The organism is Oxalobacteraceae bacterium OTU3CINTB1 (assembly GCA_024123955.1).
Classification (GTDB): domain Bacteria; phylum Pseudomonadota; class Gammaproteobacteria; order Burkholderiales; family Burkholderiaceae_D; genus Rugamonas.
In genome coordinates, this window is the sequence record CP099652.1 from 1,730,146 (window position 1) to 1,787,816 (window position 57,671).

49 protein-coding genes and 1 tRNA gene (1 of these 50 running past the window's edge) are annotated in these 57,671 nt (G+C 63.0%); 26 read left to right on the forward strand and 24 right to left on the reverse strand.

All coding sequences use genetic code 11. The features are described 5' to 3' along the window. Positions 1-91: 91 nt before the first annotated feature. Complete coding sequence (gene ilvD, locus NHH73_07455) at positions 92-1,954, forward strand: dihydroxy-acid dehydratase (GenBank protein ID USX28109.1); 1,863 nt, start codon at positions 92-94, stop codon at positions 1,952-1,954. 163 nt (positions 1,955-2,117) lie between these two features. Here ilvD and NHH73_07460 read toward each other — a convergent pair whose 3' ends face one another. The 5 genes from NHH73_07460 to NHH73_07480 all read right to left on the reverse strand — a co-directional run bounded on the left by NHH73_07460 (position 2,118) and on the right by NHH73_07480 (position 7,113). Then, positions 2,118-3,251 carry a sulfotransferase gene (locus NHH73_07460; protein USX28110.1) on the reverse strand — a complete coding sequence of 378 codons (1,134 nt, stop codon included), beginning with the start codon at positions 3,249-3,251 and terminating at the stop codon, positions 2,118-2,120. After that, positions 3,226-4,215: a hypothetical protein gene (locus tag NHH73_07465; GenBank protein USX28111.1), complete on the reverse strand. Its 990-nt coding sequence runs from the start codon at positions 4,213-4,215 to the stop codon at positions 3,226-3,228. The genes NHH73_07460 and NHH73_07465 overlap by 26 nt, the downstream gene beginning before the upstream one ends. Before the next feature lie 5 nt (positions 4,216-4,220). Beyond that, on the reverse strand, positions 4,221-4,853 hold the full coding sequence (cysC, locus tag NHH73_07470; GenBank protein ID USX28112.1) for an adenylyl-sulfate kinase: 633 nt from the start codon (positions 4,851-4,853) through the stop codon (positions 4,221-4,223). 33 nt (positions 4,854-4,886) lie between these two features. Then, positions 4,887-6,596 (reverse strand): methyl-accepting chemotaxis protein, encoded by a 1,710-nt coding sequence (locus tag NHH73_07475; GenBank protein USX28113.1) that lies wholly within the window; start codon positions 6,594-6,596, stop codon positions 4,887-4,889. Positions 6,597-6,888: 292 nt separating this feature from the next. Then, positions 6,889-7,113 carry a TIGR04438 family Trp-rich protein gene (locus tag NHH73_07480; protein ID USX28114.1) on the reverse strand — a complete coding sequence of 75 codons (225 nt, stop codon included), beginning with the start codon at positions 7,111-7,113 and terminating at the stop codon, positions 6,889-6,891. A 228-nt stretch (positions 7,114-7,341) separates the two neighbouring features. Between NHH73_07480 and NHH73_07485 the strand changes: the two genes are divergently transcribed. Further along, complete coding sequence (locus NHH73_07485; protein ID USX29579.1) at positions 7,342-7,644, forward strand: c-type cytochrome; 303 nt, start codon at positions 7,342-7,344, stop codon at positions 7,642-7,644. A gap of 52 nt (positions 7,645-7,696) precedes the next feature. Here the strand turns inward: NHH73_07485 and NHH73_07490 are convergent, their stop codons facing one another. The 5 genes from NHH73_07490 to folD form a co-directional block, all read right to left on the reverse strand. Then, the gene (locus tag NHH73_07490) at positions 7,697-8,839 is read right to left on the reverse strand and encodes a branched-chain amino acid ABC transporter substrate-binding protein (GenBank protein ID USX28115.1); all 1,143 of its coding nucleotides are present in this window, start codon (positions 8,837-8,839) and stop codon (positions 7,697-7,699) included. 257 nt (positions 8,840-9,096) lie between these two features. Further along, positions 9,097-9,507 (reverse strand): hypothetical protein, encoded by a 411-nt coding sequence (locus NHH73_07495; protein USX28116.1) that lies wholly within the window; start codon positions 9,505-9,507, stop codon positions 9,097-9,099. Further along, positions 9,504-9,929 (reverse strand): DNA polymerase III subunit chi, encoded by a 426-nt coding sequence (locus tag NHH73_07500; protein ID USX29580.1) that lies wholly within the window; start codon positions 9,927-9,929, stop codon positions 9,504-9,506. The genes NHH73_07495 and NHH73_07500 overlap by 4 nt, the downstream gene beginning before the upstream one ends. 180 nt (positions 9,930-10,109) lie before the next feature. Beyond that, positions 10,110-12,188, reverse strand: coding sequence for a M3 family metallopeptidase (locus NHH73_07505; protein USX28117.1), 2,079 nt, complete (start codon positions 12,186-12,188; stop codon positions 10,110-10,112). Between the two features lie 34 nt (positions 12,189-12,222). After that, positions 12,223-13,068, reverse strand: a complete 846-nt coding sequence (gene folD / locus NHH73_07510) for a bifunctional methylenetetrahydrofolate dehydrogenase/methenyltetrahydrofolate cyclohydrolase FolD (protein ID USX28118.1) — start codon at positions 13,066-13,068, stop codon at positions 12,223-12,225. A gap of 268 nt (positions 13,069-13,336) precedes the next feature. Between folD and aceE the strand changes: the two genes are divergently transcribed. From aceE to NHH73_07530, 4 genes are read left to right on the forward strand one after another with little or no spacing between them, the layout of a single operon-like run. Then, the gene (gene aceE / locus NHH73_07515; protein USX28119.1) at positions 13,337-16,027 is read left to right on the forward strand and encodes a pyruvate dehydrogenase (acetyl-transferring), homodimeric type; all 2,691 of its coding nucleotides are present in this window, start codon (positions 13,337-13,339) and stop codon (positions 16,025-16,027) included. A gap of 21 nt (positions 16,028-16,048) precedes the next feature. Continuing rightward, positions 16,049-17,713: a dihydrolipoyllysine-residue acetyltransferase gene (gene aceF, locus NHH73_07520; GenBank protein ID USX28120.1), complete on the forward strand. Its 1,665-nt coding sequence runs from the start codon at positions 16,049-16,051 to the stop codon at positions 17,711-17,713. A gap of 9 nt (positions 17,714-17,722) precedes the next feature. Next, entirely contained in the window at positions 17,723-19,519 is a 1,797-nt protein-coding gene (gene lpdA / locus NHH73_07525) for a dihydrolipoyl dehydrogenase (protein USX28121.1), read from the forward strand. A gap of 59 nt (positions 19,520-19,578) precedes the next feature. Then, a complete protein-coding gene (locus NHH73_07530) occupies positions 19,579-19,965 on the forward strand; it encodes a hypothetical protein (protein USX28122.1) in 387 nt (128 codons plus the stop codon). Here the strand turns inward: NHH73_07530 and NHH73_07535 are convergent, their stop codons facing one another. Beyond that, entirely contained in the window at positions 19,966-20,394 is a 429-nt protein-coding gene (locus NHH73_07535) for a PACE efflux transporter (GenBank protein USX28123.1), read from the reverse strand. Between the two features lie 92 nt (positions 20,395-20,486). Here NHH73_07535 and NHH73_07540 point away from each other — a divergent pair, with 92 nt between their 5' ends. After that, positions 20,487-21,398 (forward strand): LysR family transcriptional regulator, encoded by a 912-nt coding sequence (locus tag NHH73_07540; protein ID USX28124.1) that lies wholly within the window; start codon positions 20,487-20,489, stop codon positions 21,396-21,398. A 136-nt stretch (positions 21,399-21,534) separates the two neighbouring features. On the opposite strand, the gene NHH73_07545 is transcribed toward NHH73_07540, so the two are convergent. Next, a complete protein-coding gene (locus NHH73_07545; GenBank protein ID USX28125.1) occupies positions 21,535-22,842 on the reverse strand; it encodes a M20/M25/M40 family metallo-hydrolase in 1,308 nt (435 codons plus the stop codon). Between the two features lie 131 nt (positions 22,843-22,973). On the opposite strand from NHH73_07545, the gene NHH73_07550 reads away from it, so the two are divergent. Then, entirely contained in the window at positions 22,974-23,633 is a 660-nt protein-coding gene (locus NHH73_07550; protein ID USX28126.1) for a thiol:disulfide interchange protein DsbA/DsbL, read from the forward strand. Positions 23,634-23,666: 33 nt separating this feature from the next. Here the strand turns inward: NHH73_07550 and NHH73_07555 are convergent, their stop codons facing one another. Further along, positions 23,667-23,849 (reverse strand): hypothetical protein, encoded by a 183-nt coding sequence (locus tag NHH73_07555; GenBank protein USX28127.1) that lies wholly within the window; start codon positions 23,847-23,849, stop codon positions 23,667-23,669. A gap of 54 nt (positions 23,850-23,903) precedes the next feature. Further along, positions 23,904-24,626 carry a TetR/AcrR family transcriptional regulator gene (locus tag NHH73_07560; protein USX28128.1) on the reverse strand — a complete coding sequence of 241 codons (723 nt, stop codon included), beginning with the start codon at positions 24,624-24,626 and terminating at the stop codon, positions 23,904-23,906. 130 nt (positions 24,627-24,756) lie between these two features. Between NHH73_07560 and NHH73_07565 the strand changes: the two genes are divergently transcribed. From NHH73_07565 to NHH73_07575, 3 genes are read left to right on the forward strand one after another with little or no spacing between them, the layout of a single operon-like run. Continuing rightward, complete coding sequence (locus tag NHH73_07565) at positions 24,757-25,947, forward strand: HlyD family secretion protein (protein USX28129.1); 1,191 nt, start codon at positions 24,757-24,759, stop codon at positions 25,945-25,947. 11 nt (positions 25,948-25,958) lie between these two features. After that, a complete protein-coding gene (locus tag NHH73_07570) occupies positions 25,959-27,584 on the forward strand; it encodes a DHA2 family efflux MFS transporter permease subunit (GenBank protein ID USX28130.1) in 1,626 nt (541 codons plus the stop codon). Positions 27,585-27,627: 43 nt separating this feature from the next. Next, a complete protein-coding gene (locus tag NHH73_07575) occupies positions 27,628-29,082 on the forward strand; it encodes an efflux transporter outer membrane subunit (GenBank protein USX28131.1) in 1,455 nt (484 codons plus the stop codon). Here NHH73_07575 and NHH73_07580 read toward each other — a convergent pair. Then, entirely contained in the window at positions 29,079-30,056 is a 978-nt protein-coding gene (locus NHH73_07580) for a LysR family transcriptional regulator (protein ID USX29581.1), read from the reverse strand. The genes NHH73_07575 and NHH73_07580 overlap by 4 nt on opposite strands. 101 nt (positions 30,057-30,157) lie before the next feature. Between NHH73_07580 and NHH73_07585 the strand changes: the two genes are divergently transcribed. Together NHH73_07585 and NHH73_07590 are read left to right on the forward strand one after the other, a co-directional pair. Next, entirely contained in the window at positions 30,158-30,757 is a 600-nt protein-coding gene (locus tag NHH73_07585) for a short chain dehydrogenase (protein ID USX28132.1), read from the forward strand. Positions 30,758-30,767: 10 nt separating this feature from the next. After that, positions 30,768-31,085, forward strand: a complete 318-nt coding sequence (locus NHH73_07590) for an NAD-dependent epimerase/dehydratase family protein (GenBank protein USX28133.1) — start codon at positions 30,768-30,770, stop codon at positions 31,083-31,085. Between the two features lie 105 nt (positions 31,086-31,190). On the opposite strand, the gene NHH73_07595 is transcribed toward NHH73_07590, so the two are convergent. After that, on the reverse strand, positions 31,191-31,820 hold the full coding sequence (locus NHH73_07595) for a hypothetical protein (protein USX28134.1): 630 nt from the start codon (positions 31,818-31,820) through the stop codon (positions 31,191-31,193). Then, positions 31,817-32,401: a hypothetical protein gene (locus NHH73_07600; protein USX28135.1), complete on the reverse strand. Its 585-nt coding sequence runs from the start codon at positions 32,399-32,401 to the stop codon at positions 31,817-31,819. Before NHH73_07600 ends, NHH73_07595 begins: the two co-directional genes overlap by 4 nt. A gap of 182 nt (positions 32,402-32,583) precedes the next feature. Between NHH73_07600 and NHH73_07605 the strand changes: the two genes are divergently transcribed. From NHH73_07605 to NHH73_07635, 7 genes are all read left to right on the forward strand, one after another. Beyond that, positions 32,584-34,320 carry a beta-lactamase family protein gene (locus tag NHH73_07605; protein ID USX28136.1) on the forward strand — a complete coding sequence of 579 codons (1,737 nt, stop codon included), beginning with the start codon at positions 32,584-32,586 and terminating at the stop codon, positions 34,318-34,320. Positions 34,321-34,377: 57 nt separating this feature from the next. After that, positions 34,378-36,078, forward strand: a complete 1,701-nt coding sequence (locus NHH73_07610; GenBank protein USX28137.1) for a hypothetical protein — start codon at positions 34,378-34,380, stop codon at positions 36,076-36,078. Positions 36,079-36,242: 164 nt separating this feature from the next. Continuing rightward, the gene (locus NHH73_07615) at positions 36,243-36,986 is read left to right on the forward strand and encodes a hypothetical protein (GenBank protein ID USX28138.1); all 744 of its coding nucleotides are present in this window, start codon (positions 36,243-36,245) and stop codon (positions 36,984-36,986) included. A 134-nt stretch (positions 36,987-37,120) separates the two neighbouring features. After that, positions 37,121-37,831, forward strand: coding sequence for a BON domain-containing protein (locus NHH73_07620; GenBank protein ID USX28139.1), 711 nt, complete (start codon positions 37,121-37,123; stop codon positions 37,829-37,831). Between the two features lie 158 nt (positions 37,832-37,989). Then, entirely contained in the window at positions 37,990-39,276 is a 1,287-nt protein-coding gene (locus NHH73_07625; GenBank protein USX28140.1) for an MFS transporter, read from the forward strand. 150 nt (positions 39,277-39,426) lie between these two features. Continuing rightward, positions 39,427-40,518 carry a trypsin-like serine protease gene (locus NHH73_07630; protein ID USX28141.1) on the forward strand — a complete coding sequence of 364 codons (1,092 nt, stop codon included), beginning with the start codon at positions 39,427-39,429 and terminating at the stop codon, positions 40,516-40,518. A gap of 117 nt (positions 40,519-40,635) precedes the next feature. After that, a complete protein-coding gene (locus tag NHH73_07635; GenBank protein ID USX28142.1) occupies positions 40,636-42,795 on the forward strand; it encodes a metallophosphoesterase in 2,160 nt (719 codons plus the stop codon). Between the two features lie 167 nt (positions 42,796-42,962). Here the strand turns inward: NHH73_07635 and NHH73_07640 are convergent, their stop codons facing one another. Both NHH73_07640 and NHH73_07645 read right to left on the reverse strand, forming a co-directional pair. Then, positions 42,963-45,071 (reverse strand): S9 family peptidase, encoded by a 2,109-nt coding sequence (locus tag NHH73_07640; GenBank protein ID USX28143.1) that lies wholly within the window; start codon positions 45,069-45,071, stop codon positions 42,963-42,965. Positions 45,072-45,164: 93 nt separating this feature from the next. Next, positions 45,165-45,950 (reverse strand): ABC transporter substrate-binding protein, encoded by a 786-nt coding sequence (locus NHH73_07645; protein ID USX28144.1) that lies wholly within the window; start codon positions 45,948-45,950, stop codon positions 45,165-45,167. 87 nt (positions 45,951-46,037) lie between these two features. On the opposite strand from NHH73_07645, the gene NHH73_07650 reads away from it, so the two are divergent. Further along, positions 46,038-47,573 carry a tetratricopeptide repeat protein gene (locus NHH73_07650; GenBank protein ID USX28145.1) on the forward strand — a complete coding sequence of 512 codons (1,536 nt, stop codon included), beginning with the start codon at positions 46,038-46,040 and terminating at the stop codon, positions 47,571-47,573. Between the two features lie 20 nt (positions 47,574-47,593). Here the strand turns inward: NHH73_07650 and NHH73_07655 are convergent, their stop codons facing one another. The 5 genes from NHH73_07655 to NHH73_07675 all read right to left on the reverse strand — a co-directional run bounded on the left by NHH73_07655 (position 47,594) and on the right by NHH73_07675 (position 51,943). Continuing rightward, complete coding sequence (locus NHH73_07655) at positions 47,594-48,328, reverse strand: MGMT family protein (GenBank protein USX28146.1); 735 nt, start codon at positions 48,326-48,328, stop codon at positions 47,594-47,596. 112 nt (positions 48,329-48,440) lie between these two features. Next, a tRNA-Lys gene (locus NHH73_07660) sits at positions 48,441-48,516 on the reverse strand. Positions 48,517-48,572: 56 nt separating this feature from the next. Next, positions 48,573-50,384 carry a GspE/PulE family protein gene (locus NHH73_07665; protein USX28147.1) on the reverse strand — a complete coding sequence of 604 codons (1,812 nt, stop codon included), beginning with the start codon at positions 50,382-50,384 and terminating at the stop codon, positions 48,573-48,575. A 122-nt stretch (positions 50,385-50,506) separates the two neighbouring features. After that, the gene (locus NHH73_07670; GenBank protein USX28148.1) at positions 50,507-51,295 is read right to left on the reverse strand and encodes a spermidine synthase; all 789 of its coding nucleotides are present in this window, start codon (positions 51,293-51,295) and stop codon (positions 50,507-50,509) included. A gap of 132 nt (positions 51,296-51,427) precedes the next feature. Then, positions 51,428-51,943: a glycine zipper 2TM domain-containing protein gene (locus NHH73_07675; protein USX28149.1), complete on the reverse strand. Its 516-nt coding sequence runs from the start codon at positions 51,941-51,943 to the stop codon at positions 51,428-51,430. A gap of 470 nt (positions 51,944-52,413) precedes the next feature. Here NHH73_07675 and NHH73_07680 point away from each other — a divergent pair, with 470 nt between their 5' ends. The 5 genes from NHH73_07680 to NHH73_07700 form a co-directional block, all read left to right on the forward strand. Further along, positions 52,414-52,800, forward strand: a complete 387-nt coding sequence (locus NHH73_07680) for a barstar family protein (GenBank protein USX29582.1) — start codon at positions 52,414-52,416, stop codon at positions 52,798-52,800. Between the two features lie 113 nt (positions 52,801-52,913). Next, positions 52,914-53,543 (forward strand): phosphoribosylglycinamide formyltransferase, encoded by a 630-nt coding sequence (gene purN, locus NHH73_07685; protein ID USX28150.1) that lies wholly within the window; start codon positions 52,914-52,916, stop codon positions 53,541-53,543. Between the two features lie 17 nt (positions 53,544-53,560). Then, the gene (locus NHH73_07690; protein ID USX28151.1) at positions 53,561-54,871 is read left to right on the forward strand and encodes an RsmB/NOP family class I SAM-dependent RNA methyltransferase; all 1,311 of its coding nucleotides are present in this window, start codon (positions 53,561-53,563) and stop codon (positions 54,869-54,871) included. 124 nt (positions 54,872-54,995) lie between these two features. Next, complete coding sequence (locus tag NHH73_07695) at positions 54,996-56,375, forward strand: mechanosensitive ion channel (GenBank protein USX28152.1); 1,380 nt, start codon at positions 54,996-54,998, stop codon at positions 56,373-56,375. Positions 56,376-56,487: 112 nt separating this feature from the next. Further along, positions 56,488-57,671, forward strand: partial view of a fatty acid desaturase gene (locus NHH73_07700; protein ID USX28153.1) — the 5' portion only. Its footprint extends 19 nt past the window's final position; only the first 1,184 of its 1,203 coding nucleotides appear in the window; its start codon is at positions 56,488-56,490; its stop codon lies off the right edge, out of view.

A 57,671-nucleotide genomic window follows, 5' to 3' on the forward strand; every position in this document is an offset into this window, starting at 1 on the left:
AAAATCATATATTTGACACCGGGACAGGGGCAAGGCAATCTGTCAGGCTACGCTCAAAGCCTTAGAGCCGCCTTATCATTGGAGAAACATCATGCCTGTATATCGTTCCCGCACCACCACCCACGGCCGCAACATGGCCGGCGCGCGCGCCCTGTGGCGCGCCACCGGCATGAAGGATGGCGATTTCGACAAGCCGATCGTCGCCGTGGTCAACTCCTTCACGCAGTTCGTGCCCGGCCACGTGCACCTGAAGGACCTGGGACAGCTGGTGGCGCGCGAGATCGAAAAGGCCGGCGGCGTCGCCAAGGAATTCAACACCATCGCCGTCGATGACGGCATCGCCATGGGCCACGGCGGCATGCTGTATTCGCTGCCGTCGCGCGACCTGATCGCCGACTCGGTCGAGTACATGGTCAACGCCCACTGCGCCGACGCGATGGTCTGCATCTCCAACTGCGACAAGATCACGCCGGGCATGCTGATGGCAGCCATGCGCATCAATATTCCGGTAGTGTTCATCTCGGGCGGCCCGATGGAGGCCGGCAAGGTGGTCAAGGTCGTCAATGGCACGCAGAAGATCATCAAGCTCGATCTGGTCGACGCCATGATCAAGGCCGGCGATCAAACCGTCAGCGATGCCGACGTCGCAGAGATCGAGCGCTCGGCCTGTCCGACCTGCGGTTCGTGCTCGGGCATGTTCACCGCGAACTCGATGAACTGCCTGACCGAGGCGCTGGGCCTGGCCTTGCCGGGCAACGGTACCATCCTCGCCACGCATTCGGACCGCGAACAGCTGTTCCTGCGCGCCGGCCGCCTGGTGGTGGAACTGGCCAAGCGCCACTACGAGCAGGACGACTATTCGGTGCTGCCGCGCTCCATCGCCACCAAGGCCGCGTTTGAAAACGCCATGGCGCTCGACGTCTCGATGGGCGGCTCCACCAACACCGTGCTGCACCTGCTGGCGGCCGCGCACGAGGCGGGCGTCGACTTCAACATGGCCGACATCGACCGCATCTCGCGCAAAGTGCCATGCCTGTGCAAGGTCGCGCCGATGACCGACAAATACCACATCGAAGACGTGCACCGCGCCGGCGGCATCATCGGCATCCTGGGCGAACTGGCGCGCGGCGGCCTGCTCGACACGTCGCTGCCGACCATCCACGCGCCGACCATGGCCGAGGCGATCGAACGCAACGACGTCAAACGCAGCGACGATCCGGCCGTGCACCAGCTGTTCCGCGCCGCGCCTGGCGGCGTGCCGACGCAGACGGCGTTCTCGCAGTCGGAACGTTTCGCGACGCTGGACCTGGACCGCAGCACCGGCTGCATCCGCGACAAGGCGCACGCCTATTCGCAGGATGGCGGCCTGGCGGTGTTGTACGGTAACCTGGCGGAGAAGGGCTGCATCGTCAAGACGGCCGGCGTCGACGAGAGCATTTTGAAATTCAGCGGCAAGGCGCGCGTGTTCGAGAGCCAGGATGCGGCGGTCGAGGCGATCCTGGGTGACACGGTGCATGAAGGCGATGTCGTCGTCATCCGCTACGAAGGACCTAAAGGCGGTCCGGGCATGCAGGAGATGCTGTATCCGACTTCGTACATCAAGTCCAAGGGCTTGGGCAAGGCATGCGCGCTGTTTACCGATGGCCGCTTCTCGGGCGGTTCGTCGGGGCTGGTGATCGGCCACGCGTCGCCGGAGGCGGCCGAGGGTGGCGCCATCGGTTTGGTGGAAGAGGGCGACTTGATCGACATCGACATCCCTAACCGCAGCATCAACCTGCGCATCAGCGACGCCGATTTGGCGGCGCGCCGCCAGGTGATGGAAGCGAAGGGCGGCGACGCCTGGCAGCCGGTCAACCGCGAGCGTTATGTGTCGCAGGCGTTGCAGGCGTATGCGGCGTTGACCACCTCCGCCGACCGTGGCGCCGTGCGCGACCTGTCGCAGTTGAAGCGCTGAGCAATCGGCGGCGCATAGATGGCGGATTACGGCGTTCCGCCTAATCCGCCCTACGTGCTTCCTCGTGATTGCCTACGGCCCGTGGCGGCTGCGCCTTGTGGAGACACGTAGGGCGGATTAGCGAAGCGTAATCCGCCAATGCGTGAGCAGCCCCCAGCTCTTATCAATCAGTGACTTCGAACGCAGCCGGGTCCAACTCGTCCAGCGTGACGATGGTATTGCGTCCCGGTTGCGCCGCCTGCTGCGTCAACCGGGCCCCCAGCTGCGCCAGGTAGTCGGCGCGGCAGCGGCGCAGCACATAATCCCTGAAATTATCCAGTTCCAGATCGCGCCACGCGCGCTCGCGGCCCTCGTCCGAGCGCACGCGCGCCTGCGCGCGCAATTCCGGCGTGATCTCCGAATCGCCCGCCGTCAAGCGCGTGTAGCCATAGCGGTCCATGAACTCGCCCGTCACCGTTTCTATGACATCGATCTCCGGTGTCGTCAGCTGCTGCTTGAACTTGTCGATATTGGCGGCGATCGGCGGATAGCAGTTCGACGACCATAGCGCCGACAATTGCGAGAGCTGCTTTGCCTCCTGCGAGCCCGCCACGTCCAGCATCTGCGGCAAAAAGTCGATGCCGAGGAAAACGCACACCTTTCGCAGCGTGACCTCCTGCTGCGACAGGAAATCCTCATAGCGTATCGTCAGCACCCGGTCCGGCCAGCGCAGCCGCACATGATCGGCGGCGCGATGCGCGGCCAGCCAGGTCTGCGCGTTGAGCAGGCTGTCGAAATCGTGGATGATGGCCCGGTTCATCGACGCCACCTGCGCGCGCGGATCGCGAACCACGTTGACGAACAACATATCCGGATACAGCTCCATCTGCTGGTCGGCGTAGTGCACGCTGTCGAGCGACTTGTCCATCACCACGCTGGCGTGCTGGCGCTCGCCGGCGCGCAGCAGCAGTTCCCACACCACGCGGTGGATGTTGCGCGGCTGGTTGCGGATGGTTTCGAAGATCTCGACCGGATCGAACACCGCGCCCGGCCACTTGACCATGCTGACCGCCTGCAGCCCGACCACGTCGGTCACCATGCGGAAGTAGCTGCGGTCGTCGCGCAGGTCGCCGTACAGCGGCACCAGCGGCATCAGATCGACGATGTGCAGCGGGTAGGGCGAATAAAATTGCGGCGACATGTTCAGGCGCAGGCGCAGCGCGTGGCTGCCGCAGCGGCGCAGCGGTATCATCATCACGGGGCGCGGGCGGTCGCCCTGGGCAGCCGGGAGGTCAGGAGTTTTGTGGGCGGTAGTCATTCCATGTTCCTTTCAATTCGAAGTACTCGCAAAAGCGTTTCATGAAGCTGGCCAGTTCCTGGCGCGGCAAATGGTTGATGCCGGCGGCGGCGACCCTGCCGCCGCCGCTGTCGAATTGCCGGCACAGTCCACAGGCGCTGCGCAGCGACGGGGCGCCAGAGCGCACGCTGACCAGATACGAACCGTCGGTCCGTTCATTGAGCACGGCGAAGGATGCGCCGTCGCGCCGCGCCGCCAGCCGGTTGGCCAGCACGCCGCTGATTCGGCGCGACCATGGCGTCGCCGGCAGAAGGTAGATGGCGCCGCCCGGCTGCTCCAGGTAGGGTTGCAGCTGGTGCAGCCGGGCGCAGTCCTCGCGGTAGCCTTCGCGCAGGTCGCGGTAGACGGTGCTGGCGGCGATGAAGTCGAACGGATCTTCGTAGCCGCTCAATTCGCGGTACAGCGCCCCGGGGGCGATGTGCAGGTCTTCCGTGGATTCGCCGTAGGCGTTGTAGTTGATGGTCTGGCCCAGCTGCGCCAGGTCGGCGATGGCGTCGTCGCGCAGGCCCATCTCCTTCGCCATCTTCTGTCCCACTTGTTCCAGGTTGTCGCCGAAGGCCGCCGTCACGGCCCACAGGCGATGGCGGCCACCGAGCTGGCGGTCGACCAGGATGCTGGTGCAGACGTCGGCCGAGCCGTCGCAATGCAGGCGCAGACCGGGATGCTCGAAGGCGCAATCGGCCGAGTGGTGGTCGTAGTAGTCGACCCGCGCGCCGCCGTCCAGCAGCCGTCGCAGCTCGCCGGCGTTGGCGTCGAGCGAGATGTCGAGCACCACCACCTCGGCCGCGCCTTGCGGCACGCGCCGCAGCAGTTCGATATCGCGCTTGACGCCGGTGATCAGCGTGGCCTCGGCCGGCGCGTGCAGGCGTAGCTGATGCAGCGCGCAGATGCCATCGGCGTCGCCGTTGAAGACGTCGTATTTCATAGGGATCAGAGGAAGCGGTACGACAGGTGCTCGAGCAGCTGTTCGCAGGACTGCTCCAGCGACAGTTCGCCGGTGTCGAGCGACATCGCCGGATCGAGCGGCACCTCGTACGGCGCCGAGACGCCGGTGAACTCCGGAATCAGGCCGGCGCGCGCCTTGGCGTACAGGCCCTTGGGGTCGCGCTCCTCGCACACGGCGCACGGCGTGCTGACGTAGGTCTCGACAAAATTGGCGCCGCCGATGATGTCGCGGGCGATCTCGCGGTCGCTGCGCAGGGGAGAGATGAAGGCGCAGATCACGATCAGGCCGGCGTCGTTCATCAGCCGCGCCACCTCGGCGCTGCGGCGGATGTTCTCGCGGCGATCGGCAGGGGAGAAGCCCAGGTCGCGGTTCAGGTGATGGCGCAGGTTGTCGCCATCGAGGACGTAGGCCATGTGGCCGGCGGCCATCAGCCTTTTCTCCAGCGCGCAGGCCAGGGTGGATTTGCCGGCGCCACTCAAGCCGGTGAGCCACACGGTGGCCGCCTGCTGGCCCGCCTGGTGCGTGCGCGCCTGCGCCGTCACCTGGCTGGCGTGCCAGAAAAGATGGGGTACGTTGCCGGCCGCGCCGGTGGGTGCGAGTTTGTCCAGTTTGCCCATGATCGTTTCTCCGTTGGCGAGTGACGCGGCGACTTAAAATTGTTCCCAGCTATCCGATGCCAGCGCCGGTGCCTTGGCCTTGGCCTCGGGCTTGGCCTTGACCGGCGGGCGCGCTGGCGCATGTGCCAGCCGCTGCACCGGCGCGGCCTTGGCCAGCGCCTTCATGGGCTGGCGCAGCGCGCCGGCCTGCGCCTCGACGCGGAAGATGCCGACCACCTGATTGAGGCTGTTGACCTGGTCCTGCATCGCCTGCGCGGCGGCGGCAGCCTCCTCGACCAGCGCGGCGTTCTGCTGCGTCACGTCGTCCATCTGGGTGACGGCGGTGTTGATTTGCTCGATGCCGTTCGACTGCTCCTGGCTGGCCGACATGATCTCGGACATGATGTCGGTCACGCGCTTGACGCTGGCGACCACCTCGTGCATCGTCGTTCCGGCCTGTTCGACCAAGCGGTTGCCCGCTTCGACCTTGTCGACCGAATCGCCGATCAAGTCCTTGATCTCCTTGGCCGCCGCCGCCGAGCGCTGCGCCAGGTTGCGCACCTCGGTGGCGACGACGGCGAAGCCGCGTCCCTGTTCGCCCGCGCGCGCCGCCTCGACGGCCGCGTTGAGCGCCAGGATGTTGGTCTGGAAGGCGATGCCGTCGATGACGCCGATGATGTCGACGATCTTGCGCGCCGAGATATTGATGGCGGCCATGGTGTCGACCACCTGCGCCACCACGGCGCCGCCCTTGACGGCGACGCTGGAGGCCGATTCGGCCAAGCCGTTGGCCTGGCGCGCGTGGTCCGTGTTCAGGCGCACGGTGCTGGTCAATTCCTCCATCGACGAGGCGGTTTCCTCCAGGGTGCTGGCCTGCTGCTCGGTGCGCGAGGACAGGTCGAGGTTGCCGGAGGCGATCTGGCTGGCGGCGGTGGAAATGGTCTCGGTGCTGGCGTGCACCTGAGTGACGATCTGCGCCAGGCTGTCGCGCATGGAGCGCATCGCGAACAGCAGGCTGTGGTCGTCGCCCGGCCTGGTGTCGATCTGCACGGCCAGGTTGCCGGCGGCGATCTGGCCGGCGATCTCGGCGGCGTGCTCCGGCTCGCAGCCCAGTTCGCGCACCACGCCGCGCGTGATCAGCACGGCGGCGACCAGGCTGGTCAGCAGGGCCAGCGAGCCGATGATCAGCATCACCGTGCGCGCGCGGTCATAAGCTGCGGCGGCCGCCTCGGTGGCCTCCAGGTTCTGTTTCTCCTCGACGGCGATCAGCTTGCGTAGCATTTCCCACCAAGCCTTTTGCACCGGGCGGAATTCGTAGCGCAGCAATTTGTACGCCTCGTCCTGTTTTTGCTCCAGCGCCAAGGCGGCGGCGCGCTGGATGAACGGAGCGGCCACCACGGCCTGCTTCCTGATCTGGTCCAGCAGTTGCTTTTCCTCGGCCGAGGTTTCTTCCAGCTTGCCGAACATGTCGGACATTTTGTCTTGGGCAGCGGCGTATTTTTTCTCCTGCTCGGCGATGCGTTTGATCTCGATCTGGATTTCTTTATCTTCTTTTAACAAAATCAGATTGCGCATCGCCAGCGCGCGCTCGGTGACGGTCAAATCCATGGTTTGGGCGAGGCGGGTTTCGACGCCGTTGACGTTGATAATCTCGTCCATGCGGCTCTGGATCTGGCGCATGCTGACCAATCCGAGCGCTATTACTACAATGAGAAACACCGAAACGAGGCCAAATCCCATGCCCAGCCGTTTCGCAATAGTCATGTTACGCGCTTTCATACTTCCTCCTGAGATCCGTCATGATCCGCATATGCAAATGAGAATTCCGCATATCGGACGATTCATCTTAGGGATTGCTTTGCGTTAAAAAGTCTCCAATAATCACTTTTGGTTGAGACGCAACAATGCGCGCCGACATTGACGTAGGGTAAGAGAAGGCTTAGTTATGACGCGCCCACGGGCAAGCGGGCGAGCTCGGCACTAGCGGCGCGGGCGGGCGACTTGCATGCTGCAACAAAAGAAGAATGTGGCGGGCTTTGCGGCCACTGTTGCGGTCTTACGACTTGTTGTCGAAGTTATCTTTAACGCGGGCCTTGCGGCGGCGTTCGTCTTCGTTATGCGCTTTTCGTTTGTCCAGGCCAAACAGGGGTTCCAGGAATTCGAACCAGACGAAGGCGAATACGCTTAACGCCACGATCCACCACCAGGAGAGCTGGGCGAACTTCCACACTTCAAAGTAGCGCAGCGCGGATAGCGCCACGACCAGCAGAATGATAGGCATGTTGGTTTTCCTCCTGCCGTCATCTTACAAAGATTCTAGCTTTACTGGGAGCAATATTCTATTTCTGGGTCAACCCTTGGGCGGCTTATGCGTTAAATGCACAATGGTAAAACACGGTAGAATGATCGGCGGATCGAAAGCACGGAATTGATAGCACGCATTGATGGAACGCGTTGATGGAACGGATGGGCACTAACACTGGAGAGCACAATGAAACGCAATTTGATGATGGTAGGGATGGTAGTGGCGACGGCGTTCGCGTCGTCGGCGGCGATGGCGGATGCCGGCCTGGATCTGGCGAAGGCGAAGAACTGCATGGCGTGCCACGCGGTCGCGACCAAGCTGGTCGGCCCTGCCTATAAAGATGTGGCGGCAAAATACGCCGGCCAGAAGGACGCCGAAGGCAAGCTGGTCACCAAAGTGATCAAGGGCGGTTCGGGCACCTGGGGCGCGATCCCGATGCCGGCCAACCCGCAGGTGAGCGAGGCGGAAGCCAAGACCCTGGTCAAATGGGTACTGGCGCAGAAGTAGTCCACTTCTGGCCGGCCAAAAAAAAACGCACCTACGGGTGCGTTTCTCATTTTTATTTGACAACTTCGACTTTGGTTTTCTTGCCGTCGGTGTAGGTGTACAAGGTCAGCGCGCCGTCCTTGATGTCGCCTTTCGGGTCGAACGAGATCAGGCCGGTCACACCCTGGTACTTGATCTTGTGCAGGAACGGCAGGTACTTGGCCGGCTGCGACGATTTGGCGTCGGCCATCGCGGTGGCCATCGTCATGATGGCGTCGTACACGTACGGCGCGTAGATCTGCACGTCGGCGTTGTATTTCTTCTTGTAGCGGGCGACGAAGTCGTCCATGTTCTTTTGCTGCTCCGGCGACACACCGCCCGCTTCGGCGCAGATCACGGTGCCGTTGGTGGCGGCGTCGCCGGCCAGCTTGGCGAACGGCTCGGTGCAGATGCCGTCGCCGCCCATGTATTTGGCCTTGATGCCCAGCGCCTTCATCTGGCGCAGCAGCGGGCCGCCGACCGAGTCCATGCCGCCGAAGAACACCAGGTCCGGGTTCTTGCCCTTGATGGTGGTCAGGATGGCGTTGAAGTCGGTGGCCTTGTCGTTGGTGAATTCCTTGCCGACGATTTGCACGCCCGGCAGCGCTTTCTTGGCGCCCTTGATGAATTCGTCGGCGACGCCCTGGCCGTAGGCGGTGCGGTCGTCGATGACGGCGATCTTCTTGGCGCCCATCTTGCCGACAGCGTAGGCACCCAGCGTGCTGCCCAGCTTGGCGTCGTTGGCGACCACGCGGAACGTCGAGTTGAAGCCTTGCTGCGTGTATTTGGTTTGCGTGGTGGCGGGGGAAATCTGTGGAATGCCGGCGTCGTAGTAAATCTTCGAGGCCGGGATGCTGGTGCCCGAGTTCAAGTGGCCGATCACGCCGTTGACCTTGGCGTCAACCAGCTTCTGCGCGACCGCCGTGCCTTGTTTCGGATCGCTGGCGTCGTCTTCCAGTTGCAGAACGAATTTGACCGGCTTGCCGTCGATCTTGAAGCCTTTGGCGTTCAATTCCTCGACTGCCATCTTGGCGCCGTTTTCATTGTCCTTGCCGAGGTGAGCCGACGGACCCGAGACCGGGCCGACGTGGCCGATCTTGATCACTTCTTGCGCACCGGCGCTGCCGGCGAAAGCCAGGGCGATGGCGAGTGGAATGAATTTAGATTTGAACAGCATATACATTCTCCAATGGTTGAATAGTCGACGGCTGTCTTGTGAACGCCGCAGTTTTTTCTGCAAGGCCAAAAGGTACAACAAATAATTGCCCGCGCAAAGGAGGAAACGCGAAAGAACCGCGAAAGTTTTGCGCTTTTCTGATGCAGATCCAGAATTGGTACGGCGATCTATGATGCATTACCAAAATTGGTGCGGCGGTGCGCGCAAACGGGGCGATCCGCGCACCGTCCGGGCGCGGATCGGGAGGAGGGGGAGGATTATTTCTTTTGCGCTTGCAGGTGCGTCAGCTCCTGCGATACGGCGCGGGCGACGATTTTCTCGATGGTGTCGTGCAGGCCGATGCGGATCTCGTTGGTCAGGCCGTGCAGCGCGTGCGTGAGCACCTCGGCCATGCTGTCCTTGATGCGCTGCTCAAGCACGAAGTCGACGCGCGATTGCAGCTTGCCCATGATGCGCTCGGACAGGCGGTGTTCCAGCATCGCCCATTCGGCGTCGCTCCAGCCGTCGACGGCGTCCGCTTCGAGCTGGGCGGCCATTTCGGCGCGGGTGGAGGTGGTCAGCGGCGCGTTGGCCGTTTCGCCGGGCAGCAGGTCCCCGCCCAGCGGCTCGGCTTTGAGGACTTCCGTCAAGACAGGGATACTGGCGTCAAACGATTGGGCTTGGCTCATGATTTTCCTGTGACAAAGTGGGTAAGTGGATAGTCTTGCTGCTTGTAGGCGACATAGCGCTTGCGGCCGGCAGCCGCATCATCCTCGTCGGAGGAAATCACTTCGATCATGCGCTCGAACTCGGCAACCCTGGCCGAGGAGCGGCGCGACAAATTCACTAATAATTCGGTGTGTGGTAATTCCGCCTCATCGTTGTCGGTGAGCACGATCGGCGTATGCGGCGCGAGCGGATCGCCGGCCAGCACGTGCGGCAGGAAGTCGGTCGCCGAAAATGTCCACATCGCCGCGTTAAGTGCAGCCAGTTGTGCCTCATCTTCCGCCATCAGCACCACGCGATGGTTGGCCGCCCAGGCCTTGCGCACCAGGCGGCAGGCGTAGGCGATCTTGTCCGGCACGTTGGTGTGGAAATCGATGCGTGTCATAGCTGTTGTTCTGTTCTGTAGAGGGGAATGGCGCGCGGCGCGGGCCGCGTGATTCCAGTTTATGCGAAAACCGTTTTTGGCGCTGGCATCGATGTTGCTATCGACGCCGCCGAAAATGAAAATGCCGCGCGACATCGGCATCCGATGCGCGCGGCGGTATATCTTTTAGACGACGTTTATTCAGGCAGCCATACCGCTGTGACGCAACAGCGCGTCGATGCTCGGCTCGCGGCCGCGGAAGGCGGTGAACGATTCGAGCGCCGGACGCGAACCGCCGACCGAAAGTATCTCTTGCAGATAGCGCTTGCCGGTTTCCGTGGTGGCCGACGGGCCCAGCGCCTTGGCTTCCTCGAAGGCCGCGTAGGCGTCGGCGGACAGCACCTCGGCCCACTTGTAGCTGTAGTAGCCGGCCGCGTAACCGCCTGCGAAAATGTGGCCGAAGGAATTCTGGAAGCGGTTGAACGCCGGCGGAATGATCAGCGCGAACTTGGCGCGCACTTGGTCGATCAGTTGCTGCACAGTCTTGCCGGTACTGGCGTCGTAATCGTAGTGCAAGTGCATGTCCAGCAGCGAAAACTCGACCTGGCGCAGGGTCTGCAAACCGGACTGGAAGTTCTTGGCCGCCAGCATCTTGTCATACAGCGCGCGCGGCAAAGGTTCGCCGGTGACGGCGTGGGCCGTCATGTGCTCCAGCACTTCCCATTCCCAGCAGAAGTTTTCCATGAACTGCGACGGCAGTTCCACCGCGTCCCATTCGACGCCGGAGATGCCCGACACGCCCAGTTCGTCCACCGCCGTCAGCATGTGGTGCAGGCCGTGGCCGAACTCGTGGAACAGCGTGATGACTTCATCGTGCGTGAACAGCGACGGCTGTACCTTGCCGTCGACCACGGCCGGTTCGGTGAAGTTGCAGGTCAGGTAGGCGATCGGCGTTTGCACCTTGTGCTGGTCGGCGCGGCGGCCACGGGCGTCGTCCATCCAGGCGCCGCCGCTCTTGCCGGCGCGCGCGTACAGGTCCAGGTAGAACTGGCCGATCAGCTTGCCGGCGCGTTCGATGCGGAAGAAGCGCACGTCTTTGTGCCAAACCGGCGCGTCGTCCGGCTTGATTTCGACCGTGAACAGGTTCTGGATCAGACGGAACAGGCCGTCAACCACCTTATGTTCAGGGAAGTATTGTTTCACTTCCTGGGCGGAAAACGCGTAGCGCTGCTCCTGCAATTTCTCGGACGCGTAAGGAATATCCCAGGCCTTCAATTCGTCGATGCCCAGCTCAGCCTTGGCGAACTGGCGCAGTTCTTCCAGATCCTTCTCGGCGAACGGACGCGCGCGCTTGGCCAGGTCTTCGAGGAAGTTGACGACCTCTTCAGGCGACTTGGCCATCTTCGGCACCAGCGACACTTCGGCGAAATTCTTGTAGCCGAGCAGCTTGGCTTCCTCGTCGCGCAGCTTGAGCAGGGTGACGATGTTTTGCGTGTTGTCCCACTCATCCTTTTTGCTGAAGACCTCGCCTTGCTCGGAAGCCTTGGTGGCGTTGGCGCGGTAGACGGTCTCGCGCAGTTCGCGCTTGTGGGCGAATTGCAGGATCGGGTAGTAGGACGGGAAGTGCAGCGAGAACTGGAAGCCTTGCTTGCCATCCTTTTCGGCGGCGGCGCGCGCGGCGGCCTTGACGTCGTCCGGCAGGCCGGCCAGGTCGGCCTCGTCGGTCACCAGCAGCTTGTAATCGTTGGTGGCGTCGAGCACGTTTTCGGAAAAGCGGGTCGACACCGACGCGTGCTCTTCCTGGATGGCGGCGAAGCGTTCCTTCTTATCGGCCGGCAGTTCGGCGCCGCCCATGCGGAAGTCGCGGATGGCGTTGTCGACGATGCGCTTGCGCGCCGGCGACAAAGTGGCGAACTCGGGCGAGGCGCGCAGCGCCTTGTATTTGTCGAACAGCGCCTCGTTCTGCGCCAGCGCGGTCCAGAACTCGGTGACCTTGGGCTGGTTCTCGTTGAATGTCGCGCGCAGCTCGGGCGTGTCGACGACGTTGTTCAGATGGCTGACGATGCCCCAGGCGCGCCCCAGCAGCTCGGTGGCGTTCTCCAGCGGCGTGACGAAGTTCTCCCACGTCACTTGTTCCGATGGCGTTTGCAACTGCTCGACGACGGCGCGGCTCTTGGCCAGCAGGTCGTCGATGGCCGGGGTGACATGCTCGGGCTTGATCGCGTCGAAACGCGCCAGGCCGGAAAAATCGAGAAGGGGGTTCTGTGCGTCTGTGGTCATGTCAGCTTCCAAAAAGTTGTATTTACGTGCGCGGTTAGCTGCGTTCCGCCGCCTCTACGGTATTCATCAACAGCATCGTGATCGTCATCGGACCGACGCCGCCCGGCACCGGCGTGATGTGCGACGCCACTTCCTTAACACCGGCAAAATCCACGTCGCCGCACAGCTTGCCGGCGTCGTCGCGGTTCATGCCGACGTCGATGACGATGGCGCCCGGCTTGACCATGTCGGCCGTCAGCGTGTTGCGGCGGCCGACGGCGGCGACCACGACATCGGCCTGGCGGGTGTACAGGCCCAGATCCGGCGTCGCACTATGGCAGATGGTGACGGTGGCGTTGGCTTGCAAGAGCAGCAGGGCCATCGGTTTGCCGACGGTGTTGCTGCGGCCGATGACGACCGCATGCTTGCCGCGCAGGTCGACGCCGGTGCTTTCGATCAGTTTCATGCAGCCGTACGGGGTGCAAGGGCGGAAGCCTTCCAGGCCCGTCATCAGTTCGCCGGCGCTGAGCACCGAGTAGCCGTCGACGTCCTTGGTGGTCGAGATCGCTTCGATGACCTTGTGCGGGTTGATATGTTTAGGCAGCGGCATTTGCACCAGGATGCCGTGGATGGCCGGATCGGCGTTCAGGGCGGCGATGCGCTCGAGCAGGGCGGCCTCGGTCAGGTCGGCCGGGTATTGCTCCTTCAACGAGTAAAAACCGGCGTCCTCGCAACCCTTGACCTTGTTGCGCACGTACACGTGACTGGCAGGGTCGTCGCCGACCAGGATCACGGCCAGGCCAGGCTTTTTGCCTTTGGCGGTGAGGGCGGCAGCACGTGCAGCAATTTCCGCGCGCAGTTTTTGGGAGAGGGCGATTCCGTCGATCAGTTGAGCAGGCATGATTTAACCAGGTGGGAGGGGAAAGCAGGATTATAAATCGCCGGGGCGCGCCGCGCCGCGTTTCCAAGCAGTTTGACATGCTGCGGCGCACAAGATTTACATAGGGAAATTTCACGATACGAAATGTCGTATCATAGTTTGAAAAAGCAAAAAATCACTGTTAGAATCCCCACACGTCATTAAAGTAATAGTAAATAATTCATTAAAGACAGCGTTCCATTGGCCCAGAACGGACTAAAACGGGCACTTAACTCAGGAGACTTAATACATGTCAGCTCAACTTGACCAGGTAACGGCAAACACCGACCCTGATTCGCAAGAAACCAAAGAATGGTTGGATGCTCTGGCCGCGGTGCTGGAACAAGAAGGGCCTGAACGTGCTCATTACCTGATGGAACGCCTGATCGACCTGGCCCGCCAAAGCGGCTCGGACATCCCGTTCTCTGCCAATACGGCCTACGTCAACACCATCCCGACCAGCATGGAAGTCCACTGCCCGGGCAATCTGGAATACGAAGAAAAGCTGCGCTCGTGGATGCGCTGGAACGCCATGGCGATGGTCGTCAAGGCCAACCGCGTCGACGGCGACCTCGGCGGCCACCTGTCCTCGTTCGCCTCGCTGGCCAACATGCTGGGCATCGGCTTCAACCACTTCTGGAAGGCGCCAAGCGAAAGCCACGGTGGCGACCTGCTGTACATCCAGGGCCACTCGTCGCCAGGCGTCTACGCCCGCGCCTTCCTGGAAGGTCGTTTGACCGAAGAACAACTGACCCATTACCGCCGCGAAGTCGACGGCAAGGGTCTGTCGTCGTATCCGCACCCGAAACTGATGCCGGACTTCTGGCAGTTCCCGACCGTCTCGATGGGCCTGGGCCCGTTGATGGCGATTTATCAGGCGCGCTTCCTGAAGTACCTGCACGCGCGCTCGATCGCCGACACCACCGACCGCAAGGTCTGGGCCTTCTGCGGCGACGGCGAGATGGACGAGCCGGAATCGCTGGGCGCGATCGGCATGGCCGCCCGCGAGAAGCTGGACAACCTGGTCATCGTCGTCAACTGCAACCTGCAACGCCTGGACGGCCCGGTGCGCGGCAACGGCAAGATCATTCAAGAGCTGGAAGCGGACTTCCGCGGCGCCGGCTGGAACGTCGTCAAAGTCATCTGGGGCCCGGGTTGGGACGCGCTGCTGCAGCAGGATAAAGAAGGCATCCTGCGCAAAGTGATGATGGAAACGCTGGACGGCGAATACCAGAACTACAAAGCCAAGGACGGCGCCTACGTGCGCAAGCACTTCTTCGGCAAGCATCCGAAGCTGCTGGAAATGGTCGCAAACATGACCGACGACGACATCTGGCGCCTGACCCGCGGCGGCCACGATCCGCACAAGATCTACGCCGCCTTCAAGGTCGCACAAGAGCACAAAGGTCAGCCGACCGTCCTGCTGGTGAAAACCATCAAGGGCTTCGGCATGGGCAAGCACGGCGAAGCGCGCAACACCGCGCACAACACCAAGAAGCTGACCGACGAAGCCGTGCGCGAAATGCGCGACCGCTATTCGATCCCTATCCCGGACGACAAGCTGGCCGACATCCCGTTCTACAAGCCTGCCGACGACGCGCCGGAAATCAAGTACCTGCACGAGCGCCGCGCCGCGCTGGGCGGCTACCTGCCGGCCCGCCGCCAGCAAGCCGACGAAAAACTGACCGTGCCGCCACTGAGCGCCTTCCAGAACGTGCTGGATGCGACCGCCGAAGGCCGTGAAGTATCGAGCACCCAGACCTTTGTGCGTATCCTGACCACGCTGCTGAAAGACCCAAGCGTCGGTTCGCGCATCGTCCCGATCCTGGTCGACGAGTCCCGCACCTTCGGTATGGAAGGCCTGTTCCGTCAAGTGGGTATCTTCAACCAGCAAGGCCAGTTGTACGAGCCGGTCGACAAAGACCAGGTCATGTACTACCGCGAAGACAAGGCCGGCCAGATCCTGCAAGAGGGTATCAACGAAGCCGGTGGTATGAGCTCGTGGATCGCCGCTGCGACCTCCTACTCGACCAACAACCGCGTGATGATCCCGTTCTACACCTACTACTCGATGTTCGGTATGCAGCGTATCGGGGATCTGGTCTGGGCAGCGGCCGACATGCGTTCGCGCGGCTTCCTGATGGGCGGCACCGCCGGCCGTACGACCTTGAACGGCGAAGGCTTGCAGCACGAAGATGGCCACAGCCACCTGTTCGCGGCCGCCGTCCCGAACTGTATGCCGTACGATCCAACCTTCGGCCACGAAGTCGCCGTGATCATCCAGGATGGTATGCGCCGCATGGTGGAAGAACAGGAAGACGTGTTCTACTACATCACCATCATGAACGAGAACTACCCGCACCCAGGCATCAAGCCAGGCCAGGAAGAGGGCATCCTGAAGGGCATGTACCTGCTCCAAGAGGGCGACAAAGACGCCAAGCAGCGCGTGCAGCTGATCGGCTCCGGCACCATCCTGCGCGAATCGATCTTCGCCGCCGAACTGCTGAAGAACGACTGGAACATCGCCGCCGACGTGTGGTCCGCTCCGTCGCTGACGCTGGTGGCACGCGACGGCCAGGACGCCGAGCGCTGGAACCTGGTCAACCCGACCAAGGAAGCCCGTGTTCCTTACGTGACCCAGCTGATGTCGAAGACCTCCGGTCCTATCGTTGCAACGACCGACTACATGCGCGCCTTTGCTGAACAGATCCGCGCCTTCATTCCGAAGGACCGCACCTACCGCGTGCTGGGCACCGATGGTTTCGGCCGTTCGGACACCCGCGCCGCGCTGCGCGAGTTCTTCGAGGTGAACCGTTACTACATCACGGTCGCCGCGCTGAAATCGCTGGCCGAAGAAGGCAAGATCGACGTCAAGGTGGTTGAGGAAGCAGTCGTCAAGTACGGCCTGAATCCGAACAAGCCAAATCCGGTGACCCAATAAATAGAATACGGAGCAAACGCTATGAGCATTGTGGAAGTTAAAGTCCCGGATATCGGCGATTTCAAGGAAGTTGAAATCATTGAGTTGATGATCAAGGTCGGCGATACGATCAAGGTCGATCAGTCGCTGATCACCGTTGAATCGGATAAGGCCAGCATGGAGATTCCTTCTTCCGCCGCTGGCGTGGTCAAGGAAATCAAGGTCAAGGTCGGCGACAAGGTCGCCGAGGGTTCGCTGCTGCTGTTGTTGGAAGCTGAAGGCGCCGCAGCCGCGCCGGCTGCCGCCGCTGCGCCGGCGCCTGCCGCCGCTGCCGCCGCTCCAGCTGCGGCCCCCGCACCAGCCGCCGCGCCAGCCGCTTCGGCCGGTCCGGTCGAAGTCAAAGTGCCGGACATCGGCGACTTCAAGGAAGTGGAAGTCATTGAAGTGATGGTCAAAGTCGGCGACACGATCAAGGTCGATCAGTCGCTGCTGACCGTCGAATCGGACAAGGCCAGCATGGAAATCCCTTCGTCGCACGCAGGTGTGGTGAAGGAAGTGAAGATCAAGGTCGGCGACAAGGTCGCCATGGGTTCGATCGTGCTGGTGGTTGAAGCCACTGGCGGCGCTGCCGCTCCTGCCGCTGCCGCACCTTCGGCCGCTCCAGCTGCCGCAGCCGCTCCAGCCGCGGCGCCTGCGCCTGCGGCCGCTCCTGCTGCGGCAGCCGCCGCGCCGGCAGCGTCGCAAGGCTCGGTCCAAACCGGCAAGCTGGCGCACGCGTCGCCGTCGATCCGCAAGTTCGCCCGCGAACTCGGTGTCGACCTGCTCAAGGTGCCGGGCTCCGGTCCTAAAGGCCGCATCACCCAGATCGACGTGCAGAATTACGTCAAGGGCGTGATTGCCGGTACCGTGGCTGCTCCTTCGGGCGCCGCCAGCGGTGGTTCCGGTGTTGGTGGTGGCGGCAACTTCAGCGTGCTGCCATGGCCGTCGCTGGACTTCAGCAAATTCGGTCCGACCGAACTGCTGCCGCTGTCGCGCATCAAGAAGATCAGTGGCCCGAACCTGCACCGCAACTGGGTGCAGATCCCGCACGTCACGCAGTTCGACGAAGCCGACATCACCGATCTGGAAGCATTCCGCGTCGAGACCAACAACGCCAATGCCAAGAACAAGGATGCGGCCAAGCTGACCATGCTGGCCTTCGTCATCAAGGCATCGGTCGCCGCGCTGAAGAAATTCCCGTCGTTTAACGCCTCGCTCGACGAGAAGGGTGAAAACCTGATCCTCAAGCAGTACTACAACGTCGGCTTCGCGGCCGATACGCCGAACGGCCTGGTGGTCCCGGTGATCAAGAACGCGGACCAGAAGTCGGTCTCGCAGATCGCCAAGGAAATGACCGACCTGTCGCTGCAAGCGCGCGAAGGCAAGCTGAAACCAACCGACATGCAGGGCGCCAGCTTCACCATCTCGTCGCTGGGCGGCATCGGCGGCACGCACTTCACGCCGATCGTCAACGCGCCGGAAGTGGCGATCCTCGGCCTGTCCAAGGCGTCGATCAAGCCGGTGTGGGACGGCAAGGCCTTCCAGCCTCGCCTGATGATGGGTACCTCGCTGTCCTACGACCACCGCGTGGTCGATGGCGCGATGGGTGCTCGCTTCTCCGTGTACCTGAGCGAAGTGCTCGGCGACATGCGCAAAATTCTGCTGTAAGGAGCGACTATGACCACAGAAGTGAAAGTGCCGAACATCGGCGACTTCGCAGAAGTTGAAGTGATCGAGGTGATGGTCAAGGTTGGCGACACGATCAAGGTCGATCAGTCGCTGGTGACCGTCGAATCGGACAAAGCGAGCATGGAAGTCCCTTCGTCGCACGCAGGTGTGGTGAAGGAAGTCAAAGTCAAGGTTGGCGACAAGGTCAAGGAAGGCGTGTTGCTGCTGGTGGTCGAGGAGGCGGCTGGTGCCGCCGCTGCGGCTCCTGCGGCTGCGGCCCCGGCCCCGGCTGCGGCCGCACCTGCCGCAGCGGCGCCAGCGCCTGCTCCGGCGGCCGCCGCGCCGATCGCCGCGCCAGCCGGTGGCAGCTACACCGGCCAGGTCGACATCGACTGCGACATGATGGTCCTGGGTGGCGGTCCTGGCGGTTACTCCGCCGCGTTCCGCGCCGCCGATCTGGGCCTGAACACGGTCATCGTCGAGCGTTACGAAACGCTGGGCGGCGTGTGCCTGAACGTCGGTTGCATTCCGTCGAAAGCACTGCTGCACGTGGCATCGGTGATCGACGAAACCGCGCACATGTCCAACACCGGCGTCACCTTCGCTAAGCCGACGATCGACATCGACCAGGTACGCAAGTACAAGGAAGGCGTCATCAAGAACATGACCGGCGGTCTGGCCGGCATGGCCAAGGCCCGCAAGACGCAAATCGTCACCGGCGTAGGCCAGTTCCTGAGCGCGAACCACATCGAAGTGACCGCCGGCGACGGCAGCAAGAAGGTCGTGCAGTTCAAGCAGGCCATCATCGCCGCCGGTTCGGCGGTTGTGAAGCTGCCGTTCGTGCCTGAAGATCCACGCATCGTCGATTCGACCGGCGCGCTGGAACTGCGCCAGATCCCGAAACGCATGCTGGTCATCGGCGGCGGCATCATCGGCCTGGAAATGGCCACCGTGTACTCGACCTTCGGCGCGCGTATCGACGTCGTCGAAATGATGGACGGCTTGATGCAGGGCGCCGACCGCGACGCGGTCAAGGTCTGGCAGAAGTTCAACGAGAAACGCTTCGACAACATCATGACCAAGACCAAAACGGTCGGCGTTGAAGCGCTGCCGGAAGGGATCAAAGTCACCTTCGAAGCCGCCGAAGCCGGCACCACCGCGCCAGCGCCGCAGATCTACGATCTGGTGCTGGTCGCCGTCGGCCGCAGCCCGAACGGCAAGAAGATCGCCGCCGAAAAAGCCGGCGTGATTGTCAGCGACCGTGGTTTCATCCCGGTCGACAGCCAGATGCGCACCAACGTGCCGAACATCTTCGCCATCGGCGACCTGGTGGGTCAGCCTATGCTGGCGCACAAGGCGGTGCACGAAGGCCACGTCGCGGCGGAAGCCGCCGCCGGCCAGAAGTCGCACTTCGACGTGAAGGTGATTCCATCGGTGGCCTACACCGATCCGGAAGTGGCATGGGCCGGCATCACCGAGGACGAAGCAAAAGCCAAGGGCATCAAGGTCGAGAAGGGCCACTTCCCTTGGGCCGCCAGCGGCCGCGCCGTGGCCAACGGCCGCGCAGAGGGCTTCACCAAGCTGCTGTTCGACGCTGAAACGCACCGCATCATCGGCGGCACCATCGTCGGCACGCACGCCGGCGACATGATCGGCGAGATCGCCCTGGCGATCGAGATGGGTTGCGACGGCACCGACATCGGCAAGACGATCCATCCTCACCCGACCCTGGGCGAGTCGATCGGTATGGCCGCCGAAGTGTACGAAGGCGTCTGCACCGACCTGCCGCCGCCGCGCAAGCGCTAAGTTATCGCATCATCACAAAACCGGGACTCGTTCCCGGTTTTTTTATTGTCAGGTTCCGCATGTCTTCTTTCCCCTCCATTGTCCCGCTGCTGCTGTCGGTCGCGCTCTACACGAGCATTAACAAGTTGGCCGCTTTCCTGTACAAACGCGCGCGCCTGAGCTGGCGCGACGCCTGTATTTTTAGTTTGATTTTATTGATGGTGCTGGGCACGGCCACGCTGCTTAATCGTCTGTCCGGTAATGTGGCGCCGATAGCGGTGCTGGTGGTCGCCGGTCTGGTGATACAGGCCGGCATCGGCGCCTGGTTCCTGGCGCCGCGCGCGCGTACCGCCGCCGGTGCGCCGTTGGGCAGCAGGGGCGGGGCCGTGCTGGCGGTGATCGCCTATGCGTTGATGAGCGGCGTGGCCCTGTTGGCTGGACTGGCGATGAATAATTTGAATAGCTGATCAAGCTGCTGCCTGCGCGGAGGCGGGCAGGCCGAACACGCGGTCGAAGGCCAGGCTGAAAAGGAAGGTGTAGATCATGAAGAACACCACCAGGCCCACGTCCAGCACCAGCGCTTCCCACAGCGTGATGTTCAACCACCATGCGAACAGCGGCACCAGTATCACTACCAGTCCACCTTCAAAACCGACGGCGTGCGCCACCCGGCGCGCGACGCTGCGCCCGCGGGTTGCCTGACGGGCTTCCCACGCCTCGAACATGCCGTTGTAAATGAAATTCCACACCACCGCGACGGTGGACGAGGCGATCGCGGCGACGCCGGAGTGGGTCGCGTCATGCCCGGCAAGCAGCATCAGGAAGCTGCTGGTGAGCGCCACGGCGAACAACTCGAACAATGAGACGTAGACGACTTTTCGTTTTAAACCTTGCATGTTATTTCCTCTAAAAACTATTGCATGCATGGTAGTTGAGTATTTCTGATCGAAAAAGTCGACAGCTATCAGATTTTCTGACAGCATGGCGCATGGCCTTCTCCAGTGACAACGTTTTGATCTTCTTGGCCGTGATCGATCACGGTTCATTTTCCGCAGCCGCGCGTGCGGTGGGACGGGTGCCGTCGGCCGTCAGCATGGCAATCGCGCATCTGGAGGCGGAACTCGATCTGCAGCTGTTCGACCGCACTTCGCGCGATGTGCGTCCCACCGAGATGGCGCGCGCGCTGGAAGCGGAGGCGCGGCAGATGGCCGGCCAGCTACGCCGGCTGAAGGCGCACGCGCTGTCGCTGCACCAGGGGCTGGAGCGGCGCCTGACGCTCGCCATCGCGCCCGAGCTGCTGTCGGCCGCGTGGAGCGTTCCGCTGGCGCGGCTGGCCGATGAATTCCCGTCGCTGGAAGTGGAGGTGCTGTCGGCGCCGCAGGCCGACGCGCGGCGCATGCTGCATGACGGCTCGGCCCAGTTGGCGCTGCTCTATGAGCGTCCGCAGGTCGATGAGCATGAGAGCTTCCAGGAGTTGGGCAGCGAGGTGTTGGTGGCGGTGATCTCGCCGCGTCATCCGCTGGCGCGTGAGCGCAATGGACACTTCCGGCTTGAGGATCTGGTCGATATTCGTCAGATCGCGATCGTCAGCCGCGAAGCGCACGAGGAGGACATGCGGGTGCTGGTCTCGCGTAAGTTGTGGCGCACCGATAGTCATCTGGCCATGCTGGGGATGGTGCAGGCGGGTTTGGGGTGGGCTTTTCTGCCCAGGCGGTTGGTGACGCCAATGTTGGAGGATGGGGAGTTGATTGGCATCGACTTCGCGACCATGAGCAATCAGCTGCGCTTGTGGGTGGATGTGGTGTGGCTGAACGACCGGCCGCTGGGACTTGGCGCGAAACGGCTGATCGCGCTGATGAAGGACATTGACGGGCTTGAAGCGCGGCCGGGGCATACCTAGGAGTCACGTAGGGCGGATTAGGCGGAACGCCGTAATCCGCCAATGCGTGAGCAGTCGAGACGCACGCTTTGGCGGATTACGCTGCGCTAATCCGCCCTACGTGTTTTAGACGTGATTTAGAAGATTGGTCAGCGAGTCAGCGAGTTAGCCGATATAAAAGGATCGCCGTGCGGATGGTCGCGCGTTCGACCGATGCGACCTCCAGATCCTCATCCGGCGAGTGGGCGCCATTGCCGGCCACCCCCAGGCCATCGAGGCTGTCGATCAGCGGGGCGATGAACTGGATATCGCCGGCGCCGCGCTGGCCCGGCGGCAAGGCGGGGATCTCGCCCAGGCCAGCATCGGCGCTGGCTTGCGAGTATGTCTTCAAAACCGCGATGTTGCCGGCCGTCGGCGTCATCGGCGGGTAGGCATCGTGGAAGACGATGCTGGCGCTGGTGCCCGGCAGGTTCTGGCCGACGATGTCGCGCATCCTGGCGCGCGCGCGGTCGCGCTGCTCGTAGCTCAGGTAGCGCAGGTCGCCCTTGACGGTGGCTACCCGCGAAATCACGTTGGTCTTGCCTGCGGCCTGGCCCTTGTCGCCGACAGCATCGACGTCGACATCGGTGCCGCCCAATATCAATCCAGGGCTGAAGGTCAGATCCGGCTCGATCACCCGCTGGCGGAAGCCGTCGAGGATGCGCGCGGCCTCGTACACCGCGCCGTAACCGGCTTTCTCGCTGAAGATGCCGCTGGTGTGGCCTTGCTTGCCCTTGACCTCAAGCTCCCACGACGACGAGGCGCGGCGGCCGATGGTGCCGGTGTCCTTGCCATCCTTGTCGCGCACCGTGCCTTCGAAGGCGAGTGCGATGTCGCTGCGTTTGGCGGCGGCCACCATGTCCGCGCGCGAGACGTCGATCGGCTCGCCCGCGTCTTCCTCGTCGCCGGTGAACATGACGGTGATGGTGGTGTCGTCCAGCGCGCCGACCTTGTGCAGCGCCCGCAGCGCTTCGATGATGACGACGTCGCCGCCCTTCATGTCGTTGACGCCCTGGCCGCGCACGCGGTCTCCTTCGCGCTTCCACAGCTGCACCGGGCTGTTTTTTTCGAACACCGTGTCGAGATGCCCGATCAGCAGCAGGCGCTTGCCGCGCTTGCCCTCGCGTGTGGCGACCAGGTGGCCGGCGCGCCGCACGGCTGGCGGCATGTCGATCCAGCGCGTGGCAAAGCCCAGCTGGTCGAACTGTTCGCGAAACAGCTTGCCCACTTCGCGCACGCCGTCATGGTTCATCGTGCCGCTGTTGATGTTGACCGAGCGCTCCAGCAGTTGCAGGCCTTGCGGCGCGCGCGCCTTGACCTCGGCGACGATTTTCTGCTCGGTGGGGGAGAGCGCGGCGGCATGGGCGGGGCCCCAAACGGCCAGCGACAAGGTCAATGCGGCGAGGGCGGGCGGTGTCGTTTTCATCGGGGTTCCGGGTGGCGCGATCGGTATCAGTTGTTAGCAATTGTAGCCGACGGCGGTTTTGGGCGGCCATGGTCGCCGCGCTGTGCGGGAAGCTGGTATATTCCCATTGCAGATTTTTTTAAAGGATAACCATGTTTCGCTTGAAATTCGTCGTTGCCGCCGCCGCCCTGATGGCAGGCGCCGCCTTTGCATCGCCAACCGCGCCGAAGAACGGCGCCGAGTACATCACCTTGAAGGCGCCGCAGCCGGTGCAGGCCGAAGGCAAAAAAGTCGAGGTCATCGAGTTCTTCATGTACCACTGCCCGGCGTGCTACGCGCTGGAACCGGCCATGCTGGATTGGGTGAAGAAGCAAGGTGACAACATCGTGTTCCGCCGCATCCACCTGCCGCTGACGGGCGCCAACGATCCGGAGGCGCATCTGTTCCTGACCTTGGAGGCGATGAAGCTGGAAGAATCGATGCACGCCAAGGTGCTGAGCACCTGGCACGTCGACCGCCAGCGTTTGAAGAGCGACGACGACAACATCAATTGGGCCGTCAAAAACGGCATCGACAAGCAAAAGTTCCTGGCCGTGTATAACTCGTTCGCGATCATCACGCGCTTGAAGAACGCCGGCCGCGTCGCCGCCACGTATGAAGTCAACAGCACGCCGACCATGATCGTCAATGGCCGCTACCTGACCAATCCGACCATGGTCGATAGCAGCAATCCTGGCCAGATTCCACGTCAGCAGTTGAGCCAGGCCACCTTGCAGGTGCTGGACGCGCTGGTGGCGATGTCGCGTAAATAAGGACCGGGCGCCAGCGCCGAATCTGTCGCTGGCTTAATTGACCGTGAAGCGGGTCGGGATTTCGATGCCGCCCGTGCGCGCGGCTTCGGCGTAGGCCTTCAATTCCTGGATCACGGCGTCCAGCTGCTCCTGTCCAGGGTTGGCCTGGAAATTCTTGATGCGCTCATTCATGAGCGTTACTTGTTTGCTCCAGTCCAGTCGATTCAATTTGCTCATGTGTGCTCCAATTTAAAAATCAAGTATAGAACAAACTGCAAAGTTGCACAGCTTCTAACGTAGCACGCTGCGCAGGAACAGATCGAGCCCAGCCGCCGCGCGCTGGCGCAACTCGTCCGTGGTCGGCGGCGCCTGGTTCGGGTACAGCAGGCGCGTCATGTGGTCGCCGAGCAGGCAGTTGGTCAGGTGTACCGCCAGCATTTCCAATCCCAGTTCCGGCCGCAGCCGGGCACTGACCTCCGGCCGCACGAATAGGCGCTTCAGTTGTTCGCGCGACTGTCGCGGCCCGGCCTGATAGAACGTGTCCGCCAGCTCCGGCGTGCTGAGCGCCTCGGCCACCACCATGCGGTGCAGGCTGACGAACGACGGCAACGACACCAGCTCCAGGAAGCGCAGCGAAAAGTCGCCGAGGATATCCTCCAGGGGACGCGGGTCCGTCTCCATGCTGGCCATATCGGCGAAGAAGTGCGCCCGGCCCTCGCTGATGATGGCGCTCAACAGCCCGGCCTTGCCGCCGAACTTGACGTAGATCGTCCGTACCGCCACATGGGCTTCGCGGGCGATCATTTCAAGACTGACCTTGCTATAACCCTTTTCGAGAAATAACTGCTTCGCCGTGTGCAACAGCGCCAGATGGCGCGCTTCCTTGTCGGCCGCGCGCGGGCGCCCCGCAGCCTTGCCGAAGCAGGGCGAGGCGGGATCGGTGACGGCGTCGTCGGGGCAGTCCAGCTCCTCCGGCGCGGCGGTCGCGGTGGTTTGTAGGTCGGAAATTTTCATGGCGGCTAATGATAACGAATGCGGTCATGCTAGTCCAAATAAAAATGAAATGCAATCGTTTCATTTCTTGACTTTGGATTTGAACAGGCGAATAATGACCCTATTCCATTTCATTTATGCGGAGCAACACATGTCGAATCCACAAGAACAACAAAAAGTGCTCAGCGCCGTGCCACCCGCACAGGCCGCTGGCGCTCCCGGCGGCCCGGCCGCCACGGCGGCGGCGCCCGCCGGTCCGGCCAAGCCGAACCGCAAGGTGCTGGTGATCGCCGGCCTGATCGCCATCGCCGCCCTGGCCGCCGGTGGACGCATGTGGTACCGCAGCCATTATTTCGTCGAGACGGAAAACGCCTACGTGGCCGGCCACGTCACGCCGGTGTCGTCGCGCATTTCCGGCGTGGTCACCAAGGTGCTGATCGACGATAACCAGATTGTCCGCGAGGGCGATGTGATCGCCGAACTCGATCCGTTCGACCAGCGCGTGAAAGTGGAGCAGATCCAGGCGCAGATCGCCAGCGCCGAGCAGCAGGTGGTGCAGTCCGAGGCGCAGATCGCCCAGACCCAGGCCCAGGCCAGTGCCTCGGCCGCGCAGGTGGCGCAGTCGCAGGCCCAGTTGGTGCGCGCGAACCAGGACGCCGAGCGTTACGGCCAACTGTATAACAGCCAGATGAAGGCCGTCTCCAAATCGGAGCTGGACACCGCCGTCGCCGGCCGCGCCAGCGCCATCGCCGACCTGAATGCACGCAAGGACAGCGCCTCGGCCGCCAAGGCGCAGATCGCGGCCGCCCGTTCGGCGCGCGACGTGCTCAAGGCGCAGGTCGACGTGCTGCGCGTGCAGCTCAAGGACGCGCAGCAGCAGCTGGCCTATAACCAGATCCTGGCGCCGGTCGGCGGCCGTATCGGCAAGCGCACCATCGAAGTGGGCCAGCGCCTGCAGCCTGGCCAGCAAATCACCGCCATCGTGCAGGACAACGTGTGGCTGACCGCGAACTTCAAGGAAACCCAGTTGGCCGAGCTGCAAAAGGGTCAGGAAGTCAACGTGAGCATCGACGCGATGCCGGGCAAGGAATTGATCGGCACCGTCGAGAGCTTCGCGCCGGCGTCTGGCGCGCAGTTCGCGCTGCTGCCGGCCGATAACGCGACCGGCAACTTCACCAAGATCGTCCAGCGCGTGCCGGTCAAGATCGTGTTCAAGCCGGAGGACATCAAGGCCTTGAACGGCCGACTGGTGCCGGGCATGTCGGCGATCGCGGAGGTGTCGTTGAAGCAGAAGGATGAGGCCAAGCACGCCGCGGCACCGTCCAAAGTCGCGGCGCACTAAGGAGCCACTCCATGGCCAGCACCACGATCGATACGCCGGGCGGCGGGAGTAAGGCCGCCCCACCGCAAGCACCGATCATGCCGAGCGAGAAGGTCTCCGCCCGCACCTGGATGGCCGTCGCCGCCGGCATGATGGGCGCCTTCATGGCGGTGCTCGACATCCAGATCACCAACTCGTCGCTCAAGGATATTCTCGGCGCGCTGTCGGCCACGCAGGAAGAGGGTTCGTGGATCGCCACCGCCTACCTGGTGGCGGAGATCATCATCATCCCGATGACCGGCCTGCTGACGCGCGTTTTCGGCCTGCGCAACTACATGATGGGCACCACCGCGCTGTTCCTGGTGTTCTCCACCTTGTGCGGTTTCGCGTGGAACCTCGAGAGCATGATCGCCTTCCGCATGCTGCAGGGCTTCACCGGGGGCGCGCTGATCCCGATGGCGATGACCATCGTGATGACATTGCTGCCGCCGTCGAAGCGCGCCACCGGCATGGCCATCTTCGGCCTGACCGCGACCCTGGCGCCGTCGATGGGCCCGACCCTGGGCGGGTACCTGAGCGAAATCTACGGCTGGCCGTCGATCTTCTTCATCAACTGGGTACCCGGCCTGCTGCTGATCTTCGGCATCGGGATCGGCCTGGAAAAGCAAAAGTCGCAGCCGTCGCTGTTGCTGACCGCCGACTGGCTGGGCATCGCCTTCATGGCGGTGGGCCTGGGCAGCCTGACGATCTTCCTGGAAGAAGGTAACAGCAAGGACTGGTTCGATTCCTCCTTCATCATCACCTTCGCGGCGATGTCCATCGTCGGCCTGCTTGGCTGGGTGGTCAACAGCACGATGCGCCGGCAGCCCTTCGTCAACCTGGGGCTGTACGGCCAGCGTAACTTCGCCGCCGCCACCGCGCTGTCGATGGCGATGGGTATGGGCTTGTATGGTTCGTCGTTTTTGCTGCCGCTGTACCTCGGTCAAATCGCCGGCTATTCGCCGATGCAGATCGGTGAAGTGATCATGTGGTCAGGCTTGCCGCAGCTGTTCATCATGCCGTTCGTGGCCAAGCTGTCGTCCAAGATCGACAACCGCATCCTGTGCAGTTTCGGGCTGCTGTTGTTCGGCGGCTCGTGCATGATGAACGCCTACATGGACGCCAGTACGGGCTACGACCAGTTATTGTGGTCGCAGGTGGTGCGCGCGCTGGGCCAGCCTTTTGTGATGCTGACGCTGTCGAACTTCGCCATGAACGGCATCCAGCCGAAGGACATGCCGTCGGCATCGAGCCTGATCAACATGACCCGCAACCTGGGCGGCTCGATCGGCATCGCGCTGCTGGCGACGGCGCTGACGACGCGCGAGCACTTCCACTCGCAGCGCATCGGGGAATCGGTGAGCAATTTCGCGCTGGCCACGCAGGACCGTCTGGCGGCGTTGACGCAATCGTTCATCGGCCAGGGCATGGACGCCAGCACGGCGTCGGACATGGCGCTCAAGGCGGTCGACGGCATCGTGCGGCGCGAGTCCTTCGTGATGGCCTACAACGACGGCTTCTTCCTGGTGGCGATGGTGCTGTTCGCCTGCATCGGGGTGCTGTGGTTCTCGGATAAAGTCAAAGCCCCTTCGGGCGGTGGCGGCGGCGGTGCGCACTAAATCGATGCGCGCGCTAACACTAACTAATTTGTGAGGTAACACCATGTTCAATTCAGCTTTGAAGCGCCTGACGCTCGCTGTCTCCATCACCCTGGCCGTCAGCGGCTGCGCCACCGTCGGCAGCGATTTCACCGCGCCGAAAAACGTCGCCGACGCTTCGTTCCGCCATTTGCCGCAGGCCGGCGCCAGCGAGGCGCATCTGCCGGCACAGTGGTGGACGGTGTTCAACGACCAGACCTTGAACAATCTGGAACAGACCGCGCTGCGCGACAATCCGAGTGTGAAGGCGGCGGCGCAGCGGTTGGTGCAGGCGCTGGAGCAGGCCGGCGTGAGCCGCGCCAGCCAGCAGCCGTCGCTGAGCGTGAATACCTCGGTCGCCAACTCGCGCACCTCGGCGGAGACGTCGCAGGGGCTGGCGCTGGGCGGCCGTTCGATCAAGGGTAACAACTACACGGTCGGCGCATCGATGTCGTACGAGCTCGATCTGCTGGGCCGCGTGCGCCGTTTGGTGGAGGCGTCCGACGCGCAGGCGCTGGTGGCCGAAGCGGACCGCGACGGCGTGCTGCTGGTGTTGTCGTCGCAGCTGGCGACGACCTACTGGCAACTGCGCGGGCTGGATGCCGAGATCGCGATCCTGAAGGGCGCGCTCGATACCCGCCGCGAAAGCGAGGAGCTGGTGACGGCACGCTTCGACGCCGGCCTGTCGAACGAGCTGGATGTATCGCGCGCGCGCATCGAGTATGCCAACGCCAAGGCCGATTTGCAGGAAGTGCAGCGTCAGCGCAATTTGCTCGAACATAGCCTTGCCACCTTGGTTGGCGCTTCGCCGTCGGCGATGCTGACGGCGGCCAACACGGACGCCGTGGTGCTGCCGCAGCCGCCGGCGATTCCGGTCGGCCTGCCGGCCAGCCTGCTGGCGCAGCGTCCGGATCTGGCGGGCAGCGTGGCGAACCTGCGCGCGGCCAACGCGCAGATCGGCGTTGCCGAGGGCGCGTTTTATCCTTCCCTGACGTTGACCGGTAACTTCGGTTGGGCGTCGGAGAGCCTGCGCAAGCTGGGCGAGGGCAGCTCGCGCCAGTTCAGCGCCGGTCCGCTGGCGCTGTCGCTGCCGATCTTCGATGGTGGCCGCAACAAGGCCAACCTGGCGATCGCCAAGGCGCGCTACGAGGAGGCGCTGGCCAATCACGAGACCAAGTTGCTGACGGCATTGCGCGAAGTCGAGGATGCGCTGTCGGACGTGCAGCAGCGCCAGTTGCAGGGCGAGGCGCAGTCGGCCTCGCAGGTGGCGGCGGCGCGCGGTTATCTGGTGGCGCGTGCGCGCTACGAGCGTGGCGTGTCGACCTATCTGGATGTGACGGATGCACAGCGCAGCGCGCTGACGGCCGATCGGGCGGCGGTGCAGATCAACACCCAGCGCCTGCTGGCGGCGGTGTCGGTGGCGCGCGCGCTGGGCGCCGGCTGGCAGCCGTCGGAGAGCCTGGCGGCGGTAGCGAATTAAGTTTTACGCAATTGAGTTTTACGATTACGCGATGAGGCCAGCGGCGGTGCGCCGCTGGTCCTGAGCGTTTTGTCTTCGTGGCCCGGTACCCATGCGGGTCCGAATCGCTCCACAATGAAATCCACGAATGTCGTCAGCTTCGGCGTGGCTTGCCGGTCGCGCGGATAGACCAAATTCATCGGACGCGCTGTCGGCATGTAGTCGCACAATACCGGCACCAGCCGGCCGGCGGCGATGTCCTGCGCCAGCAGCACCTCCGCCTGCATCACCAATCCAAAATCCTGTAGCGCGGCCATGCGCAATGCCTGGCCATTGTTGGCGCGGAAGCGGCTGGCCTCGATGTTGCGGTTGCCGGTCTGCCCCTGCAGCCGCCAGCGCATGTTGAGCGACCACGCCATGAAGTCCAGGCATTCGTGCCGCGCCAGGTCGTCCGGAGTTTTCGGCGTCCCGTGCTTTTCCAGGTAGGCGGGGCTGGCGCAAATGGCCATCGCATAGTCGAACAGCGGCCGCGCCACCATCGTCGAATCCTCCAGCCGGCCGATGCGGATGGCGGCGTCATACCCTTCCTCCACCAGATCGACCGTGCGGTCGCTCAGGCTCAAATCCAGGCTCACCTCGGGATGCCGGCGCAGGTAGTCCGTCATCGCCGGCGCGATCCATTCGGTGCCGAAGGAAACCGGCGCGGTGATCTTGAGCCGTCCGCGCGGCACGCTGCGCATCGCCTCGGCGCCGGTTTCGGCGGCCGCGATCTGCGCCAGGATGGCCCGGCATCGCTCGACATACTGCGCGCCGATCTCGGTCAGGCTTTGGCGCCGCGTGGTGCGGGTCAGCAGGCGCGCGCCCAGCGTCGCTTCCAGCTGCGCGATGTGTTTGCCGACCATGACCGGGGAGATCTTGAAGTTGTCGGCGGCGGCCGTGAAATTGCCGGCATCGACCACCGCGACAAAAATCTCCATGCTGCGCAGTTTGTCCATCATTGCTAACCGTACGTTTGTAATGAACTTAATCTTAGCTCATTTATTCATGGCGTGATCGCCGCGATACTGGTCTCACTTAACCAGACAGGGAGTGGATCATGAAAATCGTCGTTATCGGTGCCTCGGGCACGGTGGGCAAATCGGTGGTGGAGGAATTGGGCAAGCGTCACGAGATCGTGACGGCGGGCGCGGGCAGCGGCCAGTATCGGGCCGACTTCACCGACATCGCGCAGGTGCGGGCGGCGTTCGAACAGATCGGCAAGATCGACGCGGTGGTGGTGGCCGCGGGCTCGCTGCATTTCGGCCCGCTGGCCGACTTCACGCCGGAGCAGTTCCACGTTGGCTTGAACAGCAAGTTGATGGGGCAGGTGAACGTGGCCTTGGTGGCGCGCGAGTATCTGAACGACGGCGGTTCGATCACGCTCACCAGCGGCATCGTGGCCGAGCAGCCGATCCGCAACGGCGCCAGTGCGACCATGGTCAACGCGGCGGTGGAGGGCTTCGTGCGCGCCGCCGCCATCGAGCTGCCGCGCGGCTTGCGCATCAACGCCGTCAGCCCCACGGTGCTGGAGGAATCGATGGACAGCTACGGTCCGTTCTTCATCGGCTTCGAGCCGGCGCCGGGCAAGCGCGTGGCGCTGTCGTACGCGCGCAGCGTCGACGGCGCGCAGACCGGCCAAGTCTATCGCGCCTGGTGAAGGGGACGCCATGAAAGTGATTGTGATCGGTGCGACGGGCACCATCGGTTCCGCCGTCGTCGAGCAGCTCGGACAACGCCATGACATCGTCGGCGTGGGCACGCGCAGCGGCCAGTATCAGGCCGACATCGCGGACATCGCGCAGGTAAGGGCTTTGTTCGAGCGTTTCGGCAAGGTGGACGCGGTGGTGGTGGCCGCCGGCGCGCTGCAAATGCGGATGGAAGTAATCATCTTTGCACCGCCAATCAGTCTGGTGCCTGCGGCTCTGGTGTCGGCGACTCGTCGCCAGACTCCCCGGTCTCATCTTCCTGTCGAGTTTTGTGTGTGATCACGTGCGCGCACCCACCCTGATACTGTACTGTGCATAGGTCGCCCAGCGTGGGCAGCGTGTCGATCTGTTTGGATAGATGGAACACGATCTCACCATCAATCGTCATTTGCTGAACCACCTCCGCGGACACGCCGACAATGCTCCCCGTATACTTCCATGGGCCAGGTCAATTTGTGGTAGCTGGTGTTCCGATCCCATCGCATACAGATCATCAATGCGGCTTGCGATGCGAAAGGAGCGATGCATGTCGTCAACCGGATTCCGGACGGCACCTGCCAGTTGCAGAACGCGATCACGATTCACCATACGGTGTTCGATCATGCTACGCGCAAATTCGATATCCTTTTCACGTCCGGCGGCAACTTTGGAAACAAACAGGTCGTGTGGATCAAGGCATAGACCGGTCACCGTCTCACCATTGGTGTCGTGCGCAACGATGTTGACAAGGCGGCCCTTCCAACCTTTTGCCAGTACAGCCGTTTTTTCCGACACCGGGTCTGCGTAGATACCATGTGTGTGGTGAAACTCGCTCAGTTCCCCGATCGACTCCAGTTTGTCTGTCTGCCGGGGTTTGTTTTTCGCGATCAGGTCGGCTTCGGTGGACCACAACAACTCGGCAGGGGAATTCGGGTACTTGCCAAGGATGGATTGAGAGCCGATGACGATGAATTGGTCATCGCCGACAATCTGCGCCGATGCGCGCAGCAGATGACGGAGTTGCTCGATATTCAAATCGCCTCCACCTCCGTTTGCGTCAACAACCCCGCGTACGGGGCGGACTGACGCAAGCGGTTCGAATTTTCATCTTGGCCTGTCATCACGGCCAACAACTGAGGATCACCCCCGCAGGTCAACAACTCACGCCATTCCTCGAACGCGGATACCCAGACCCCGTTTTTTTGCCAGCGCTCCATGTTCTCAAGGCTACGTCGCCGGATCTCGGACATCGTAAATTTTTTGACAATGAGCCAAGCCATGGCCAACTTCCTCCGATCCTGCTCGTCCTGCTTGTTGATTGCGCGGGAAGGTAATCCGAGTTGCACGGTAGTGTCACCGATCGTCACCTCTCGACGCACGCGCCGCCCGAGACGCTGCTGCACTTGTTCGACAGCAATTTCAACATCTCGCACAGTTGGGCGTATGTACAGGCCATATCCGGCACGCACTACGACTTGCTCACTTTGCAGCTCACTCAGAGCCCGGCTTAACTGACGGTATGTACCGCCAAGGTTCAAAAAATCGTCGCGCATGAAGACGTCCCGGCGCGATTTCCTGATCGTGCTTTTAAGCCGTTCTTTGAGCGTCATCTTCATGATTTCAACATGCCAACATGGGACATTCGATGTCCCATGTTGGCAGAACGTTCCTGCCCGGTCAAGCGCTGCAAAAGCAAGGATCGAGAGGCAGGTGTACCGGGCCTGGTAGTGACAATCCGTGAGTATTCGGACATTGTAAAAAGCGTATGCTGCGGCTTCACTTGATAGGAGAAGCCTCCGTGCTCAAAACCTTGCTTGGTCTGCTGGTTTTCTGCGTGCCGGTGTACGCACTTGCCGCTTCGGCGCCCTTGAGCATGGAGAGCCAGCCCGAGGCCGTCGCCCGCTCGGTGCTGGGCGAACGTCCCGGCGCCGCCGCCGTGGGGCTGTGGCACGATGACAAGGGGTTCTACGCCGAGGTGCGCCGCGCGGCCGTCGGCGGGGCCGCGGAGCGCCAGCCGGAAGGCGTGTCCCAACTGTTTGAAATAGGGTCGATCTCCAAGGTGTTCACCGGCCTGCTGCTGGCGCAGGCGGTCGAACGCGGCGACCTGGCACTCGGGGATACGCTCGGCAAGCTGCTGCCGGCGTCGCTGGACGCGGCGCAGGCCCGCGCGCTCAAGCTGAAGCCGGAAGTGGCGGCGATCACGCTGCGCCAGCTCGTCACGCATACTTCCTGCCTGCCGAGGATGCCCGCCAATTTCCCCGACCTGAACGCGGCCAATCCCTATCCCGGCTACACCCGCCAGATGATGCTGGCGGAGCTGTCGGCGCTCAAGCCGAAGCCGGCGCCGTGCGAGGCCGAGTACAGCAATTTCGGTTTCGCCGTGCTGGGCGAAGTGCTGTCGCTGCGCTATGGCAGCACATGGGAAAAGCTGGTCGGCGATCGCATCACCGCGCCGTTGGGCATGGCCAGCACCTTCCAGCATCTGCCGCAGCGGAAGGCGGACGGGCTGGGACGCATGGCGCCGCCGTTCAGTGGTGACAAGGCCGCTTCGCTGTGGGACTTTGACGCCTTCGCCGGCGCCGGCTCGCTGCGCTCCACGGCGCCGGATATGCTGGCGTTCGGCCGCGCGTTGATGGCGGGGCGCGGCGGGCCGCTGGGCGCCGCTGGCGAGCGGGTGCTGCAGCCGCTGGCGTCGATGAACGGCGCGCAGATCGGCTACGCACTGATCATGCGCGGTCCGCCGGAGCGGCGCACTTATTTCCACAGCGGCGGCACCGGCGGTTTTCGCACCCAGTTGCTGATGATGCCTGATGTCGGACAGGCGGCGATCGTCATGGTCAGCAACGCCGAGGCGCAGGCCGATTCGTTCGGCGCCGATGTGCTGGCCGCGCGCTACAAGGTCGGCGACACCAGTATCGCGCTGGACGCGGCGGCGCTGCCGCAATACGTTGGCGTGTTCCGCGCGGACGCCAAAATCGCCTTCACCTTCGTGGTCCAGGACGGCAAGCTGTATGGCCGCATGACCGGGCAGCCCTACACCGCGATGACGGCGGCGGCGCCGGACGTTTTCACGCTGCCGCAATTTGGCGCCGAGTTCGCTTTCGGACGCGAGAACGGCAAAGTGGCGAGCATGCTGCTGCGCCAGCGCGGCGGCGAGATCCCCGCGCGCCGCACGGACGAGCCTGCGCCGGCCGTCGCCACCGACGCCGCCATCACGCCGCAACGCTACACGGGACATTATCTGACCGGCGGTGATGGTGCGCCCAAGCTCGACTTCGACGTGCGCGCCATCGACGGGCAGCTGTGGGCCCGTTTGGACCAACAGCCGCTGCTGCCGGTGTTTCCGGTGCCGGGCAAGGCCGGCCGCTTCGCATGGGATGTGGTGGCGGCCGAATTGCAGTTCGAGCCCGACGCCGGCGGCGCAGCGGCGGCGTTGGTACTGCATCAGGACGGGCGCTCGATGCGCGCCACGCGGGTGGCTGGCGCGGCCACGCCCGCCGCGCATCCCGCCGGCGCCGACAAGGCCTCGAAGTAGCGCGGTGCGGCAGCACGGCTGGATTACAATACGGGCCTGACTCCACCCGAGGTTCGAATGAAAAAAATCCTGCTTCCATTGGCGATGGCGCTCGCCTGCGCCGCCGCTTACGCTGCCCCGGCCGACGTTGCCGACTTGAACAAAATGAGCAAGCGGTACGCGCCGATCGCGCTGACCGCCGACACCAGCAAACTCTCCGCCGGCGACAAGAAGGCCATCGTCAAGCTGATCGAAGCGGCCAAGATCATCGACGTGCTGCAACTGCGACAGCGCTGGGCCGGCAACGAGGCGCTGTGGGCCGCGCTGAAGAAGGACAAGACGCCGTTGGGCCAGGCGCGCCTGGGCTACTTCTGGCTCAACAAGGGGCCGTGGTCGATCCTCGACAGCCACGAATCGTTCCTGCCGGCAGAGATCGACGGCATCAAGATTCCCGCCAAGAAGCCTGAAGGCGGCAACTTCTATCCGGCCGACGCCAGCAAGGCGCAGCTGGAAACCTGGATGAACGCGTTGCCGGCCATTGACAAGGAACAGGCGCAGTGGTTCTTCACGACGGTACGCCGCAACGCCGACGGCCAGTTCACCACCGTCAAATATTCGGACGAATACAAGGCCGAACTGCAGCAAGCGGCCGCGCTGCTCAAGCAGGCCGCAGCCGCGACCGACAACGCTTCGCTGAAGAAGTTCCTCGAGCTGCGCGCCGACGCTTTCCTGAGCAACGACTACCTGGCTTCCGACTTCGCCTGGATGGATCTGGACGCGCCGGTCGACGTCACCATCGGCCCGTATGAGACCTATAACGACGAGCTGTTCGGCTACAAGGCCGCGTTCGAGGCCTACGTCAACATCCGCGACCAGAAGGAGACGCAAAAGCTCGACTTCTTCGCCAAGCACATGCAGGAGCTGGAAGACAACCTGCCGCTCGATGCGCAGTACCGCAATCCCAAGGTCGGCGCCATCGCGCCGATGGTGGTGGTCAACCAGGTCTACGGGGCCGGCGACGGCAACATGGGCGTGCAGACGGCCGCCTACAACCTGCCCAACGACGAGCGCATCATCAGCCAGCGCGGCTCCAAGCGCGTGATGCTCAAGAACGTGCAGCAAGCCAAGTTCAAGTCGACGTTGACGCCGATCTCCAAGCTGGTGCTCAAGCCGGCCGACCAGAAGGATGTCGATTTCGACGCGTTCTTCACGCACATCCTGGCGCATGAAATCACCCACGGCCTGGGACCGCACGTGACCAAGGTCGACGGCAAGGAATCGACCCCGCGCCAGGACCTGAAGGAAGCCTATTCGACCATCGAGGAAGCCAAGGCCGACATCACCGGCCTGTACGTGCTGGCCTACATGATGGACAAGGGCCAGCTGGCCGGCACGCTGGGGCAGGGCGAGGCGGCCGAGCGCAAGCTGTACACGACGTTCCTGGCGTCGGCGTTCCGCACGCTGCATTTCGGCCTGACCGATTCGCACGCGCGCGGCATGGCGATCCAGGTTAATTATCTTCTCGATAAGGGTGGATTCGTGTCGCACGGCGATGGAACGTTCTCGGTCGACTTCAAAAAGGTTAAATCGGCTGTAACAGATCTCGACCGCGAGTTCCTGACGATCGAGGCCACCGGCGACTATGCGCGCGCCAAGGAGATGATGGCCAAATATGTCGTCATCCGTCCCGACGTGCAAAAGGCGCTGGATAAAATGGCCTCGGTGCCGAACGATATACGTCCGGAATTCAAGACAGCACAAAGCCTGCTGGCGAAGTAAGTCCTCACCTTCCTCCAACGGGGACCGTCAGGTCCCCGTTATCATTCCGCATACAGAGTAGCCTTTCGACTAAATAGTTCAACTTTGCCTACGTAGAAAAATACTTCCGTGCGGCAATAAAAGTTTCCGTGATCGTGATAAAGTTGGTTTGAGGAAACCAAATCATGATCACGCGCCTACTTATCTCCCTGCTGCTGTTGTGCTCCAACTTCGCTTCCGCAGCGGAGTTGACCGACATGGAAACCCGCTGGCTCACCGCCGGATCGGCCATGCTGAAGTACGCTAAAAAAGAACTCAAACTGCCGATCGACATCATCGTACAGCCCACCGGCAAGCCGACCGACGTGCCGCTGGCGCTGGGCTTTCAAGATGGACGTTGCAAGCTGGTGCTGACGATGCGCAACCGGACCAACGTCGAAGACGTCCTGTCGACCGTGCCGGCGGAACAGCGGGCGCTGATGATCGAGGCGATGTTCGCACACGAAGTGGGCCACTGCTGGCGCTACGTGCAGGGCCAGTGGCACGAGATGCCGGCCGGTTTCGAGGAACACGACCACGCCGACGACACGGCACACAGCCAAGCGCAAGCGCAGGAACTGGAGCAGACCCGCCGCGAGGAAGGCTTTGCCGATCTGGCCGCTCTGGCATGGATACAACAGCGCCATCCCGAACAATATGGCGCCGTCGCCGCGTGGATGCGCCAGGTGCGCCAACCTTCGTCGTCCGGCCCGGTGGCCGGTTCGCACACCACCATGGAATGGCTGCAACTGGCGCCGACCGGCGACGCCTTCGCCGCCGGGCTGCCCTTGTTCGAGCAGGCGAGCGACCTGTGGCAAAAGGGTTTGCTGAACCAGGACGCGCGCGAGGATACCCGCCAAGGCCTGCGCCAGGCCTCGCTGCAGCGCTAGCGACATCGAAGTCAGGCTGTCGCCGCTCATAGCGCAAAAAATGCAATTCCCCAACTCTGTTCGTTCGCGCACAGAGGTTTCTCTGCTGTCGGCGTTTAATGTGTCCACCAACCACCACAATAAAGGGACACATCATGAACAAGCTCCTCTTCCTGCTTTTGGCCGGTGCAGCCAGCGCCAGTTTCGCCGCCACCCCAGCCAACGACACTGTGGCCTACAAGGCAGCCACCAATAAAGCTGCCAACGATTACAAGACCGCCAAGTCCGCCTGCGATGCGCAGTCCGGCAACGCCAAGGACGTGTGCGAAGAGCAGGCCAAAGTGGCCCGCGCGACGGCCGAGGCCAACGCCACGATGCAATACAAGAACGATAAAAAATCGATCGAAAAAGCCCGCACGGAACTGGCCGATGCCCAGTACGGCCTGGCCAAGGAAAAGTGCGACACCCTGGACGGCAACGCCAAGGATAGCTGCCTGAGCACCGCCAAATCGCAGCAGACCGCCGCCATCAACGCCGCCAAGGCAGGCAAGGATGCCGCCGACGTCGCCCAGACCGGCATCGACTGCAGCGGTATGACCGGCACCGACAAGGCGTCGTGCGAAGCCAAATCGAAAACCGAGCTGGCCAAGGATGCGGTCGCCGACACCGTGATCACCACCAAGGTCAAAACCGAACTGATGGCTGAGCCAGCGCTCAAATCGCTGGATGTCAAAGTTGAAACCACCAATGGCGGCGTGGTGCTGAGCGGCTTCGTGCCGTCGCAGGCCGAAGCTGACAAAGCGGTTGACGTTGCCCGCAATGTCAAAGGCGTCACCGACGTGAAGAGCTCGCTGCGCATCAAATAAGCGGTAGCTGGATGTGACTTCCCCCTGAAAGGGGCCTCCGCCGAGGCCCCTTTCTTTTCCTTGCATTCATTATGACCATAATTTAAAATGGCCGGCAGCGCGGGTTCGTCCACGCCCGCGTCCGCATCGCCGCAGCCATCGTCATTGCAAGGAGCATCATGTTCGCACTATCGCTTTCCAACTGGCTGCGGCGGCGCGGCTTGCACTATTCTTGGGTGATCGTCGCTGTCACCTTCCTGACGGGCCTGACCTCGTCGGCGGCGCTCGGCCTGCCGGGCGCGCTGTTGCAGCCGCTGTCCATCGAGTTCGGCTGGGACGTCGAACAGATTTCATCCGCGCTGGCGGTGCGCTTCGTGCTGTTCGGTTTGATGGGGCCTTTCGCCGCCATCCTGATGGAGCGTTTCGGCCTGCGCCACGTGGTCGTCACCGCGCTGACGCTGGTGGCGACCGGCATGGCGCTGGCCACGCAAATGACGCAGTTCTGGCATCTGGTGCTGTTCTGGGGAATCATGCTCGGCATCGGCTCGGGCATGACCGCGCTGGTGCTCAGCGCCATCGTCTCCAACCGCTGGTTCGACAGCCACCGGGGCTTGGTGGTGGGCATGCTCACCGCCAGTTCGGCCACCGGCCAGTTGGTCTTCCTGCCGGTCGGCGCCTGGCTGATCGAACGCTTCGGCTGGCGCATGGCCGTCATTCCCGTCTTCGCCGCCTGCGCCGTGGCCGCCGTTCTGGTGCTGCTGCTGATGCGCAACCGGCCCAACGAACTTGGCCTGACGCCCTACGGCGCGGCCCCGGGAACGGAAGTCGCACCGCCGGTGCCGCCTATGCACATCACGTTCGCCACGCCGTTCAAGGTGCTTGCCAGCGTCGCCGGCAACCGGGTGTTCTGGATATTGTTCGGCACGTTTTTCATTTGCGGGCTCAGCACCAACGGCCTGATCCAGACGCATTTCATTTCGCTGTGCGGCGACGCCGGATTGGCCGCCGTGCCGGCCGCGTCGGTGCTGGCGATGATGGGGGCCTTCGACTTGGTCGGCACCATCGGCTCGGGCTGGCTGTCGGACCGCTACGACAACCGCAAGCTGCTGTTCATGTATTACGGCCTGCGCGGCTTGTCGTTGTTCTGGTTGCCGTATTCCGAATTCACGTTTTACGGGCTGTCGTTGTTCGCCATGTTTTATGGCCTGGACTGGATCGCCACCGTGCCGCCGACGGTGCGGCTGGTGGCGTCCACCTTCGGCAAGGAGCGCGCGGGCATGGTGTTCGGCTGGGTGTTCGCCGGCCACCAGCTGGGTGCGGCGGTGGCGGCCTGGGGCGCGGGCAGGGTGCGCACCATGATGCTGACGTATAACCCCGCCCTGTTCGCGGCGGGGGCAGCCTGCCTGCTGGCCGCCGGCGTCATTTTGCTGATCAGGCGCGCGGTGCCGCGTCCAGCCGGGACGTAAATATTTTCATAACTATGTTGCGCCGCAATAGTTCATCGTGATATTGTCATTTGTGCCACGTTCGCCGGGGGCGCGTCGTACGCCAGGCGGTCCCCGAAAGGTGAATACAGGGAGAGGCACTTTTAAAATACCTATTGCGCAAGGAACAATATGAATTTCATCCAGTCCAAACACTTCAAGTTGGTGGCCGTCGCCGCCATGTTGGCCGCAGGGGCCGTCCAAGCCGCGCCAACACCGCAGACCGGTAATACTTCGGATCCCAGCAATTGGCGTTTCACCCCCGGCATGAGCTTCAATGGCGTGGCCGGCGCGCTGGACGGGGTTGCAAAACTGAGCTTCACCACACCGCAGGGCAACTACGCCTGCTCCGGCTCGCTGCTGGCCGGCGGCCAGTACGTGATCACCGCCGCCCATTGCGCCGACGACTTCAGCAAGATGACCGTTCAGTTCGGCTATGCCAACGGTAGCGCGGCCGTCACCCGCAATGTTTCGGTCGGCAACGCCACCGTCCACAAAGCGTGGAACGGCTCGCTCGACACCGGCGCCGACATCGCCATCTTGAAGCTCGACAGCGTGGTCACCGGCATCAAGGGCTACAACCTGAGCACCACCAACGACGTCGGCAAGGATTACCTGATGGCTGGGTACGGTACGACCAACCGCGCCGACGTCAACACGCCCACCAACTGGAACGATGCCGCCTGGGGCCACTACGGTTACAACACCTTCGACGTCACCAGCCAGGAGTTCAACGCGGCCTACTACCCGGCCGCCGGCTACGGCCCCGACGATCCCAGCTACTACGCACCGGGCGCCACCTACATGAGCGATTTCGACAACGGCACCGCCGCGCTGAACACCATCGGCCGCATGGGCGATGCCATTGGCGGCGCCTGGACCAGCGGCACCGGCCTGGGCACCATCGAGTCGATGATCGCCGGTGGCGATTCCGGCGGCGGCGATTTTGTCTGGAACGGCTCGGAATGGCTGTTGTCGGGCGTGCACTCGTGGGGCTGGGGCGGCGACAGCGCTTGCGGCGATCTCGGCCTGAGCGGCTGCGACAACGCGCCTAAAAACGGCTCGAGCTATGGCGACCTGTCGGGTTCCACCGCCATCTACTCGCACGTGGGCTGGATCAAGGCGGTGACGGCGGTGCCGGAACCGGAAACCTACGCCATGCTGCTGGCCGGCCTGGCGATGGTGGGCGTGGCGCGCCGCCGCAAGTTGACGTCGCAGGCCTGACGACACCGCGGACGGCGGCGACGGCCGCCGTCCGTTTTCGTCTGGTTGCCATGTAATCAGCCTGTCACACCGGAGTGCCACAATGCGCACCACCGAAAACAGACAGATGGAGATTGCATGCGCAATGCCTTGAACGCCCGGCGGCCGCTGATCGCGGCCGCCGCCATGATGTCGCTGCTATCCGCATGCGGCAGCGACAGCGTCCCGACCACCGACCCGATCCCGGCCGACGGCTATACCTCAACTCCGGTCGCCTTCATGAGCGACGTGCACTTCGAGAACATCTACGGCGACTTCAAAAGCAGCCAGTTCTCAGGCATTCCCACCAAGGACGGCAGGAACGCCACCATCCGCACGATGTACGCGCAGCTGACGTCGACCCGTCTGTTCAACGAAAACTATTTCGCCTTCCGCGCCGCGCTCGACGATGCCTACGGCAAGAACATCCGCCTGGTGGCGCTGCCTGGCGACATCTCCGATGATGCCCAGCCGATCAACATCGACGGCCTGGCCGACATCCTGCGCGAGTATCAGGCCAAGGGCATGCGCTTCTTCATCGCCCCTGGCAACCACGACCCGAACGAGCCTTACGACGACGATGAGGCCGGCAAAAACGACTTCCTCACGCGCGACGGCAAGGAACAAAAGATCTACGCGCCCAACAACGCCGCCTGCAAGGCCAAGGATCCGACCGTGGTCTGCACCGCCCAGCTGACCGAGCAGGGCTACGAGCGCCTGCTCACCAAGCTCGGCGACTTCGGCTACATGCCGAACAAGTCGGACGTTTATTGGGAGACGCCGTTCACCAAGTACGCGGACGGCAAATACAGCTTCGACGCCGCGTCGGCCTCGTCCGCGCTGAACAAGCGCCAGTTCGAGATCTGCGCGGAAGGCGAGGGCGGCAGCTACAAGGCCGCCGGCGAAACCAAGCTGGGTAAATCCTATACGCGCTGCACCAACATCATCGACGCCAGCTACTTGGTGGAACCGGTCAAGGGCCTGTGGCTGCTGGCGGTCGACGCCAACGTCCACGTCCCCAACGGCAAGTTCGATCCGGCCAATCCGACCGCCTTCGCCGGCTTCGACAACGCCGGCAACGCCGGCTGGAACAAGGTGACCACGCACAAGATCCATCAAATGGAATGGATCAAGTCGGTGGCCGCGCGCGCCAAGGCGCAGGGCAAGCAGTTGATGGCGTTCTCGCACTATCCGACGATGGACTTCTACGCCAACCAGACCGACGCGATGAAGGCGGTGTTCAAGCCGGGCGCCTTCCAGACGGCGCGCGTGCCGGAATCGGCCACCACCAAGGCGCTGGCCGCGACCGGCCTGCCGCTGCACATGGGCGGCCACATGCACTTCAACGGCACCAACGATTACCAGGACGCCGCCGGCAACTACCTGGTTAACGTGCAGTCGCCGTCGCTGGCCGTGTTCGGCGCGGCGTACAAGATCGTCAGCTACCAGAGCAAGGACCTGGTCGATGTGCAGACGGTTGGCCTCAACAATGTGGCGCGCTATAACGAACTGTTCCCGTTGTATCAGACCGAGTACGACTACCTGCAGGGCAGCGTGCTGACCGGCGACGTCGCCAAGCGCTGGAACCGCAATATCCTCGATACCCGCTCGTATGGCGAATTCACCCGCACGTACTTCGGCGAGCTGTCGCGCCTGCGTTTCATGGACGAGTACTGGCCGTGCGAAATGAAGCAGGCGGCGACCTCGCTCGACGCGCGCCAGATGCTGATCCTGTCGCAGTTGCAGACCAGGGTGACCTTGGCGCAGCTGAAGGACAATCCGTCTGTGGTGCCGTTGACGGCCGCGTGTGCCGCCAAGGGGACCGTCGCCGAGGGTGGCGTGGCGGCAAGCCAGTTGACGGCGGACTGGGCGGCGGCGACGGCCAAGGCGGAGCAACTGGCGTCGGCGGCGAACTTGAAGCTGGATGATTTTGCCAAGATCAGCGCGTACGAGTTTTATGGCGATTTCCACCGGACGGTGTATGCCGGCGAGCTGGCGTTGCGCGACATGGGCGCGCAACGGGTGGCGCAGTACAAGGTGCTGATGGCGGCGTTTCCGGCATCGCCGGCGGCCATCGTGAAGATCGGCGATTTGCCGTCGGATCAGAACCCGGTCAACGTGCTGTTCCAGTATCAGTTCAAGCAGGTGTTCGGGATTCTGAAGGGGCTGGGTTCGGGCAAGCCGAGCGATAGTTTCCGTATCGACCTGAAGGCCAAGACGTTGACCAATACCAGTGCCACGGGGTTGAGTTTCAACTAGAACGAGAGTGTTGGCGGCTCGTGGCGGATTACGGCGTGCCGCCTAATCCGCCCTACGTGCCTCCGTGGTCAGGCGAGGACCCTGGCCACGGGATTTGAATTGAAGAGGAAATACGTAGGGCGGATTAGCGTAGCGTAATCCGCCAATGCCGGCTCAGCCGGCGGCCGTCACTTCAGATACTTCGCCAGCCAGCCGTGTACTTCGCTGTAGAAGTAGCGGCTGTTATCCCCCTTCAAAATCCAGTGGTTCTCGTCCGGGAACACCAGCAGCTTGCTCGGCACATTCAAGCGCTGCTGCGTCGCGAAATTCATCAACGCATTGTTGGCCGGCACGCGATAATCCAGCTCGCCCACCGAGATCAAAATCGGCGTCTTGAATCCCGTGCCCTTTTCATGGTTCCCCGCCTGCATCACCGGGCTTTGCTCGCGCCACACCGGCAGATTGCCCCACACCGGTCCGCCGCTGTTGACCTCGCGCCCAAAGATGCTGTCGCTGGTGCCCCACTGCATCACCAAATCCATCTCGCCCGCGTGCGACACGATCGCCTTGTAGCGCGTGGTGGTCGCCTGCAGCCAGTTCGCCAGGTGGCCGCCGTAGCTGGCGCCGCCCGCCGCCAGCTTGCTGCCATCGACGAAGCTGTACTTGCGCACCGCCTCGTCGACCGCCTCGTTGACCTCGTCGCCCGGACCCTTGAGCGGATCGCCCTGGATCGCGCGGGCGAATTCCTCGCCGTAGCCGGTCGAGCCCTTGTAGTCGGTCAGCAGCACCACGTAGCCGGGCTGCGCCAGCAGGTGGTAGTTCCAGCGCAGCACGAACTGGTCGCGCCACATATTGGCCGCGCCGCCGTGGATGACGGCGAACAGCGGATATTTTTTCGCCGGATCGAAGCCGGCCGGCTTGACGATCATGTTGTGGATCATGCGTCCGTCGCTGGCCTTGAACCAGAAGTGTTCCGGTGCCTGCCAGTCGATGGCCGCCGCGCGCTCGGTGTTGAACGAGGTCAGGCGCTTGGGCGCGCCGTTGCCGAAGGCGTACACCTCGGGCGGGTTGATCGCCGATTCCCACACGCCGACCATGGCCTTGCCGCCGGCGCTGAGCGAACCGATGGCACCGGTCGGCAGCGACGGCTCGGCGCGCAAGTCGCCGCCCGCGTAGTTGATCGAATGCAGCTGCTCGAGGCCGGCGTGCTCGAAACTGAACACCACGCGGTTGCTGCCATCCGGCAGCACGAAGCGCGAGACCGAACGGTCAAGCGACGCCGTGAGTATCTTCGGCGCCGGATCGGCGATCGGCCAGGCGAAGCTGGCGATGCGGCTGACGTCGTAGACCTTGCCCGGCTCCTCCGCGTCGGTCAGGCTGAACAAGGTCTTGCCGTCCTTGCTGAACTTGAGCGCGCGGTAGCTGTGCTTGTCGCGCGTCAGCTGTTGCGCCTCGCCGCCGGCGGCCGGCACCGAGAAGATTTGCGTGTAGCCGGCCGCGCGCGCCGCCTCGTCGCGGTTGGTCGACGCCGGGAACACGACCTCTTTGCCGTCCTGCGACCAGATGGCGTCGAGCGACTGGCCTTCGTCGCCCTGGCCGCCGCCAAAGCCCGGCAGCGCCGCCAGTTTGGTGCCCGACAGCAGGTCGCGCGGCTTGGCGCCGACCGCCGCCTCCATCACGAACAGGCGCACCTGCTTGTCGTCGAGCCACTTGTCGAAGAAGCGCGGCGGGAAGCTCTCGTAGGCGCGCACGTTGTATTTGCGGTCCTTGCGTTCCTTGGCGATTTTCTTGATGTCGTCCTCGCCGGCCGCGCCGGGGAAGGTTTCGCTGACGAACAGCAGCTGCTTGCCGTCCGGACTGAATTTCGGCTGGCGCGCGCCCAGGGTGAGGGTGGTCAGGCGCTGGGCTTCGCCGCCGCCTGCGACGTCGATGCGGTAGATCTGGCCGGCGTCGTCGCCGTCGCGCTTGGCCACGAAGACCAGCTGGCGGCTGTCCGGCGACCAGTTCAGCGCGCCTTCGCCGCCTTTGCTGAAGGTCAGGCGGCGCGCCGGGGTGTCGTCGGTCAGCGATTTGATCCACAGGTCCGACCATTGCTCCTTGCTGTCGTAGGCGGGGTCGGTGACGGCGAACACGGCCCACTTGCCGTCCGGGCTGGCGGTCGGGGCGCCGACCCGTTTCATCAGCCAAACGTCCTCATGGGTGATAGCGCGTTTGGCGGGCGCGTCGGCCGCCAGGGCGTGGCCGCCGAGCGCGGCGGAAAGGAGCAGGGCAAGCAGGGAAAGGCGCGGTGGTTTCATGGCGTGGTCGTTAAAAAGACAAAACGACGATAGTCGCCAAAACTGCGGTTGCTGTCAATCAAGTTTCTGCCGGCTGCGCTGGCGGGCGATCCGTCAATCCCATTTCTTCAGCAGGCGCGCCAGCTCGCCGGTTCGTTCCATCTGTTCGACGGCGCGCCGCACGCGCGCCGTCACCGCCGGATCGACGTGCGTGCCCAGCGCCATGTAGGTTTCGGTCTGGTACATCACCTGGGGCAGAATCCTGACCTTGGCACCGTAGCCGGAGCGCTGCACGAAACCTTTCAGCCCCGGCCCCCGGTGCAGGAAGAAGCGGCCCCGGCGCGCCACCAGCTTTTGCAGATTGTTCATCGGGTCGGCCGCGCTGGCGCTGAATTGCAGATTGCCGATGCGCTCCAGCGCCTCGGTGGTGCCGAAGCCGCGATTGGTCAGGATCACGCCGTCGGCCCCCAGTTTGCGCACGTCATCCCAGCTGTGGATGACGACGGGGTCGTCGGCGCGGGCGAGCAACTGGAAGCGCAGCGGCAGCAGCGGCAGGTCGATATAGTTGTATTGCACTTCGCGTTCGGGCGTGCGCTGGATCGCGCACAGCGCGTCGTGCTGGTGGTTGGCCACTTCGGCGTGGGCCCGCACCAGCGGCAGCCACTGCTGGTCGCCGATGAAGACCAGGCCCGGATCGATGCGCTCGATGGTGCGGAAAATATCGATGCACACGCCGATCACGCGGCCATCGCCGGCGTCGATGAACTTGGGGTCGGTGCCGGCCTGCGCCGCCACCCGCAAGGCGACGACCGGTGCGGCGGCCGCCGCATGCATGGCCGGGGCGGCCGCGAGCAGCAGCCAGCACGCCATCAGCGGCATTTGCAGCCGTCTCAGCAGCATGGAGTCTCTGGGCGAAGTGGGTGGTTTTTCATTGTTATTCCGATATTGCCTATATACTTAATTTTTTAACTACCGGAAAGTATAACAGTGCGCCTGCTGCTAACCGTCATCCTTTGCTGCGCCGCGAGCCTGAGCCAGGCTGCTTCCAACTTCAGCTTCGACGTCCCGCCCGGCCCGCATGGGGTAGGCTTGCGCGTGGTTGAACATTACGACTACGCGCGCTCTTATCGGGGCAATTTCGATGTCGTCACCGGCAAGCCGGTGGGCGGCGAAAAAGCGCGGCCGATGCAGACCGTGATCTGGTATCCGGCGCAGAAATCCGGCAAGCATGTCACGTACGGCGACTATGTGCGGCTGAACGTCGGTGCCGAACAGTTCGGCCGCAGCGAGGCCGAGGTCGGTGCCGCGGCGGCCGCCTGGCTGAGGCAGCAGCGCAGCGACAACGGCGCCGAGCAGGCCAACGCGGAACTGGCGCGGCCGATGTGGGCGGTGCGCGACGGCAAGCCCGAGCCGGGCAGGTTCCCGGTGGTGATCTATGCGCCGAGCATCAACGCCAGCGCCACCGAAAACGCCGATCTGTGCGAGTACCTGGCCAGCCACGGCTACCTCGTCATCGCCAGCCCCAGCATGGGCGCGCACGCGCGCGACATGGACAGCGATCTGGAAGGCATCGAAACCCAGGCCGCCGACATCGCCTTCCTGATCGGCTATGCGCACACCCTGCCGCAGGCCGACACGGCCAGGCTGGCGGTTGCCGGTTACAGCTGGGGCGGCATCGCGAATGTGTTCGTGGCCGCGCGCGACAGCCGCGTCAAGGCGCTGGTCAATATCGACGGCTCGGTGCGCTACTGGCCCGAGATGATCGCGCAGGCCAAGTACGTGGTGCCGGAGCGGGTGGCGGCGCCGATGCTGTTCCTGGCGCAGCGGCCGCGTTCATTGGAGGAGCTGGCCAAGCGTGGCAAGCCGGCCGTCAGTTTCCTCAACGACCTGAAGTACTCCGACCTGTACAGCGTCACCATGCATCCGATGGAGCACTTCGCGTTCTCGTCGGACGCGTTGCGCTTCATCGGCACGGCGAGCTTCGGCGAGTACAGTCCGGCCGAAGTGAGCCAGGCGCATGGCTGGATGGCGCGCTATGTGCTGCAGTTCCTCAACGCCTATCTGCGCCAGCAGGCGGAGGCCAAGACGTTCCTGTCGAATACCCCCAGGCAGAATGGCGTGCCGGCGCACATGATTACGGCGGTGACGCAGCTGGCGCAAGGCCCGGCGCCGACCCTGGAGATGCTGGCGGCCGAGTCGTCCAAAACCGGCTTCGGCAATGTGGAGGAGGTATACGCTGCGATGCGCAAGCGCGATCCGAAGTTCGCGCTCACAGAGCAGGCCCTGAACAACTGGGGCTACAAATTGCTGGCCGCCGGCGACCGGCGTGGCGCGCTTGCCGTCCTCAAGCTGGTGACGGCGCTGCACCCGGAAAGCGGCAACGCCTACGACAGCCTGGCCGAAGCGTACGAGGCCAACGAGGATAAGGCGCGGGCGATCGACAACTATCAGCGTGCCCTGAAATTAAATCCGGGCAACGAGAACGCGGCGCGGCATTTGAAAGCGCTGGGTGCGCCGAATTAGGCCCCGGGTGTTCTAAAACGCTAAACACGCTCACCGTGCCAGAGAAAAGTGCCGAGTTCGACGGCGCCGTCCGACGGCACGCCTTCCGCCATCAACCTCTCCGCCTGGTCGGGGATGGTGGCGAGCAAGTGGCCGCGCGCGGTGACGATGCGATGCAGCGGCACGCCGGTGGCGAGGCTGCGTTTGATGTAACCCGGAATGGCGCGGACAAAACCAGGGTCGGCGCCGATCGCCAGCGCGACATCGCTGTAACGCACGACCCTTCCGCGCGGGATCGTCTGCACGAAGTCGAGGAATTTTTGGTAGACCGATTCGGGCAGCGCGGGATAGCGGCCGGGGAGCAGTTCGAGCGTGTCGCCGCGCTGGAGTTGACCGCCGGCGACGACCACGCCGAGGATGCCGCGCCGGCCGATCATGCCGGCCAGATCGTCGACCAGCGGCAGCAGTTGCTTGCAGGGTTCGCAGTGCATCGTCAGGCGGATCTCGACACCGCTGGCGCTGGTGAGCGCGCTGCCGGGCTGGAAGTCCCCGGGCCTGTCGGTGGAGATCACCAGGTTCTCGCGCAGCGCGCCGGCAGGCAGCGACAAGGCCTCAAGTTCGGACGCGATGGTCACCAGGATGTGGCGCGGACTGAGTCGGTGGGCGTTGATGTCGTCCTGGATGCCGAGTCCTTCGACCAGCGTCAGGCTGCCGGCGGGGGCCATCGGCTTGCCGTGGCGGGTTTTGATGAAGAGGTATTCTGCCTTGGCGCTCATGGGGCCAGTATAGCGTGGCCGCTCCCGCTCCCGCTCCCGATAGCCGGATCGCCCAAACAAAAAAAGCAGCTGCGATTGCTCGTAGCTGCTTCATCTGATACTGCGAATTCGGTGGTAGGCCGTGCGGGATTCGAACCTGCGACCAACGGATTAAAAGTCCGCTGCTCTACCAGCTGAGCTAACGACCCCCGAAAGAGGCCGTATTATATACAGCCCTCGGCGAAGTGCAAAGGGTTTTCTGAAATCATTTTATTGTTTCCTTCATTCCCAGCGCGGCCGTGACCTTGAGCACCTCGTCGGCGGTGGTCGCGCCTTCCTGGATTTTCAGCGCGCCGGCGATGCGCAGCGGCTTCATGCCGTCGGCCACGCTCTGGCGCCGCAGCGCGTGGATGTCGGTCTCCTCGCGCACCTGCTCGCTGAACGCCTGCGTCACCGTCAGCAGCTCGTAGAGGCCGGTGCGGCCCCGGTAGCCGGTCTGGCGGCATTCCGGGCAGCCGACCGGGCGGTAGACCGTCGCCGGCTTCGGCAAGTCCCAGTCGCCGACGATGCTGTGCCAGATCTCGTCGCCCAGCTCGCCATCGACGGCCTTGCAGTCGGCGCACAAGGTGCGCACCAGGCGCTGCGCCATGATGCCGATCAGGGTCGCCTCCAGCAGGTAGTAGGGCACGCCCAGCTCCAGCAGCCGCATCACGGCCGACGGCGCGTCGTTGGTGTGCAGGGTCGACAGCACCAGGTGGCCGGTCAGCGCGGCCTGGATCGCCATCTCGGCAGTGGCCAGATCGCGGATCTCGCCGACCATGATGATGTCCGGATCCTGCCGCATCAGCGCGCGCACGCCGTCGGCGAACGACAGGTCGATGCCCGGTTGCACCTGCATCTGGTTGAACGCGGCCTCGACCATCTCGATCGGGTCTTCCACCGTGCAGACGTTGACCTCCGAGGTCGCCAGCGCTTTCAAGGTGGTGTACAAGGTGGTGGTCTTGCCCGAGCCGGTCGGCCCGGTCACCAGGATGATGCCGTGCGGACGCTTGGTCAGCGCGTCCCAGCGCTCGGCGTCGTCGAGCGGAAAGCCCAGCTCTGGCAGCGTCTTGACCACCACGTCCGGATCGAAGATGCGCATGACCAGCTTTTCGCCGAAGGCCGTCGGCAGGGTCGACAGGCGCAGCTCCACCTCCTGGCCGCCGGCGGTGCGGGTCTTGATGCGGCCGTCCTGCGGGCGGCGCTTTTCGATCACGTCCATGCGCCCGAGCAGCTTGATGCGCGCGGTCATGGCGATCATCACCACCGCCGGCACCTGGTACACCTGGTGCAGCACGCCGTCGATGCGGAAGCGGATCGCCGCCATCTCGCGTTTCGGTTCCAGGTGGATGTCGGAGGCGCGTTGCTCGAACGCGTATTGCCACAGCCAGTCGACGATGTTGATGACGTGCTGGTCGTTGGCGTCGACCTGTTTGTTGATCTTGCCCAGCTCGACCAGTTGCTCGAAGTTGTTGCGCAGCGAGAGGTCGTTGCCGTTGGATTTGTTGGCTTTCTTGATCGACTTGGCCAGGCTGAAAAATTGGGCGGTGTACTGGGCGATGTCGAGCGGGTTGGCCATCACGCGGCGGATCGCGCGGCGCGACACCTTGGAGATTTCCGCCTCCCATTCGATCGAGCTGGGATCGGCGGTGGCCACCACCAGCGTGTCGTGCGTGAGCTCGACCGGCAGGATGTTGAAGCGCGCCGCGTAGCTGGCCGACATGACGTCGGCCACTTTGGTGAAGTCGATCTTGAGCGGGTCGATGCGGATGAATTGCAGGCCGGCGCGCTGGGCCAGCCATTCGCATAAGGCATCGAGGGTGAGCATCTTGTGCGGCGGTTGCGCCGACAGCAGCTTGGCGTGGGCCACCGCGCACAGCGGGTGCATCGGGCCGACCGTGTTCTTGAGGATGGCCTGGCTTTGCGCGTACAGTTCCTTGACCTCGGTCTTGCGGATCATGCCGTCGGTTAGCAGCCAAGAGTAGATTTGCTGCAGATCGAGCGGGGCTGGCTTGGTTGCTGGCTGGGCGGAAGGCATCGTTGCGGTCACTTTCAAAGTTGGGCGGAACGGTGATGCAACTTCGACTGCACTGGTGAGGATGTTGGCGGCGCCTGGCGGATTACGCTGCGCTAATCCGCCCTACGTGTTTTAGACAATTCTCACACTGTGGCCAAGCTTTGCGCTAATCCTTTGACCCATGACTTCGCCGGAAGTTTGGTCTCGGCGACGATTTGCGCGGCGCGCTCGGCCAGCGCCGCGACATCGATCGCGCGTTTGCGCTTGAACGCGATGGCGACGACGTTGCCGTCATGGACTTCCGGCAGGCACACCACCTGCTCGAACGCGAACTTGATCGCCTTGATGTTGCGCGCGTAGCTCGGGTGGTCGCCGAACAGGTTGACCGTCATGATGCCGTCGTCCTTCAAACACGCGTTGCAGGACTGGTAGAACTCGGCGCTGTCGAGCACCGGGCCGCGCGCGGTGGCGTCGTACAAGTCGACCTGCAAGACGTCGAGCGCGCCGGCGTTGGCTTCATCGTTGACGTAGTCGAGCGCGTCCATTTCCACCACGCGCAGCCGGGCGTCGTTCGGCGGCAGCTTGAACATCGAGGCGCAGATGGCGATCACCGACGGGTTCAGCTCCACCGCCGTGACCGAGGCCGACGGGAAGGTCGCGTAACAACACTTGGTCAAGGTGGCCGTGCCCAGGCCCAGCTGGGCGATGGCCGCCGGCTCCTTGAGCCACAGCATCCACGCCATCATCTGCTGCGCGTACTCGAGCTCCGGCCAGTTGGGCTTGCGGATGCGCATCGCGCCCTGCACCCACTCCGTGCCGAAGTGCAGATAGCGCACGCCATCCTGCTCCGACAAGGTCACCGGCGCATATCTGGCTTTGCGCGCCGGACGGGAGGATTCTTCTTTTTCGATGGATTTACGTTTGATCAGCATGGGGCGGGCTTGGGGGAGGGGAGCGGGAGGTCAGTGCGCATTATCCCGCGATGCCTTACCTCTAGGCAAGCCAAAAACGGCAATGCCGGTCGATGGACCGGCATTGAACGGGATTGCGCGGAATTCGGGCGATCAACGCTGCATCGGCTCGACCACCACGCGCAGGCGCACGCGCTCGCCCGGGTCGTACGACATGACGCTGGTGTAGTTGCGGCCGCGATAGTCGTAGGTGACCTCGTAGCCCGAGGTGCGCGATTCCCAATGGTCGACGGTGCGACACTGCTTGACTTGCTGTTCCTGTACGCCGCCGCTGTTGGGCAGGTTCTGGTTGTCGACGCGGTCGCCGACCACGGCGCCGGCGATGGCGCCGGCGGCGGTGGCCACCGAGCGGCCGCTGCCGCCGCCGACCTGGTTACCGGCCAGACCGCCGATCAGGCCGCCGATGATGGCGCCGCCCACGCCGCGCTGCGGCGCCGGCTGTTGGACTTGCACGTATTCTGTGCGGCATTCCTGGCGCGGACGGTTGATTTGCTCCACTTGCGGGGTGACGCGCACGACCCGGCCGAAATCCTCGAAATCGGCAGCCTGGGCGAAAGGCAGTGCGCTCACGCAAAGTACGGATGCGATCAATTTGGCTTGCAAGTTCATTTGATACCTCGTTGTCTGTCAGGGGTGTCTTATCAGGGATTCTGATATTGCATGCTTCCTATGGTATTCCCGTTAGCGCCCCGGAACCAGTGGCCAATCGGTATCTGTGGCAACAAATTGTAACAGCGGCCAAGGCTACCCGCCGGCGTGCCGGGAGCGGGGCCATAGTCATTCCGCGATGAAATTGTGCGGATTCGGGCCAAAACAGTCCAAAATTGTTCTGTTTCTGACAAATATTGCGTGGGCAATCACATTCGTGTTGATCTGGAAGGAACAACACGTTACCCTAATATGCGTATGGGATTCGAGAAAGATGTTGAATCAGCCACGGCAAGCTTAGACCAGCGGGCCGTGTAAAGTGGACAGGTGCTCAAATTATTTACTCATTAATCAACAAGTTAGGCACTCACGACAGCAAAGTGGACACACCGTACATACCAGGTCAAATGGGGGAAAACGAGACGCTGCTGATGACCGTGCCGCCCAACCTCGTGCAGTCGATCCGCGCCTTCCGCGTAGTCGAGTTGCAGGAGGAAGCGGCCCGCCTGGGCCACCACTTCCTGTACGCGCACTGCAATGCCGGCGCGACCAAGCAGCAAGTGCTGGGCATCATCGCGGAATCGTTTCTGTTTCCCAAAGGTATAGGCAAGAATTTTGACGGGCTGCGCGAGACGCTGACCGACACCATGTTCAAGGCCGGCACCCAGGAAGGTTTCCTGGTGGTGCTGGAGCAATTGCCCAATACCCAGAAATTTGACAAGGAAGCGCGGGAAACCTTATTGGACGTCTTCCGCGACGCTGCCGATTATTGGGCCGAAAAGAAAGTTCCGTTCCGGGTGTTTTACTCCTTCGAGTAAGCCGGAATCCCCCTCCGCATCCCGCTTCTCGCAAGGGGCGGATGCCTGCTGCGCCGCAGCAATTCTCGGCATTTTCTGGTCCGGCCCGTGTGGACAAGGTACAATGTCGGCCTATGAAAAACATCGTCATCCTTATTTCGGGTCGCGGCAGCAACATGGAAGCGATAGTCCGCGCGGCGCGAGCCGAGCGCTGGCCCGCCCGTATTGCCGCCGTGATCAGCAACCGCGCCGACGCCTCCGGACTGGCGTTTGCTGCTGAACACGGAATCAAGACGGCTGTTGTTGCCAACAAAGACTACGCCAGCCGCGCCGAGTTCGACGCCGCTTTGCAGACCGTGATCGACGGCTTTTCGCCCGATCTGGTGGTGCTGGCCGGTTTCATGCGGATTTTGACGGAGCCTTTTGTCGCGCATTACGCCGGCCGCATGCTCAACATCCATCCATCGCTGCTGCCGCTGTTTCCCGGCCTGGCGACGCATGCGCAGGCGCTGGCCGCCGGCGTGGCCGAGCATGGCGCGACGGTGCATTTCGTGACGGCCGAACTCGATCACGGGCCGATGGTGGCGCAAGCCGCCGTGCCGGTGCTGCCCGGCGACACGGTGGAAACCTTGTCGGCGCGCGTGCTGGAACAGGAGCATGTGATTTACCCGCGCGCAGTGCGCTGGTTTGTCGAGGGCGGGTTGACGATAGCGCAGGAAACGGTGCAGGTCCATGTGGACGAGCATGTGACCACCACAAAATAATTTAACCAAGGAATTCCATGAGATTGCCACCAGCGATACTCGCCAACGCCGAAGAAGTGTTGCGCGAGATTTTGCGCTTTGCCGCGCCCGCCGACACCACGTTGTCGCGCTATTTTAAAGACCACCCGCGCCTGGGCGGCCGCGAACGCGGCGGCATCGCCGAGTGCATCTACAACGTGCTGCGCAACAAATCGTTCTATACCGATTTCTCCGAAGCGGGCGGTGGCGCGACGATGCGCCGCCTGACCTTGCTGGGCATGGCCGACGCCGTGGGCCTCGATTCGATGGGCGGCTTGACCGAAGACGAGATCGCGTGGGTCGAGCGCATCCTGCTGATCGACCGCAAGGTGATGCACAAGTCGAGCCGCTCGAACATGCCGAAGTGGCTGTTCGACAAGCTGGTCGAGCAGATGGGCGAAGAGGAAACGCTGGCGCTGGCCGACGGCATGAACCAGCCGGCGCCGCTGGACCTGCGCGTCAACGCCATGAAGGGCACGCGCGAGGAAGTCGCCGCCGGGCTGGCCGAAGCGCCGATCCGCAGCACGCCGACGCCGTATTCGCCGCAGGGCCTGCGCGTGCTGCAAAAGCCCGCGCTGCAAAACCTGCCGCTGTTTAAAAGCGGCCATATCGAGGTGCAGGACGAGGGCAGCCAGATCCTGTCGGCCATCGTCGGCGCCAAGCGCGGCGAAATGGTGGTGGACTTCTGCGCCGGCGCCGGTGGCAAGACCTTGGCGCTGGGCGCGACGATGCGCAACACCGGCCGCCTGTACGCGTTCGACGTGTCCGAAAAACGTTTGGCCAAGCTGAAGCCGCGCCTGGCGCGCAGCGGCCTGTCGAACGTGCATCCGGTGCAGATCGCGCACGAGCGCGACGCCAAGATCAAGCGTCTTGCCGGCAAGATCGACCGCGTGCTGGTCGACGCGCCGTGCTCGGGCCTGGGCACCCTGCGCCGTAATCCGGACGTCAAATGGCGCCAGCAGCCGAGCGCGATCGGCGAACTGCAGGTCAAGCAGGCGGCGATTCTGGACGGCGCGGCGCGCCTGCTCAAGGGCGGCGGCCGCCTGGTGTATGCCACGTGCAGCTTCCTGGAAGACGAGAACGACTTCATCGCCAAGCAATTCCTGGAAACGCATGCCGACTTCGAGCTGGTGCCGATGAGCAAAGTGCTCGCCGAGCAAAAGATCGACCTGGAGATGGGCGATTACCTCAAACTGCTGCCACACAAACACCAGACCGACGGCTTCTTCGCCGCCGTGTTCGAACGCAAGCCGATGCCGAAAAAACCGGCGCCTGTGAAGGAAGAAGAGGAAGCTGCCGACGAGGAGTAATCTTCGCCGTACGCAATAAGTGAAAGACCGGGAGATCGACCTTGCCCGGTCTTTTTTAACATCCATACGACCGGGCCGCGCGTTTACGCTACGCTACGGCCTCCAGCCACACTCAGCAATAGACATGCCTAAACAACAGCCGCTTTTCAATCTGATCGAAGACCTTTCCGGCGACCTGCGCGATCCGGCGCTGCTATGGCAGATCGCCGCGATCGTCGTGTCGGTGGCGCTGGGATGGACATTGGCGCGGCTGTTGCGCAAGTACACGGGACGCGATGAAACCCGCAACGACATCATGCGCTTCGGCGTGGAGAGCGTCGGCCGGGTGGTGCCGCCGATGCTGGTGGTCGGCCTGCTGACTTTGTCGCGCATCGCGCTGCTCGAGTTTTACAAGCATCCCAACAACCTGCTGAAGGTGGCGATACCGATCTTCGGCTCGCTGGCGGTGATCCGCTTCACCGTCTACCTGCTGCGGCGCGTATTTGCCCGCCGCGGCGAGATTAGCCCGACGATGCTGGCGTTCGAGAAAATCTTCCAGTTGCTGGTGTGGCTGGCGTTCGTGCTCTACATCACCGGCCTGTGGGACGACGTGTTCCTTTATATGGACAACACGATCTTGCCGATGGGCAAATACAAGGTGTCGATCGCGGACGTGCTGCAAGCGATCGTGTCGGTGGTGGTGATGCTGATGCTGGCGCTGTGGGCCGGCACCGCGCTGGAGGAATGGCTGATGCGCCTGCAAGGCATGCACACCAGCCTGCGCGTGGTGCTGTCGCGCACGGTCCGGGCCGTGCTGATCCTGGCGGCCGTCCTGGTGAGCTTGTCGCTGGTCGGCATCGACCTGACGGTGCTGTCGGTGTTCGGCGGCGCGCTTGGGGTCGGCCTGGGTCTGGGCTTGCAGAAGATCGCCAGCAACTATGTGTCCGGCTTCATCATCCTGCTCGACCGCAGCCTGACCATCGGCGACATGATCACGGTCGACAAGTACAGCGGCAAGGTTACGCAGATCAACACGCGCTACACCGTGTTGCAGGCGCTCGACGGCATGGAGTCGATCATCCCGAACGAGATGCTGGTGTCGGGCGCCGTGCAGAACTCGTCGCTTTCCAGCAGCCTGGTCAATATTTCCACCAAGGTATCGGTGGCCTATGACACCGACGTCGACATGGTGCTCAAGTTGCTTGAAGACGCGGCGCTGAGCGTCGAGCGCGTCAACAAGGAGCGCCTGCCGTCGGCCACCCTGCTTAATTTCGGTGCAGATGGTCTCGATTTGCAAGTCGGTTTCTGGATCGACGACCCCGAAAACGGACGCGGCGGCGTCACCTCCGACGTCAACCGTGCGATCTGGCGCGCGTTAAAGGAGCACGGCATATCGGTACCGTTCCCGCAGAGGGAAATGCGCATCTTGGGCGCATTGCCACCGGCATTGGCCGGCGAAGAAAGCACGACCGTGCCAAAGGAAAACCCTGTGACCGCTGGAAATCCTTCCTCAAATCACCTTTGATTCAGCGTACAATTACAGGTTGTTAGCACGACTAATGGACTTCCTGCGCCTGTCGAAAACGCAATATTTGCGGAGCCACCGCGATGCGTGACACGCCCACTTTGGAGTATTAATGAGCTTTAGTTTAAATGCGGTACTGGATTTTCTGTCTAACGGGGTCACCCGATTTAGCGCCTGGGAAGTGTTTTTCTACACCCTGGCCGTTACACACATCACCATTGCCAGCGTTACCATCTATCTGCACCGCCACCAGGCGCACCGCGCGCTCGAGTTGCACGCGATTCCAAGCCACTTCTTCCGTTTCTGGCTGTGGCTGACCACTGGCCAGGTTACCAAGGAATGGGCGGCGATCCACCGCAAGCACCACGCCAAATGCGACACCGAGGAAGATCCGCACAGCCCGGTCACCCGTGGCATCAAGAAAGTGTTCTGGGAAGGCGCCGAACTGTATCGCGCCGAATCGAAGAACATGGAAACCATGGAAAAGTATGGCCATGGCACGCCGACCGACTGGATGGAGCGCAACGTGTACACCCGCTACAGCTGGGCTGGTGTGGTGGCGCTGCTGTTCATCAACTTCGCACTGTTCGGTGTCATCGGTATTTCCGTGTGGGCCGTGCAGATGATGTGGATCCCCGTGACCGCCGCCGGCATCATCAACGGCATCGGTCACTACTGGGGCTACCGCAACTACGACTGCTCGGACGCGGCCACCAACATCATCCCGTTCGGCATCCTGATCGGCGGCGAGGAATTGCACAACAATCACCACACGTTCGCGACGTCGGCCAAGCTGTCGTCGAAATGGTACGAGTTCGACATTGGCTGGGCGTACATCCGCGCGCTGGAAATCATGGGTCTGGCCAAGGTCAAGAAACTTGCCCCGGAGCCGAAGTTTGCCAAAGGCAAAGTGGAAGCCGACTTCGACACCTTGCAGTCGGTCATCGCCAACCGTTACGACGTGATGGCGAAATATGCCAAATCGATCAAGGCCGCCTGGCACGAAGAGGTCGAGCACCTGAAAACCAAGGCCGAGCTGGAATCGCGTTTCCTGAAGTCGTCGCGCAAGCTGTTGCAGCGCGAGCCGGGCAAGCTGGAAGCGCCGCAGCAGCAGCAGCTGGTGGAACTGTTCCAGCACAGCAAAGCGCTCGAAACCATGCACAACATGCGCGTGGAACTGGGCGTTATCTGGGAGCGTTCGCACTTCACGCGCGACCAGCTGCTGCACAAGCTGCAAGACTGGTGCAACCGTGCCGAAGCGTCGGGCATCAAGTCGCTGCAAGAATTTTCGTTCCG

Bases quoted from the DNA above. Each gene is read 5' to 3' on its own strand.
- cysC (USX28112.1), bottom strand. From the start codon at position 4,853: ATGGGCAAACTGGACAAACTCGCACCCACCGGCGCGGCCGGCAACGTA.
- NHH73_07560 (USX28128.1), bottom strand. From the start codon at position 24,626: ATGAAAATTTCCGACCTACAAACCACCGCGACCGCCGCGCCGGAGGAG.
- NHH73_07460 (USX28110.1), bottom strand. From the start codon at position 3,251: ATGACTACCGCCCACAAAACTCCTGACCTCCCGGCTGCCCAGGGCGAC.
- NHH73_07590 (USX28133.1), top strand. From the start codon at position 30,768: ATGAAAGTGATTGTGATCGGTGCGACGGGCACCATCGGTTCCGCCGTC.
- NHH73_07600 (USX28135.1), bottom strand. From the start codon at position 32,401: ATGAAGATGACGCTCAAAGAACGGCTTAAAAGCACGATCAGGAAATCG.
- NHH73_07675 (USX28149.1), bottom strand. From the start codon at position 51,943: ATGAACTTGCAAGCCAAATTGATCGCATCCGTACTTTGCGTGAGCGCA.
- NHH73_07490 (USX28115.1), bottom strand. From the start codon at position 8,839: ATGCTGTTCAAATCTAAATTCATTCCACTCGCCATCGCCCTGGCTTTC.
- lpdA (USX28121.1), top strand. From the start codon at position 17,723: ATGACCACAGAAGTGAAAGTGCCGAACATCGGCGACTTCGCAGAAGTT.
- NHH73_07545 (USX28125.1), bottom strand. From the start codon at position 22,842: ATGAAAACGACACCGCCCGCCCTCGCCGCATTGACCTTGTCGCTGGCC.
- NHH73_07690 (USX28151.1), top strand. From the start codon at position 53,561: ATGAGATTGCCACCAGCGATACTCGCCAACGCCGAAGAAGTGTTGCGC.
- NHH73_07505 (USX28117.1), bottom strand. From the start codon at position 12,188: ATGACCACAGACGCACAGAACCCCCTTCTCGATTTTTCCGGCCTGGCG.
- NHH73_07540 (USX28124.1), top strand. From the start codon at position 20,487: ATGGCCTTCTCCAGTGACAACGTTTTGATCTTCTTGGCCGTGATCGAT.
- purN (USX28150.1), top strand. From the start codon at position 52,914: ATGAAAAACATCGTCATCCTTATTTCGGGTCGCGGCAGCAACATGGAA.
- NHH73_07485 (USX29579.1), top strand. From the start codon at position 7,342: ATGGTAGGGATGGTAGTGGCGACGGCGTTCGCGTCGTCGGCGGCGATG.
- NHH73_07475 (USX28113.1), bottom strand. From the start codon at position 6,596: ATGACTATTGCGAAACGGCTGGGCATGGGATTTGGCCTCGTTTCGGTG.
- NHH73_07550 (USX28126.1), top strand. From the start codon at position 22,974: ATGTTTCGCTTGAAATTCGTCGTTGCCGCCGCCGCCCTGATGGCAGGC.
- NHH73_07495 (USX28116.1), bottom strand. From the start codon at position 9,507: ATGAGCCAAGCCCAATCGTTTGACGCCAGTATCCCTGTCTTGACGGAA.
- NHH73_07610 (USX28137.1), top strand. From the start codon at position 34,378: ATGAAAAAAATCCTGCTTCCATTGGCGATGGCGCTCGCCTGCGCCGCC.
- NHH73_07630 (USX28141.1), top strand. From the start codon at position 39,427: ATGAATTTCATCCAGTCCAAACACTTCAAGTTGGTGGCCGTCGCCGCC.
- NHH73_07585 (USX28132.1), top strand. From the start codon at position 30,158: ATGAAAATCGTCGTTATCGGTGCCTCGGGCACGGTGGGCAAATCGGTG.
- NHH73_07670 (USX28148.1), bottom strand. From the start codon at position 51,295: ATGCTGATCAAACGTAAATCCATCGAAAAAGAAGAATCCTCCCGTCCG.
- NHH73_07575 (USX28131.1), top strand. From the start codon at position 27,628: ATGTTCAATTCAGCTTTGAAGCGCCTGACGCTCGCTGTCTCCATCACC.
- NHH73_07620 (USX28139.1), top strand. From the start codon at position 37,121: ATGAACAAGCTCCTCTTCCTGCTTTTGGCCGGTGCAGCCAGCGCCAGT.
- NHH73_07535 (USX28123.1), bottom strand. From the start codon at position 20,394: ATGCAAGGTTTAAAACGAAAAGTCGTCTACGTCTCATTGTTCGAGTTG.
- NHH73_07555 (USX28127.1), bottom strand. From the start codon at position 23,849: ATGAGCAAATTGAATCGACTGGACTGGAGCAAACAAGTAACGCTCATG.
- NHH73_07480 (USX28114.1), bottom strand. From the start codon at position 7,113: ATGCCTATCATTCTGCTGGTCGTGGCGCTATCCGCGCTGCGCTACTTT.
- NHH73_07580 (USX29581.1), bottom strand. From the start codon at position 30,056: ATGGACAAACTGCGCAGCATGGAGATTTTTGTCGCGGTGGTCGATGCC.
- NHH73_07665 (USX28147.1), bottom strand. From the start codon at position 50,384: ATGCCTTCCGCCCAGCCAGCAACCAAGCCAGCCCCGCTCGATCTGCAG.
- NHH73_07695 (USX28152.1), top strand. From the start codon at position 54,996: ATGCCTAAACAACAGCCGCTTTTCAATCTGATCGAAGACCTTTCCGGC.
- NHH73_07655 (USX28146.1), bottom strand. From the start codon at position 48,328: ATGAGCGCCAAGGCAGAATACCTCTTCATCAAAACCCGCCACGGCAAG.
- NHH73_07645 (USX28144.1), bottom strand. From the start codon at position 45,950: ATGCTGCTGAGACGGCTGCAAATGCCGCTGATGGCGTGCTGGCTGCTG.
- NHH73_07500 (USX29580.1), bottom strand. From the start codon at position 9,929: ATGACACGCATCGATTTCCACACCAACGTGCCGGACAAGATCGCCTAC.
- aceF (USX28120.1), top strand. From the start codon at position 16,049: ATGAGCATTGTGGAAGTTAAAGTCCCGGATATCGGCGATTTCAAGGAA.
- NHH73_07625 (USX28140.1), top strand. From the start codon at position 37,990: ATGTTCGCACTATCGCTTTCCAACTGGCTGCGGCGGCGCGGCTTGCAC.
- aceE (USX28119.1), top strand. From the start codon at position 13,337: ATGTCAGCTCAACTTGACCAGGTAACGGCAAACACCGACCCTGATTCG.
- NHH73_07640 (USX28143.1), bottom strand. From the start codon at position 45,071: ATGAAACCACCGCGCCTTTCCCTGCTTGCCCTGCTCCTTTCCGCCGCG.
- NHH73_07680 (USX29582.1), top strand. From the start codon at position 52,414: ATGACCGTGCCGCCCAACCTCGTGCAGTCGATCCGCGCCTTCCGCGTA.
- folD (USX28118.1), bottom strand. From the start codon at position 13,068: ATGCCTGCTCAACTGATCGACGGAATCGCCCTCTCCCAAAAACTGCGC.
- NHH73_07570 (USX28130.1), top strand. From the start codon at position 25,959: ATGGCCAGCACCACGATCGATACGCCGGGCGGCGGGAGTAAGGCCGCC.
- ilvD (USX28109.1), top strand. From the start codon at position 92: ATGCCTGTATATCGTTCCCGCACCACCACCCACGGCCGCAACATGGCC.
- NHH73_07635 (USX28142.1), top strand. From the start codon at position 40,636: ATGCGCAATGCCTTGAACGCCCGGCGGCCGCTGATCGCGGCCGCCGCC.
- NHH73_07530 (USX28122.1), top strand. From the start codon at position 19,579: ATGTCTTCTTTCCCCTCCATTGTCCCGCTGCTGCTGTCGGTCGCGCTC.
- NHH73_07565 (USX28129.1), top strand. From the start codon at position 24,757: ATGTCGAATCCACAAGAACAACAAAAAGTGCTCAGCGCCGTGCCACCC.
- NHH73_07615 (USX28138.1), top strand. From the start codon at position 36,243: ATGATCACGCGCCTACTTATCTCCCTGCTGCTGTTGTGCTCCAACTTC.
- NHH73_07465 (USX28111.1), bottom strand. From the start codon at position 4,215: ATGAAATACGACGTCTTCAACGGCGACGCCGATGGCATCTGCGCGCTG.